This window comes from Pseudomonas hefeiensis, from assembly GCF_030687835.1.
Classification (GTDB): Bacteria; Pseudomonadota; Gammaproteobacteria; order Pseudomonadales; family Pseudomonadaceae; genus Aquipseudomonas; species Aquipseudomonas hefeiensis.
Genome location: NZ_CP117449.1, coordinates 1672477 through 1727583 on the forward strand (window position 1 = coordinate 1672477; position 55107 = coordinate 1727583).

At 60.4% G+C, this 55107-nt stretch carries 58 protein-coding genes and 1 pseudogene (1 of these 59 only partly in view); 21 read left to right on the forward strand and 38 right to left on the reverse strand.

All coding sequences use genetic code 11. The features are described 5' to 3' along the window. Positions 1-23 precede the first annotated feature (23 nt). The 3 genes from PSH57_RS07275 to PSH57_RS07285 all read left to right on the forward strand — a co-directional run bounded on the left by PSH57_RS07275 (position 24) and on the right by PSH57_RS07285 (position 3145). Positions 24-986 carry a zinc-binding dehydrogenase gene (locus PSH57_RS07275; RefSeq protein ID WP_305388719.1) on the forward strand — a complete coding sequence of 321 codons (963 nt, stop codon included), beginning with the start codon at positions 24-26 and terminating at the stop codon, positions 984-986. Between the two features lie 732 nt (positions 987-1718). After that, on the forward strand, positions 1719-2354 hold the full coding sequence (locus tag PSH57_RS07280) for a DUF1326 domain-containing protein (RefSeq protein ID WP_305388721.1): 636 nt from the start codon (positions 1719-1721) through the stop codon (positions 2352-2354). 2 nt (positions 2355-2356) lie between these two features. Continuing rightward, complete coding sequence (locus PSH57_RS07285; RefSeq protein ID WP_305388722.1) at positions 2357-3145, forward strand: DUF2182 domain-containing protein; 789 nt, start codon at positions 2357-2359, stop codon at positions 3143-3145. Positions 3146-3253: 108 nt separating this feature from the next. On the opposite strand, the gene PSH57_RS07290 is transcribed toward PSH57_RS07285, so the two are convergent. The 6 genes and pseudogenes from PSH57_RS07290 to PSH57_RS07315 form a co-directional block, all read right to left on the reverse strand. After that, positions 3254-3907, reverse strand: coding sequence for an HAD family hydrolase (locus tag PSH57_RS07290; protein WP_305388723.1), 654 nt, complete (start codon positions 3905-3907; stop codon positions 3254-3256). A gap of 46 nt (positions 3908-3953) precedes the next feature. Continuing rightward, positions 3954-4942, reverse strand: a pseudogene (locus PSH57_RS07295) (ABC transporter ATP-binding protein). Continuing rightward, entirely contained in the window at positions 4939-5739 is an 801-nt protein-coding gene (locus PSH57_RS07300) for an ABC transporter permease (RefSeq protein WP_092458581.1), read from the reverse strand. The pseudogene PSH57_RS07295 and the gene PSH57_RS07300 overlap by 4 nt, the downstream one beginning before the upstream one ends. Beyond that, on the reverse strand, positions 5726-6562 hold the full coding sequence (locus tag PSH57_RS07305; protein WP_256231641.1) for an ABC transporter permease: 837 nt from the start codon (positions 6560-6562) through the stop codon (positions 5726-5728). Before PSH57_RS07305 ends, PSH57_RS07300 begins: the two co-directional genes overlap by 14 nt. Positions 6563-6567: 5 nt before the next feature. Beyond that, on the reverse strand, positions 6568-7374 hold the full coding sequence (locus PSH57_RS07310; RefSeq protein ID WP_305388727.1) for an alkaline phosphatase family protein: 807 nt from the start codon (positions 7372-7374) through the stop codon (positions 6568-6570). A 211-nt stretch (positions 7375-7585) separates the two neighbouring features. Then, positions 7586-8653: an ABC transporter substrate-binding protein gene (locus PSH57_RS07315; protein WP_305388729.1), complete on the reverse strand. Its 1068-nt coding sequence runs from the start codon at positions 8651-8653 to the stop codon at positions 7586-7588. Positions 8654-9002: 349 nt separating this feature from the next. Here PSH57_RS07315 and PSH57_RS07320 point away from each other — a divergent pair, with 349 nt between their 5' ends. Continuing rightward, a complete protein-coding gene (locus PSH57_RS07320; protein ID WP_305388730.1) occupies positions 9003-9734 on the forward strand; it encodes a UTRA domain-containing protein in 732 nt (243 codons plus the stop codon). A 7-nt stretch (positions 9735-9741) separates the two neighbouring features. Here PSH57_RS07320 and PSH57_RS07325 read toward each other — a convergent pair whose 3' ends face one another. From PSH57_RS07325 to minC, 6 genes are all read right to left on the reverse strand, one after another. Beyond that, complete coding sequence (locus tag PSH57_RS07325) at positions 9742-9924, reverse strand: hypothetical protein (RefSeq protein ID WP_047229644.1); 183 nt, start codon at positions 9922-9924, stop codon at positions 9742-9744. A 272-nt stretch (positions 9925-10196) separates the two neighbouring features. After that, entirely contained in the window at positions 10197-11486 is a 1290-nt protein-coding gene (locus tag PSH57_RS07330) for a M18 family aminopeptidase (RefSeq protein ID WP_305388732.1), read from the reverse strand. 208 nt (positions 11487-11694) lie between these two features. Next, positions 11695-12330, reverse strand: coding sequence for an RluA family pseudouridine synthase (locus PSH57_RS07335; RefSeq protein WP_018612476.1), 636 nt, complete (start codon positions 12328-12330; stop codon positions 11695-11697). Between the two features lie 192 nt (positions 12331-12522). Continuing rightward, positions 12523-12777 (reverse strand): cell division topological specificity factor MinE, encoded by a 255-nt coding sequence (gene minE / locus PSH57_RS07340; RefSeq protein WP_003179111.1) that lies wholly within the window; start codon positions 12775-12777, stop codon positions 12523-12525. Then, positions 12777-13589, reverse strand: a complete 813-nt coding sequence (gene minD / locus PSH57_RS07345; RefSeq protein WP_042728954.1) for a septum site-determining protein MinD — start codon at positions 13587-13589, stop codon at positions 12777-12779. The genes minE and minD overlap by 1 nt, the downstream gene beginning before the upstream one ends. Before the next feature lie 200 nt (positions 13590-13789). Beyond that, complete coding sequence (gene minC, locus PSH57_RS07350) at positions 13790-14527, reverse strand: septum site-determining protein MinC (RefSeq protein ID WP_305388733.1); 738 nt, start codon at positions 14525-14527, stop codon at positions 13790-13792. Positions 14528-14645: 118 nt separating this feature from the next. Here minC and PSH57_RS07355 point away from each other — a divergent pair, with 118 nt between their 5' ends. Beyond that, positions 14646-15578 (forward strand): lipid A biosynthesis lauroyl acyltransferase, encoded by a 933-nt coding sequence (locus PSH57_RS07355; protein WP_305388734.1) that lies wholly within the window; start codon positions 14646-14648, stop codon positions 15576-15578. A 35-nt stretch (positions 15579-15613) separates the two neighbouring features. After that, positions 15614-16774, forward strand: a complete 1161-nt coding sequence (locus PSH57_RS07360) for a patatin-like phospholipase family protein (protein WP_305388735.1) — start codon at positions 15614-15616, stop codon at positions 16772-16774. 192 nt (positions 16775-16966) lie between these two features. On the opposite strand, the gene PSH57_RS07365 is transcribed toward PSH57_RS07360, so the two are convergent. From PSH57_RS07365 to puuE, 6 genes are all read right to left on the reverse strand, one after another. Continuing rightward, positions 16967-17752, reverse strand: a complete 786-nt coding sequence (locus tag PSH57_RS07365) for an outer membrane protein OmpK (protein WP_305388737.1) — start codon at positions 17750-17752, stop codon at positions 16967-16969. Between the two features lie 506 nt (positions 17753-18258). Beyond that, positions 18259-19560, reverse strand: coding sequence for a urate hydroxylase PuuD (locus PSH57_RS07370; RefSeq protein WP_305388738.1), 1302 nt, complete (start codon positions 19558-19560; stop codon positions 18259-18261). 182 nt (positions 19561-19742) lie between these two features. Continuing rightward, positions 19743-20255, reverse strand: coding sequence for an ureidoglycolate lyase (locus tag PSH57_RS07375; RefSeq protein ID WP_305388739.1), 513 nt, complete (start codon positions 20253-20255; stop codon positions 19743-19745). Positions 20256-20365: 110 nt separating this feature from the next. Further along, positions 20366-21361, reverse strand: coding sequence for an allantoicase (alc, locus tag PSH57_RS07380; RefSeq protein WP_305388740.1), 996 nt, complete (start codon positions 21359-21361; stop codon positions 20366-20368). A 67-nt stretch (positions 21362-21428) separates the two neighbouring features. Further along, positions 21429-21944, reverse strand: a complete 516-nt coding sequence (gene uraD / locus PSH57_RS07385) for a 2-oxo-4-hydroxy-4-carboxy-5-ureidoimidazoline decarboxylase (protein ID WP_305388741.1) — start codon at positions 21942-21944, stop codon at positions 21429-21431. Then, on the reverse strand, positions 21941-22882 hold the full coding sequence (gene puuE / locus PSH57_RS07390) for an allantoinase PuuE (RefSeq protein WP_305388743.1): 942 nt from the start codon (positions 22880-22882) through the stop codon (positions 21941-21943). Before puuE ends, uraD begins: the two co-directional genes overlap by 4 nt. Before the next feature lie 413 nt (positions 22883-23295). On the opposite strand from puuE, the gene uraH reads away from it, so the two are divergent. Then, positions 23296-23649 (forward strand): hydroxyisourate hydrolase, encoded by a 354-nt coding sequence (gene uraH, locus PSH57_RS07395; RefSeq protein WP_256231618.1) that lies wholly within the window; start codon positions 23296-23298, stop codon positions 23647-23649. A gap of 195 nt (positions 23650-23844) precedes the next feature. Here the strand turns inward: uraH and PSH57_RS07400 are convergent, their stop codons facing one another. The 3 genes from PSH57_RS07400 to PSH57_RS07410 form a co-directional block, all read right to left on the reverse strand. Further along, positions 23845-24471: a LysE family translocator gene (locus PSH57_RS07400; protein ID WP_305388744.1), complete on the reverse strand. Its 627-nt coding sequence runs from the start codon at positions 24469-24471 to the stop codon at positions 23845-23847. 62 nt (positions 24472-24533) lie between these two features. Further along, entirely contained in the window at positions 24534-25883 is a 1350-nt protein-coding gene (locus tag PSH57_RS07405) for an NCS2 family permease (RefSeq protein ID WP_076383799.1), read from the reverse strand. 355 nt (positions 25884-26238) lie between these two features. Beyond that, the gene (locus PSH57_RS07410; protein WP_305388745.1) at positions 26239-26679 is read right to left on the reverse strand and encodes a MarR family winged helix-turn-helix transcriptional regulator; all 441 of its coding nucleotides are present in this window, start codon (positions 26677-26679) and stop codon (positions 26239-26241) included. An 83-nt stretch (positions 26680-26762) separates the two neighbouring features. Here PSH57_RS07410 and PSH57_RS07415 point away from each other — a divergent pair, with 83 nt between their 5' ends. Then, positions 26763-27929, forward strand: a complete 1167-nt coding sequence (locus PSH57_RS07415; protein ID WP_305388746.1) for an aminotransferase-like domain-containing protein — start codon at positions 26763-26765, stop codon at positions 27927-27929. Positions 27930-28072: 143 nt separating this feature from the next. Here PSH57_RS07415 and PSH57_RS07420 read toward each other — a convergent pair whose 3' ends face one another. From PSH57_RS07420 to PSH57_RS07440, 5 genes are all read right to left on the reverse strand, one after another. Next, positions 28073-28444, reverse strand: coding sequence for a glutathione S-transferase N-terminal domain-containing protein (locus PSH57_RS07420; protein ID WP_256231612.1), 372 nt, complete (start codon positions 28442-28444; stop codon positions 28073-28075). A 103-nt stretch (positions 28445-28547) separates the two neighbouring features. Further along, positions 28548-29093 (reverse strand): GTP cyclohydrolase I FolE, encoded by a 546-nt coding sequence (folE, locus tag PSH57_RS07425; RefSeq protein ID WP_003204506.1) that lies wholly within the window; start codon positions 29091-29093, stop codon positions 28548-28550. A 77-nt stretch (positions 29094-29170) separates the two neighbouring features. Further along, complete coding sequence (locus PSH57_RS07430) at positions 29171-29728, reverse strand: Smr/MutS family protein (protein WP_045156639.1); 558 nt, start codon at positions 29726-29728, stop codon at positions 29171-29173. Positions 29729-29802: 74 nt separating this feature from the next. Further along, positions 29803-30123, reverse strand: coding sequence for a hypothetical protein (locus tag PSH57_RS07435; RefSeq protein WP_305388748.1), 321 nt, complete (start codon positions 30121-30123; stop codon positions 29803-29805). A 130-nt stretch (positions 30124-30253) separates the two neighbouring features. Continuing rightward, positions 30254-30844: a cysteine hydrolase family protein gene (locus PSH57_RS07440; protein WP_305388749.1), complete on the reverse strand. Its 591-nt coding sequence runs from the start codon at positions 30842-30844 to the stop codon at positions 30254-30256. 267 nt (positions 30845-31111) lie between these two features. Here PSH57_RS07440 and prmB point away from each other — a divergent pair, with 267 nt between their 5' ends. Beyond that, positions 31112-32020: a 50S ribosomal protein L3 N(5)-glutamine methyltransferase gene (gene prmB, locus PSH57_RS07445; RefSeq protein ID WP_047229625.1), complete on the forward strand. Its 909-nt coding sequence runs from the start codon at positions 31112-31114 to the stop codon at positions 32018-32020. Positions 32021-32215: 195 nt separating this feature from the next. Here the strand turns inward: prmB and PSH57_RS07450 are convergent, their stop codons facing one another. Together PSH57_RS07450 and PSH57_RS07455 are read right to left on the reverse strand one after the other, a co-directional pair. Then, positions 32216-33004, reverse strand: a complete 789-nt coding sequence (locus tag PSH57_RS07450; RefSeq protein WP_305388750.1) for a hypothetical protein — start codon at positions 33002-33004, stop codon at positions 32216-32218. A gap of 99 nt (positions 33005-33103) precedes the next feature. Continuing rightward, positions 33104-34069, reverse strand: coding sequence for an alpha/beta hydrolase (locus tag PSH57_RS07455; RefSeq protein ID WP_305390322.1), 966 nt, complete (start codon positions 34067-34069; stop codon positions 33104-33106). Between the two features lie 143 nt (positions 34070-34212). Here PSH57_RS07455 and aroC point away from each other — a divergent pair, with 143 nt between their 5' ends. The 5 genes from aroC to mtnC are packed head-to-tail and all read left to right on the forward strand — an operon-like array spanning position 34213 to position 38353. Then, the gene (gene aroC, locus PSH57_RS07460; RefSeq protein WP_305388752.1) at positions 34213-35304 is read left to right on the forward strand and encodes a chorismate synthase; all 1092 of its coding nucleotides are present in this window, start codon (positions 34213-34215) and stop codon (positions 35302-35304) included. A gap of 34 nt (positions 35305-35338) precedes the next feature. Further along, complete coding sequence (locus tag PSH57_RS07465) at positions 35339-36484, forward strand: MFS transporter (protein ID WP_305388753.1); 1146 nt, start codon at positions 35339-35341, stop codon at positions 36482-36484. Continuing rightward, positions 36481-37101, forward strand: coding sequence for a methylthioribulose 1-phosphate dehydratase (locus tag PSH57_RS07470; protein WP_305388754.1), 621 nt, complete (start codon positions 36481-36483; stop codon positions 37099-37101). Before PSH57_RS07465 ends, PSH57_RS07470 begins: the two co-directional genes overlap by 4 nt. Before the next feature lie 18 nt (positions 37102-37119). Further along, positions 37120-37665 carry a 1,2-dihydroxy-3-keto-5-methylthiopentene dioxygenase gene (locus PSH57_RS07475; RefSeq protein WP_305388755.1) on the forward strand — a complete coding sequence of 182 codons (546 nt, stop codon included), beginning with the start codon at positions 37120-37122 and terminating at the stop codon, positions 37663-37665. Positions 37666-37669: 4 nt separating this feature from the next. After that, positions 37670-38353, forward strand: a complete 684-nt coding sequence (mtnC, locus tag PSH57_RS07480) for an acireductone synthase (protein ID WP_305388756.1) — start codon at positions 37670-37672, stop codon at positions 38351-38353. Positions 38354-38398: 45 nt separating this feature from the next. Here mtnC and PSH57_RS07485 read toward each other — a convergent pair whose 3' ends face one another. Beyond that, positions 38399-38677, reverse strand: coding sequence for a DUF3509 domain-containing protein (locus tag PSH57_RS07485; RefSeq protein ID WP_042732342.1), 279 nt, complete (start codon positions 38675-38677; stop codon positions 38399-38401). A gap of 354 nt (positions 38678-39031) precedes the next feature. Between PSH57_RS07485 and PSH57_RS07490 the strand changes: the two genes are divergently transcribed. From PSH57_RS07490 to PSH57_RS07505, 4 genes are all read left to right on the forward strand, one after another. After that, a complete protein-coding gene (locus tag PSH57_RS07490; protein ID WP_305388758.1) occupies positions 39032-40858 on the forward strand; it encodes a long-chain-acyl-CoA synthetase in 1827 nt (608 codons plus the stop codon). Positions 40859-40952: 94 nt separating this feature from the next. After that, entirely contained in the window at positions 40953-41471 is a 519-nt protein-coding gene (locus PSH57_RS07495; protein ID WP_305388760.1) for an ankyrin repeat domain-containing protein, read from the forward strand. A 250-nt stretch (positions 41472-41721) separates the two neighbouring features. Then, a complete protein-coding gene (locus tag PSH57_RS07500; RefSeq protein WP_305388761.1) occupies positions 41722-42252 on the forward strand; it encodes a hypothetical protein in 531 nt (176 codons plus the stop codon). Between the two features lie 71 nt (positions 42253-42323). Beyond that, positions 42324-42515, forward strand: coding sequence for a PLDc N-terminal domain-containing protein (locus tag PSH57_RS07505; RefSeq protein ID WP_047229615.1), 192 nt, complete (start codon positions 42324-42326; stop codon positions 42513-42515). Between the two features lie 62 nt (positions 42516-42577). Here PSH57_RS07505 and PSH57_RS07510 read toward each other — a convergent pair whose 3' ends face one another. The 8 genes from PSH57_RS07510 to gcl form a co-directional block, all read right to left on the reverse strand. Further along, positions 42578-43783, reverse strand: coding sequence for an MFS transporter (locus PSH57_RS07510; RefSeq protein ID WP_305388762.1), 1206 nt, complete (start codon positions 43781-43783; stop codon positions 42578-42580). Between the two features lie 144 nt (positions 43784-43927). Next, positions 43928-44752, reverse strand: a complete 825-nt coding sequence (locus PSH57_RS07515) for an ion transporter (RefSeq protein WP_305388763.1) — start codon at positions 44750-44752, stop codon at positions 43928-43930. 21 nt (positions 44753-44773) lie between these two features. Then, on the reverse strand, positions 44774-45676 hold the full coding sequence (locus tag PSH57_RS07520; protein WP_305388765.1) for an urea transporter: 903 nt from the start codon (positions 45674-45676) through the stop codon (positions 44774-44776). Between the two features lie 123 nt (positions 45677-45799). Then, positions 45800-47215 carry a pyruvate kinase gene (gene pyk / locus PSH57_RS07525; protein WP_305388766.1) on the reverse strand — a complete coding sequence of 472 codons (1416 nt, stop codon included), beginning with the start codon at positions 47213-47215 and terminating at the stop codon, positions 45800-45802. Then, the gene (locus PSH57_RS07530) at positions 47205-48485 is read right to left on the reverse strand and encodes a glycerate kinase type-2 family protein (protein ID WP_305388768.1); all 1281 of its coding nucleotides are present in this window, start codon (positions 48483-48485) and stop codon (positions 47205-47207) included. The genes pyk and PSH57_RS07530 overlap by 11 nt, the downstream gene beginning before the upstream one ends. A 147-nt stretch (positions 48486-48632) precedes the next feature. Continuing rightward, positions 48633-49523 carry a 2-hydroxy-3-oxopropionate reductase gene (locus PSH57_RS07535; RefSeq protein ID WP_305388770.1) on the reverse strand — a complete coding sequence of 297 codons (891 nt, stop codon included), beginning with the start codon at positions 49521-49523 and terminating at the stop codon, positions 48633-48635. A 158-nt stretch (positions 49524-49681) separates the two neighbouring features. Continuing rightward, positions 49682-50464, reverse strand: coding sequence for a hydroxypyruvate isomerase (hyi, locus tag PSH57_RS07540; protein ID WP_305388772.1), 783 nt, complete (start codon positions 50462-50464; stop codon positions 49682-49684). 127 nt (positions 50465-50591) lie between these two features. Next, a complete protein-coding gene (gcl, locus tag PSH57_RS07545; RefSeq protein WP_305388773.1) occupies positions 50592-52367 on the reverse strand; it encodes a glyoxylate carboligase in 1776 nt (591 codons plus the stop codon). 266 nt (positions 52368-52633) lie between these two features. Here gcl and PSH57_RS07550 point away from each other — a divergent pair, with 266 nt between their 5' ends. Together PSH57_RS07550 and PSH57_RS07555 are read left to right on the forward strand one after the other, a co-directional pair. Next, positions 52634-53071 (forward strand): GlcG/HbpS family heme-binding protein, encoded by a 438-nt coding sequence (locus PSH57_RS07550; RefSeq protein WP_305416460.1) that lies wholly within the window; start codon positions 52634-52636, stop codon positions 53069-53071. 212 nt (positions 53072-53283) lie between these two features. Then, positions 53284-53742: an REP-associated tyrosine transposase gene (locus tag PSH57_RS07555; RefSeq protein WP_305388775.1), complete on the forward strand. Its 459-nt coding sequence runs from the start codon at positions 53284-53286 to the stop codon at positions 53740-53742. Positions 53743-53873: 131 nt separating this feature from the next. Here the strand turns inward: PSH57_RS07555 and PSH57_RS07560 are convergent, their stop codons facing one another. Continuing rightward, the gene (locus PSH57_RS07560) at positions 53874-54479 is read right to left on the reverse strand and encodes a TetR/AcrR family transcriptional regulator (RefSeq protein WP_305388776.1); all 606 of its coding nucleotides are present in this window, start codon (positions 54477-54479) and stop codon (positions 53874-53876) included. A 131-nt stretch (positions 54480-54610) separates the two neighbouring features. Here PSH57_RS07560 and PSH57_RS07565 point away from each other — a divergent pair, with 131 nt between their 5' ends. Further along, positions 54611-55107, forward strand: the 5' portion of a protein-coding gene (locus PSH57_RS07565; protein ID WP_305388777.1) for a DUF808 domain-containing protein. 418 nt of this gene lie beyond the right edge of the window; only the first 497 of its 915 coding nucleotides appear in the window; its start codon is at positions 54611-54613; its stop codon lies beyond the right edge, outside the window.

Consider the following 55107-nt stretch of genomic DNA (forward strand, 5'->3'; position numbering starts at 1 on the left):
TCGAGACTCACTATGGAGGCACCGTGAAAGCATTGCAAGGCGTTGAAGGCCAAGTGGTATGGGCAGATGAGCCAAGTCCGACGTGTGATGTAGGGCAAGTTCGCATCCGCGTGGCGGCCGCCGGTCTGAATCGAGCCGATTTGTTACAAAAGGCCGGGCATTATCCGCCGCCGCCCGGTGCCAGCCAGGTACTGGGCCTGGAGTGTTCCGGGGTGATCAGCGAAGTCGGAGCGGGCTCCTCGTGGCAGGTGGGTGATCGCGTTTGCGCCTTGCTGGCCGGCGGCGGGATGGCCGAAGAGGTGGTGGTCGATGGCCGGCATGTGCTGCCGGTGCCTGAAGGTTTATCCCTGGCTGAGGCGGCCGCGCTGCCTGAGGTTTACAGCACCGCGTGGCTCAACCTGTTTCAGCTGGCTGCACTCAAACCAGGGGAGAAAGTGCTGCTGCACGCCGGGGCCAGTGGTGTCGGTTCGGCCGCGATCCAGTTGTGCAAGGCCTTCGGCAATCCGTGTTGGGTCAGCGTCGGTTCGGCTGATCGTCTGAGTTATTGCGAGGCGCTGGGGGCCCAGGGCGGCGTGATACGCACCGATGGCCTCGAGAGCCTGAACGACTTCGCCCCTTTCGATGTGATCCTCGATCCGGTGGGCGCGAACTACGCCAAACTCAACGTGAAACTTTTGTCAGTTGACGGGCGCTGGGTGTTGATCGGCCTGATGGGCGGGCGCTCGACCGAACTCGATCTGGCGCAGATGTTGGGCAAGCGTATCCAATTGCTCGGTTCGACCTTGCGCAGTCGTGACGATCAGTTCAAGGCCGACCTGATCAGTGAGCTGGGGCAACAGGTGTGGCCGCTGTTCACCGACAAACGCCTGAGCCCGCAACTGGCCAGGACCTTTGCGATCAAGGATGCCGAAGCGGCGTTCGCGGAGCTGGCGACCAACAAGGTGTCTGGGAAGTTGGTGTTGGTGATTGATGAGAACCTGAGCTGACTCCCAGAGCTGGGAGCGGACCTGTGGGAACTGAGCTTGCTCGCGATAGCGGTGGGTCAGTTTGCATTGATGCTGAAAGTGCGGCCGCCATCGCGGGCAAGCCTTGCTCCCACATGGGGCCCGAGTGCTCATGTATTCGGCGTTCACCACAAATCCGCTGTGGGAGCAAAGCTTGCTCGCGATAGCGGTGGGTCAGCTTGCATTGATGCTGAAAGTGCGGCCGCCATCGCGGGCAAACCTTGCTCCCACATGGCGCGCGAGCGCTCATGTATTCGGTGTTCACCACAAATCTCCGTGGGAGCAAAGCTTGCTCGCGATAGCGGTGGGTCAGTTTGCATTGATGCTGAAAGTACGGCCGCCATCGCGGGCAAGCCTTGCTCCCACATGGGGCCCGAGTGCTCATGTATTCGGCGTTCACCACAAATCCGCTGTGGGAGCAAAGCTTGCTCGCGATAGCGGTGGGTCAGTCTGCATTGATGCTGAAAGTGCGGCCGCCATGGCGGGCAAGCCTTGCTCCCACATGGCGCGCGAGCGCTCATGTATTCGGTGTTTCAAATTCCAAAGGGCCCGCCATCGCCGGTGGCTTGCACCGCTGACCGGCGAACCCAGACAAGCCGACCTTTGGTCGGTAGCCCGTATCCGATGCGCGCGCCCTGCTAGCGTTAATTAATGGAGGGATGGGGGTAAGGTAACCGCAGCTTTCATTTCACCCACCAGGTGAAGAGGTTGATCATGGCCACCACCGAATGGCGCATGCAGGGCGTCGAATTCATTGCCTGCAACTGCAATTGGGGCTGCCCCTGTCAATTCAACGCACCACCGACCCATGGCCACTGCCACGCGGTGACGTCGATGCGAGTGGAACGCGGGTATTTCAATCAAGTGGCGCTGGGAGGCTTGTGTTGGGCCGCCACCTTCGCTTGGCCGGGTGCCATCCATGAGGGTAACGGCAGTTGTCAGGTGTTCATCGATGACCGCGCAGACGAGGCGCAACGCCAGGCCCTGCTGACCATCCTCTCTGGCCTGGAGAGCGACCCCGGGGCCAACGTGTTTCAGGTTTTCAGCAGCACCATGAGTGAAATGTTCGAACCGCAGTTCGTGCCCATCACCCTGTCCATCGATGTCGATCAGCGGTTAGCGCACCTGGACATCCCAGGCGTGCTGCAGGCCAGCGGCGAGCCGATCCGCAACCCGATCGACGGCTCACCTCATCGAGTCCGCCTGTCCCTGCCCGACGGCTTCGAGTTTCTTGAGGCCGAAGTAGCCAGCGGCAGCTACCAGACGCATTCAGCCCTCAAGCTCCAATCCCAGGGCAGTCATAGCCACCTTGCCCACGTGCACTTCACCGGCCATGGCATAGAGCCGTAAAAATGGCAGAACCTCAGGCGGTGACGCAGAGCAAGCGACTGACAGGCGAGCAGTTGTTGTTTCTGCTCTGCCTGCTCGCGCTGACCGCCCTGGCCTGGCTGATTCTGCTGCAAATGGCCCGCGACATGAGTGCGCCGGGCGGCATGGCCGATGCGGCAATGGCCGGTATGTTCATGCCCTGGAGCCTGGACGATGCTCTGCTGATGTTCGCCATGTGGGTGGTGATGATGATCGGCATGATGCTGCCCAGCGCCCTGCCCATGCTGCTGATCTACCAGCAGATGCTGCGCAAGCGCATGCCGGCACCGCAGAGACATCTGGCCCTGCTGCTGTTCTGCAGCGCCTATGGCTTGGTCTGGGCCGGCTTCGCTCTGGGCGCTACGGCGCTGCAATGGGCGCTCGAGCGGCTCGCGCTGCTCAGTCCGGGGATGCACAGCAGCAGTACCGCGCTGGCCGCCGGCCTGCTGCTGGTCGCAGGCGTCTATCAGTGGTTGCCAAGCAAGGCAGTCTGCCTTGAGCATTGTCGCGGGCCGCTGCATTTTCTTCTCGGCTACTGGCGCCCCGGCGTGCTCGGCGGCTGGCGCATGGGGCTGGCCCATGGCGCTTACTGCCTGGGCTGCTGCTGGGCCCTGATGGGCCTGCTGTTCGTGGTTGGCGTGATGAACCTGCTCTGGGTGGCAGTGATCGGTGCCTTCATCCTGCTGGAGAAAAACCTGCCGCAGGGACTCTGGCTCAGTCGTATCTGCGGTGTGTTGTTGCTCGGCTGGGGCCTGTGGCTGCTGCTGGGCTAGGCGAAACCTGTGTGGGAGCGAGCCTGCTCGCGATTGCGGTGTGTCAGCTAAATCAATGCCTGCTGATCCATCGCAATCGCGAGCAGGCTCGCTCCCACAGGGTGGGGCTTATTTCCAGGTATGGATCGGCCACCCGGCCGCTTCGGCATGGGCCTTCAACACCGGATCCGGGTTCACCACATGGGGGTAATCCACCCGCTGTAGCAGCGGCAGGTCATTACGCGAGTCGGAATAGAAACTCGCGCCCTCAAGGTTTTCTTCCTCGGCATCCAGCCAATCCAGCAGCCGCGCGATCTTGCCTTCGCGATAGGTCAGAGTGCCGACGGTCTTGCCGCTGTACACCCCATGGGTCACTTCGAGTTCAATCGCCAGGATCTCATCGATGCCCAGGCGTTCGGCAATCGGCTTGACCAGGTGCGTGCCGGAGGCGGAGATCACCAGGACCCGGTCACCGGCCTTGCGGTGTTCGGCGATGGTCTTGGTGGCGTCGCTGAAGATGATCGGTTCGATGAAGTCTTCCACCCACGGCGTCACCAGGTGTTCGATTTCTTCCGGGGTACGGCCGATCATCGGTTCCAGGCTGAAATCCATGTACGCTTCCATGCTCAGCTTGCCGTGGCTGTAGGCGTCCATCAGCTCGTTGTTGCGACGCATGAACGACTCCGGATCGACCCAGCCCAGGCGTCCCATCTGTTCGCTCCAGAGGGTGGCGCAATCGCCGTGAATGAGGGTTTCGTCCAGATCAAAAATTGCCAGGGCCATCAGCGCGCTTCCCTTTTCAAAATCAGCTTCAAAATCAATAAAGCCATCAGGCTACCTCACACAGCGCCGTCGGATCGATGAAAGTGACAGTCGTGTGCCATCGGGGTGCAAATCGGCGGCGGAACGATTGAGCACATCGACCACCAGCTCTACGCCGCGAGCCTCGACCCGGTAACGGATCACGTTGCCCAGCAGGCTGTGGCTGCGGATCAGCGCATCGGGCTCGCCGCTGAGGCTCAGTTCAATGGCTTCCGGGCGAATGGCGAGGCGACCGGTCACTGGCCGTTGCAGCAGTTTGCTGGCGCTGTCGGCGTCCAGCAGGTTGTAGTTGCCGATGAAGCCGGCAGCAAAGACATCGACCGGCGCCGTGTAAAGGGTTTCGGCATCGCCGCTTTGTACGATCTTTCCCTGGTTCATCAGGAAAATCCGGTCAGACATGGTCAGGGCTTCTTCCTGATCGTGTGTGACGAAGATCGTGGTCAGGCCCAGCTCGCGCTGGATCTGTCGGATCTGCTCGCGCAAGTGCTTGCGAATCCGTGCATCCAGGGCTGACAGCGGCTCGTCCAGCAGCAACAGCCGCGGGCGGGTCACCAGGGAGCGCGCCAGGGCCACGCGCTGGCATTGGCCACCGGAAAGTTGATGGGGGTAGCGAGCGGCAAAGTCGTGCAATTCCACCAGTCGCAGAATTTCCAGCACTCGCTGGCGGCTGTCCTCGGCCGCAACCTTTTGCATGCGCAGGCCGAAGGCGACGTTCTGTTCCACGGTCATGTTGGGAAACAGGGCATAGCTCTGGAACACCATGCCAATCCCGCGTTTTTGCGGGCTCAACGGCACAATGTCCTGGCCGTCCAGCAGGATCTGCCCGGCATCCACCGCCGTCAGGCCGGCAATGCAGCGCAGCAGTGTGGACTTGCCGCAGCCGGAAGGGCCGAGGAGGGTGACGAACTCGCCCTTATGGATTTCGCAATTGATGTCGCTGAATACCGGCGTGCCGGCATAGCTTTTTTGCAGGTGTTGGACGCTGACGTAGCTCATTGGCTTTTGTCCTTGTTCAAGATGTTGGCCGCCCAGGTCAGGACCAATACGAAGAAAAAGTAGGAAATCACCAGCGCACTGGTGAAGTGACCGCTGCTGTTGCGCATGTTGTTCAGGTACACCTGCAGGGTTTCATAGCGGGTACCGACGAGGATGTTGGCAAACACGAACTCACCGAACAGGAACGAAAAGGACAGCAGCAGCGCCACCATCAAGCCCTTGCGCAGGTTCGGCAGCACCACCAGCAAAGCCGCCTGGAAAGTACTGGCGCCGAGCAGTTGGGCGGCGTCCATGAGGTCGCGCAGGTTGATGGCTTGCAGGTTGTTGGTGATCGCCCGGTACATGAATGGCAGGGCAACGGTGAAGTAACAGCCGATCAGGATCCACGGCGTGCCTACCATTGCCAGCGGCCCGGAGCCGTAGAGTTGTAACAGTCCCACTGAAGACACCACCGGCGGCACCGCGAAGGGCAACAGGATGAGGATGTTCATCAGTGCGTCGAGTTTTGGAAAGTGGTAATGCACCACAAACAGCAGGGGCAGAATCAATACCACCGAAAGCACCAACGCGCCGACGCAGACGATCAGTGATTGGCCGAAGGCGTTGAGAAAGCGCGGATCGCTCCACAGCTGCACATACCATTTGAAGGTGAAGCCGCTGGGCAGCACGGTGGCCGACCAACTGCTGGCGATGGAGTAGATCAGCGTGCCGGCGAGGGGCAACAGCAGGATGGCGAACAGCAGGTACACCACCACCCGATGATAGAGCCCGGCAGAGCTCGATTCAGCGCGAGACATGGTAGCTCCTCTTGAGCAGCAACTGATGGACGACGGTCACCAGGGTCATCAGCGCCACCAGCACCACGGCCAGGGCGCTGGCCATGTTCGGGTCGAGGGAAATGTCCCCGGAGACCATGGCGGCGATGCGAATCGGCAGGACGTTGAAATTACCGGTGGTCAGTGCGTACACCGTGGCGTAGGCACCGAGCGCATTGGCCAGCAGGATCACGAACGTGCCCAGCAGCGCCGGCGTCAGCACCGGCAGGCCGATGTGCCGCCAGAACTGCCAGCCGTTGGCGCCCAGCAATGCGGCGGATTCGCGCCAGTCTTCGCGTAGCGCGTCGAAGGCCGGGTAGAGCAGCAACACACCCAGGGGTATCTGGAAGTAGGTGTAGAGGATGATCAGCCCGGTTTTCGAGTACAGGTTGAAATCTTCAATGATCCCCGCCTGTTTGAGCATGATCGTGATGCTGCCGTTGAACCCCAGCAAAATGATGAAGGCGAAGGCCAGCGGCACGCCGGCGAAGTTACTGGTCATGTTGGCGAAGGCGTTGACGAAGTTGCGCAGGCGCGAATCGACCCGACGCAGGGAGTAGCTGCCGAGCACGGCAATGATGATGCCGAGCACGCTGGACCAGAAGCTGATTTCCAGGCTGTGCTGGATCGCCTGGCGGTAAAATTTCGAGCTGAAAATTTTGCTGAAGTTGGCCAGGCCCCAGCCGAACTCTTCCGATTCCAGGCTGTTGACCAGCACCCAGAGCAGCGGGGCTATCTGGAACACAATGAAGAAAATCGCGAAGGGCACCAGGCACAACGCTGCCAGCCATTTGCCGCGCGTCATGGCATTCACTTGAGCAACTCCTGGCAATAGGGTTTGTCGTGGTTAACGCCGAGCAACTGGCAAATGGTGCCGCACAGTTCGGTCTGCCGGGGTGCGGCATCGGGGTTGAGGCTGAAGCCGCTGCCCAGGACAAACAGTGGCACTTCCCGTTCTTCAGCCAGCAGGCCGTTGTGGGAACGGTCGTTGTTCATGCCGTGGTCGGATGTCACCAGCACCTGATAACCGGCGTCGAGCCAGGCTTGCAGGTAAACCGCCAGGTTGATGTCGGCCGAGCGGGCGCTGTTGCGGTATTGCGGGGTGTCGAGGCCGTGCTTATGGCCGGCATCGTCGATGTTCATGGGGTGTACCAGCAAAAAATTTGGCATGTAGCGCTGACGCAGGTGTTCGGCGTCGGCAAACAGATGAGAGTCGGGGTAGTGGTCATTCCAGTAGAAATGGCCGTATTGAATCGGCAACTCGGGGTTTTCGGTATGACGATCGCGACCGGCCACGAACGGCGAAGCGTTGTAGAGCTCGCTGACCCAGTGATAGGCCGCGGCTGCCGTACTCAAGCCACCTGCGGTGGCGTAGTGGAAGATGCTGCGCTGGTTCGACAGGCGCGTGACATTGTTGTGCACGATCCCGCTGTCGATGGGCACGACGCCGGTGAGAATGCATTCATAGAGCGGACGGGACAGGGCGGGCAGTTCACATTCCAGTGTGTAGAGCGCCGCGCGTCCTGCGCCGACATAGGCCTGCAAATGCCCCATGGCATGTCGGGCGACCTCGTAGTTGAGGCCGTCGAGCACCACCAGGATGACGTTGTGCTTCATGGGTACCGGGACTCCGGACAGATACCAGGAAACTCGGATCCAGCAAGCTCCACTGTGAGAGCAGGCCTGTGGGAGCAAAACTTGCTCGCGATGAAGGCGACACGGTCCAACTGCAAGACCGTGTCATCGTTTATCGCGAGCAAGTTTTGCTCCCACAGGGCCTGTTCCCACAATTGGATTGCCTGTGGATAGCCGAGCGGGAGCTATTGCCTCACTCCATATTGATGATCACTTCTTCCTGCCACTTCTGCGGCAGTGTCTTGGAGGTTTTTTCCCACGCATCCGCATCCTTGATCGGGGTCACGCCTTTGTACTGCTCGTTGGGCAGCAACTTGGCCTTGACCTCTTCAGGCAAGGTCAGGTGCTCGGCGCGAATCGGACGGGCGTTGCCCTTGGCCAGGTTGATCTGGCCGGCGTCGCTGAAGATGTACTCGCGAGCCAGTTTGGCGGCGTTCGGGTGCTTGGCGTATTTGTTGATGATGGTGGTGTAGCCGGAAATGACCGAGCCGTCGGACGGAATCAGCACGACGTAATCATCCGGGTTGGCCATCTTGGCCTTGTAGCTCAGGCCGTTGAAGTCCCAGACCACGCCGACTTCGACTTCACCTTTTTCCATGGTGGCGATAGTCGGGTTGGCCATGGACAGGCGCCCTTGTTTGGCGATCTCGGCGAACATCAGCAGCGCCGGCTGAACGTTTTTCTCGTTGCCGCCATTGGCCAGGGCCGCTGCCAGCACGCCGTTGGCGGCTTGGGCGGCGGTGCTCACGTCACCAATGGAAACTTTGTATTTGCCGGTTTTCAGGTCGGCCCACTTGGTCGGCACTTCGGAGCCGTGCAACAGCTTTTTGTTGACGATGAAAGCGATGGTGCCGGTGTAGGCCAGGGCCCAGTTGCCGTCCTTGTCCTTGGCCCAGTCCGGAACCTGTTCCCAGGTGCTCGGCTTGTAGGGTTGAACCACGCCTTGCTTGACCGCGATCGGGCCGAAAGCTGCGCCAACATCACCGATATCGGCGCTGGCGTTGTCTTTCTCGGCGGCGAACTTGGCGATTTCCTGGGCCGAGCTCATGTCGGTGTCGATGTGTTTCAAGCCATGGATTCTGGCCAGGTCATCCCAGGTGGCTTTCCAGTTCGCCCAGTCATCGGGCATGCCGACGCTGTTCACGGTGCCTTCCGCTTTCGCAGCGGCTTCCAGTGTTTTCAAATCGGTGTCAGCGGCCATGGCAGCAGTGCACATGGCAATGGTCGAGCCTAACAGTGATGCCAGGAAAAACTGTTTCATCCGAAGCTCCTATGGGCGTTTTCAACGCTGCGATTGCGGTTGTGTTGGTCTAGGTCAGCAATACCTGAGCCAATGTAGGCGAGCCCTGTGACATTTTGATGTCGGTGCAGGAGAGGCCGGCAATTGCCCAGCTTGGGCAAAGTGGCTGCCAATTAAGCGTAGACCATGGTTAACCGGCTGATCTGCAAGGACTTGGCCGCTAATTTGCACGCATGGCAATGAACCGTTCGGCGGTTCTGTCATCTACCAGTCATGTGCAGTGCCTAGGCTTGCAAGCATGAGAAACGGATGGATGCTCCATCGATTTCGCCCCGAAAGAGTGCTGGTCTAGTCCAGATAGGTAACGTTGATGCGCATCGAGACAACCAAAGCGGTGACAACCATCGGGCAGGTTCTGCAGGAGCAGCTCGACCACGGCTTGTTGGCGCCCGGCAGCAAGTTGCCGGCCGAGCGCAAGCTCAGCGAATTGTTCGGCACTACACGCATCACTGTGCGTGAAGCGCTGTTGCAGCTCGAAGCCCAGGGACAGATCTATCGCGAGGAGCGCCGTGGCTGGTTTGTCTCGCCGCCACGCCTGGCCTATAACCTGATGCAGCGCAGCCATTTTCACGCCATGGTGACCGCCCAGGGGCGCGTGCCTTCCACTCAGGTGATCTCGGCCCGCCTGCAACCGGCTTCGGCGGCGGTATGTGCCTGGCTGCAATTACCGGCGCTGTCCAGTGTGATCCAGATCTGCCGCGTGCGACGTATCGATGAGCGGCTGGTGCTGTATGTCGAGCATTATCTGAACCCGCAGTACTTCCCGGACATCCTCGAATTCGACCTCAATCAGTCCATCACCGAGTTGTACACGCGTCATTACGACTTGCACTACGGCCGGGTGAAGTTCGAGATTGTGCCGACCTCTTTACAGCCTGAAGCGGCGGCGGCGTTGAAAGTGTCGGTTGGCAGCCCTGGCTTGCGGATTGCCCGGGTCAACTATGACCAGCATCAGCGGCTGATCGATTGTGACCTGGAGTTCTGGCGTCATGATGCGATTCACGTTGGGGTGGACGTGCCAGAACAACCGCCGGCTGCCTGAGGTGAGGTCAGATCGACTCGTTGAGTTTGGCCAGAATCCTGAACACCACTGTGGCAAGTATCAGCAACATGCCGATCCACATGGCAAACACCCCGACGTTCTTGTCTCGGAAGTTGAAGCCGATGGCCAGCAGGATCATGCCGGCGATGATGGGCACCAGCATGGCATTGAACGCAGACATCGGAATCATGGTGACGGCCTTGTCGGAGGGGATAAGGTCAGTCTAGTTGGGGTTTTGCCGGGAGGTGATGATGTATGTCATGGCTCCCCTCAATCCGGAGGCGAGCACTGTTGTGGCGAGGGGATTTATCCCCGCTCGGCTGCGCAGCAGACGCACTTGGGCCGCTACTGACGTGTGAAGTATTGCGGTGACTGGGCAAAGGGCTGCTCTGCAGCCCTACGGGGATAAATCCCCTCGCCACAGGGGTAAGCATTTCCCGGTTAAAACAGATGCTGCTGTGGTTACGGCAACTCACGACAGGCATAAAACGCGCTCAACACTTTCACCAGGTGCGCCAGGTCATGACTGCCGCACAGTTCGCGGATCGAGTGCATGGCGAAGGTCGGCAAACCGATGTCCACCGTGCGTACGCCCAACTGACTGGCGGTGATCGGGCCGATGGTGGAGCCGCAGCCCATGTCGCTGCGCACCACGAAGCTCTGCACCGGTACTTCCTCGGCCATGCACAGGTGACGGAAGAACCCGGCGGTTTCGCTGTTGGTGGCGTAGCGCTGGTTGGTGTTGACCTTGATCACGGGCCCGGCGTTGAGCTTCGGGCCGTGGTTGGCGTCGTGCTTGTCGGCGTAGTTGGGATGAACGCCGTGGGCATTGTCCGCGGAAACCAGCAGGGATTTCTGGATGGTCCGTACGAACTCTTCACCTTCAGGCAGCAAACGACGCAGGGTCTGCTCCAGCATCGGACCGTCGGCGCCACAGGCCGAGCAAGAGCCGACTTCCTCGTGGTCGTTGCACACCAGCACGCAGGTCTCTTCGCTGTCGGCATTCAACAAGGCTTGCAGGCCGGCGTAGCACGACAGCAGGTTGTCCAGGCGCGCGCCGGCGATGAAATCGCCATGCAGGCCGATGAGCGCGGCGCTTTGGGTGTCGTAGAAACTCAGCTCGTAATCGAGCACCACGTCGGCGTTCAGGCCGTGCTCGCGGGCCAGTTGATCGGTGAGTACGGCGCGGAAGTCGACGCGCTCGTCACCGGCGAACTGGGCGAGGATCGGTGGTAACTCATTCTGCGGGTTGATCGCCCAGCCCTGGTTGGCTTCGCGATTGAGATGGATGGCCAGGTTTGGAATCGTGGCGATCGGCGCCTTGAAATCGATCAACTGGCTTTCGACCTTGCCATCGCGGCGGAAGGTCACACGCCCGGCCAGGGACAAGTCGCGGTCGAACCACGGTGCCAGCAACGCACCGCCATAGACTTCCACGCCCAGTTGCCAGAACCCGTGGCGCTGCAGTTCCGGCTGGGGCTTGACCCGCAGGCAGGGGCTGTCGGTATGGGCGCCGACCAGGCGGATGCCGTCGTGCAGCGGTGAGTTGCGGCCCAGCTTGAAAGCGATGATTGAAGAGTCGTTGCGCGTGACGTAGTAACGGCCGTTGGCCTCGGTGGCCCAGGTCTCGCGTTCGTCAAGACGCTGATAACCCTCTGCCTCCAGACGTTGGGCAAGGCTGGCGGTGGCATGGAACGGGGTGGGGGAGGCCTTGAGAAAGTCGATCAGGCCATGGTTCAACTCTGCGCGCATAAATAACTCCAGACAGCAATGCGCGGCAGTTTACCGTATTGGGGGGCGATGGGGAGGGTGGCCAGTGATTGATATCCGCGTTGAATGTGCCGTCCCCATCGCGAGCAGGCTCGCTCCCACATTGGATTACAGGCGTACACAAGTTTTATGTTCACCCTGAGCCCCCGTGTGGGAGCGAGCCTGCTCGCGATGGGGGCGACGCGATGTCTCAGAACGGCGCCGGGCACTCGAAGCGCAGCCGTTCGCCGCTTTGCGGGTGGGTGAAGCTGAGCATGCTGGCGTGCAGGCACAGCCGTGGCCACGCGGCGAGGGCCTGGGGATGGGCGTAGAGACCGTCGCCCAGCAGCGGATGACCAATGGACAGCATGTGCACGCGCAACTGGTGCGAGCGCCCGGTGATCGGCGTCAGTTCGACCCGGCACCAGTCGCCACAACGCTCCAGCACGCGCCAGAAGGTCAGGGCGTGTTTGCCCTGCTCGTGGTCCACCACATGGCGCGGTTTGGTCGGCGGGTCGTAGCGCAGGGGTAGGTCGATGCTGCCGCTGTCCAGTTCCGGTTGGCCCCAGCACAATGCTGTGTAGGCCTTTTCGGTTTCCCGGTCATGAAACTGCCGAGACAGTTCGCGGTGGGTATCCGGATCCCGGGCCAGCAGAATGATACCGGAAGTTTCCCAGTCCAGCCGGTGCACGATTCGCGCCTCTGGATAGCCGTTTTCCTGCAGGCGGGTGATCAGGCAGTCTTTGTTGTCGTCGGCCCGACCGGGCACGGACAGCAGCAGGGTCGGCTTGTCGACCACCAGGACGGCGGCGTCCTGATGGATGATACGAATGTTGGACAGGGGCATTAAAACAGTCTCGTAACAAACGCCAACGGCGGCTCGGGCCCTTTTTCCTAACCCTGAGGGAGCAAAGCTTGCTCGCGATTAAACAACACGGTCTGTCTGTTAGATCCGGTTGAGGCTATCGCGAGCAAGCTTTGCTCCCACAGGGGGAAGGACTTTGGGACCCGGAGCCGCCGTGGGCACCCGCAGGATCGATCAGCGATCCGGCAGGGTGATATTGAGTTCCAGAATCGAGCAACTGCCCTGGCTTTCCAGCGCCACATGCACATCATCAGACCCGATGTTGACGTACTTGCGGATCACTTCCACCAGTTCTTTCTGCAAGGCCGGCAGATAATCAGGGGTGCTGCGCTGGCCGCGCTCGTGCGCCACGATGATCTGTAGACGCTCTTTCGCGACCGAGGCGGTACTTGGCTTTTTGTTGGCACGAAAGAAGTCAAAAAGATTCATTACCTACCTCCAAACAGGCGCTCGAAGAAACCTTTCTTCGTTACATCGAGGAATCGATGCTCTACGGTTTTGCCCAGCAGGCGATCGACCGCGTCGCTGTACGCCTGACCGGCGTCGCTCTGGTCGTCGAGAATCACCGGCACACCCGAGTTGGAGGCCTTGAGTACCGCTTGGGATTCAGGAATCACACCCAGTAGGGTGACAGCGAGGATTTCCTTGACGTCTTCGACGCCCAGCATTTCGCCATCGCTGACGCGTTGCGGGTTGTAGCGGGTCAGCAGCAGGTGCTCCTTGATCGGCTCTTCGCCGTTCTCGGCGCGCCGGGATTTGCTCGCCAACAGGCCCAGCATGCGATCGGAGTCGCGCACCGATGAGACTTCCGGGTTGGTCACGACGATCGCTTCGTCAGCGAAGTACATGGCCAGGTGGGCACCTTTCTCGATACCGGCCGGGGAGTCGCACACCACGAACTCAAAGTCTTCCTTGAGCTGCATCAGCACTTTTTCCACGCCTTCCTGGGTCAGCGCGTCTTTGTCGCGGGTCTGGCTGGCGGCCAGCACGTACAGATTCTCAAGGCGCTTGTCCTTGATCAGGGCTTGTTGCAGGTTCGCTTCACCGTTGACCACGTTGACGAAGTCATAGACCACGCGACGCTCGCAACCCATGATCAGGTCCAGGTTACGCAGGCCGACGTCGAAATCGACGATGACTGTTTTGTGGCCGCGCAGAGCGAGGCCGGTACCGATAGCGGCGCTGGTGGTGGTCTTACCCACACCACCCTTGCCGGATGTAACCACGAGAATCTTGGCCAAGGTGTTTCACCCCTAAGGAAAAAGGACTTTGTCAGCCCCTGAAAAACATCTCTTGAAACTGCTGCAATTGGACAGGCTTGGCTGGAATTGGATGCTGGACGGGGTCTACCTCCGGTAAACACTGCCTTGTCCTTTTTCCTACGTCGTTTAAGCCGTTTTCGCTACGTTTTAGAGATGCTTGGAAAATGCGGCAGTATCCGTTAAAGCCGAATGATGTTCAACACGTCGCCCGACAGGCTGACCTGGACGCCGGCCCCCCACAACGGGTCGCGACGCAGATCTTCGGAAACCTTGTACTGCCCGGCGATGGAGATCAATTCAGCGCTCAACTGCTGACAGAAAATCCTGGCTTTCGTATCGCCCTTGACACCGGCCAGGGCACGGCCACGCATTGGGCCGTATACATGGATGTTGCCATCGGCCAGAAGTTCCGCACCCGGGCTGACCGAGGACACCACGACCAGATCGCCACCCTGGGCATAAATCTGCTGCCCGCCACGTACCGGGGAGGTGATGACTCGGGTCGGCTTGATGGTCGGCTCTGCTGGTTTTTCCGGTTTTTTCCGGGGCTCGGCCGGGCTCAACTCCAGCACGCGTTCCCGGGCGCCGGAGGGCGGCAGCACCGGAATGTCCACGGCGATGGCGGCGGCGATGTCTTCGATGCGGCTGGCCCGGATCGCCAGGGTGCGCAGGCCGTGCTGACGGCAAACCCGCATCAGGCCGGGCAAATCCACCGCGCCTTCGCCGGCCGGCAGTTTGTCCAGCGCCAGCACCAGCGGGGCATTGCTGAAAAAATTCGGGGCCTGGGCGACTTTTGCTGCCAACTGCCGGTCAAGGCTCTCCAGGTCATTGCGGGCCAGCTCCAGCACCGTAATGGCGAGCATGCTGCCCTTCAGCTGGAACACGGGATCTTGGTCTAGCGGTTCGGTTTGGCTCATGGTCGGCGTACAACGGCTTGTCACTAAAAGTGCCGAGACTTATAACGAGATCGTCCCCGGGCCGCAAGCCGGGTCGAACGATGTAGAATGCGCGGCCCATGTCTTTATGGAAGCTGTAATGGATCGCCCGCGTTTTCGAGCTGCATTTTTTCATCCGCGTTTCTGGCTGCTGTGGTGTGGCCTGGGGCTGTTGTGGCTGATCGTTCAGTTGCCCTATCCGCTGCTGCTGCGCGCCGGTCGTGCATTGGGTGCGCTGATGTATCGTGTGGCCGGCGACAGACGGCGCATTGCCCGGCGCAATCTGGAACTGTGTTTTCCTGAAAAGTCCGCTGCCGAGCGCAAGCATCTGCTCAAGGAAAACTTTGCCTCCACCGGCATCGCCTTCTTCGAAATGGCCATGAGCTGGTGGTGGTCGCGCTCGCGCCTGGCGAAGCTGGCCCATGTCGAAGGGCTGGAGCATCTCAAGCAGGCCCAGCGCGAGGGCAAAGGTGTGATTCTGATGGCGCTGCACTTCACCACGCTGGAAATCGGCGCGGCATTGCTCGGTCAGCAGCACACCATCGACGGCATGTATCGCGAACACAAGAACCCGCTGTTCGACTACATCCAGCGTCGCGGGCGCGAGCGGCACAATCTTGATTCCCTGGCGGTGGAGCGTGACGACGTGCGCGGCATGCTCAAGCTGCTGCGGGCCGGCCGGGCGATCTGGTATGCGCCGGACCAGGACTACGGCGCCAAGCAAAGCGTCTTTGTGCCACTGTTCGGAATCCAGGCCGCGACGGTCACGGCCACCAGCAAGTTCGCTCGCCTGGGCAAGGCACGGGTGGTGCCATTCATCCAGGAGCGTCTAGCTGATGGCAGTGGTTACCGTCTGGTGATTCAGACGCCACTGGAGGATTTTCCAGGGGAGACCGAAGAGGCCGATTGCATCCGTATCAATCGCTGGGTGGAGCAGTCGGTCAGTAAATGCCCCGAGCAGTACCTTTGGGCTCACCGGCGCTTCAAGAGTCGTCCGCCGGGCGAGCCGAAGCTGTATGACAAACGCGGTTAAGCCTCTAGTCCACTTATTGAACACGGAGCGTTGCGATGACCCCACTTGAACCGGTGACAGGTTTGATTCTTTCCGGCGGCGGGGCTCGGGCAGCGTATCAAGTGGGCGTATTGGCAGCGATTGCCGAACTGTTGCCGGACGGCGCGGACAACCCGTTCCCGGTGATTGTCGGCACCTCGGCCGGGGCAATCAACGCGGTCAGCCTGGCCAGTGGGGCGATGGACTTCAAAACCGCCATCGAGCGTCTGACTGCCTTCTGGCAAGCGGTGCGCAGCCATCAGGTGATGCGCAGCGACTGGTGGGGCGTGATCGCCCAGGCGACACGTTTCATCAGCCACAGCCTGCTGGGCCTGGGCGCCAGGTTGCCGGTGGCCCTGATCGACAGTTCGCCATTGCGCGAACTTCTCCAGTCACAGTTTCATGCCTCGGGTATCGAACAGGCGATCGCGCAGCAGCAACTGCGGGCCGTGGCGGTGACTGCGTTCGGTTATGAGTCCGGTCAGGCCGTGACTTTCTATCAGGGCCGCGGCACCATCGACGCCTGGTTGCGGCACCGGCGAATCGGTGTGCCGGCCCTGTTGTCGGTGGAACACCTGCTCGCCAGTTCAGCGATCCCCCTGCTGTTCGCGCCAGTCAGGATCGGCCCGGAATATTTCGGCGACGGCGCGGTGCGTCAATCGGCTCCCATCAGCCCGGCCCTGCACCTGGGCGCCAATCGCGTGCTGGTCATCGGGGTCAGCGGTAATCCGCGCGGCCTTGGTTCGCCAGAGCCGTTGCAGCGCAGTTACACCGGCCAGCAACCGACCCTGGCGCAGATCGGTGGCCACATGCTCAACAGCACGTTCATTGACAGCCTGGAAAGCGACATCGAGTTATTGGAACGTCTGAACGGCTTCAGTCATCTGCTGCCTGATGACGTGCCGGCTCATACGTTGGGTGCGGCGCCGGTGGAGGTGTTGGTGATTTCGCCGAGCCAGCCGATCGACGAAATCGCCGCCCGCCATCGCCTGGAATTGCCTCGCGCGCTACGCATGTTCCTGCGCGGGCCGGGCGCGACCAAGACCAGCGGCGCCGGGGTGCTGAGTTATCTGCTGTTCGAAGCGGGCTATTGCAGTGAACTGATCGAGCTGGGGCGCCAGGATGCGTTGGCCCAGCGCGAGGAGCTGAGCCGGTTTTTGCGGGTGTCTCAGGGTTGATGCGAGCACATTCATCGCTATCGTGCCAAATCTGAGCCCGACCCCAAACCCCTGTGGGAGCGGGCTTGCTCGCGAAGGCGGCCATGCATTCAACATCGGTGCAAGCTGATCCATCGCTTTCGCGAGCAAGCCCGCTCCCACAAGGGATCTGTGGTGGGCTCTGAATTTGAGACCAACAGAGACTCTGTCCGATCAGAAATGATACTTCAGCAAGAAGCTGGTATTGCTCTGATTGGTCTTGAAGCCTTCGCTGTCTTCGATCCCGTATTTGTTCTTCCAGTAGTCGTATTCCACACCCACATACAACTGTTTGGCGCCCAGCTTCAGTGCCTTGCCCAAGTCATATTTGATTTGCGGGTTGATGTGCAGGTTGGCGTGGTAGGTGCCTTTGGAGTTGCTGTCGTTGTCCACCACCCAGTCGATGAAACCGTCGATCAGGATGTCGGATGAACCCACCGGGAGGGTGTAGGCCCAGACCGGGGTGATCTGCCAGACATTGTCACCGGCGCGTGGGCCTTCGGTCTGACGGTTGTAGAAATTCAGCTGGAAGTAATCAAAACCGGGAATCGCCAGGTCGAAACCCGGGCCGATCAGGTACGACTCGTTGTCACCCTCGCCGAACTCATAGGTCATGGCCAGCAACACATCTTTGATCGGACCCAGTTCCAGCTTCTGGTCGAAAATTTTGCCGAACGACAGGCGTGGGCTGAACTCACCGTAGTAGGTGTTCGGGCCGGAATTGCTGTCGTCCTGGCCGTTGTAGAAAATCCGGTCGAGGAAGAAGAAGTTGTCGCCGTATTTCCAGGCATCGGCGTGCTCGAAGGTCACGGTTTGCTGGATGCGCGGGTTGACCTGAAAATCCTTGCCATAGAGGTAGGTCAGGCTGTTGTTCTGCCATTGGAACAGGTCGTCGGCCATCGCTTGGCCAACGGTCAGCAAGGATCCCGCAAGTATCAGGCTGGTGCACGTATGTTTCATTCGGTTTGCTCCCAAAGGTAAGTGGTACTGCATTTTTTTAAGGTCAGCGCTCTGGTGTGGCGCCTTTTTTTTCACGGAAAAAACATCCGTTCGGTCAGCTTTTTGTTTGTGACAAGCGCTGACAGCAAGAGCTGAGCCAAGACCGGGATAAATCGGAAAATGGCTTGTTCAGTGGTTTGAAACGGTCGAAAAAGTGTTTTCAGAGAGAGCCGACATCTGCCAACAGCGCAATGTTGGCGTATCGGTCAGGATCAGCTTGTTTTAAGAGTTGCCAGTTTCAAACGGCCGCGCAGGATACGGCCCTGCATTCATGGGCTCAAGTGCCCTGCAACGGCGCATTCGTGGCAAATTTGGGGCGTGATGGCGGGGCTGGTTCATCTGATGCTTTCCTCTTGTTTTTATTGTTGAGGCGCAGGCAGTCGCTGACGGGCGACCGGTCGTGTGCCGGTCTGCCTGTCAGCGGTATTACGTATGGCGGGTGGTGCCAGGTTTGACGTCGGCGGTACTCAGTTGGTCTGCGCCCCCTGGGTGATCCACGCGCCGATCAGGTCGCGCTCCTGTTGGGTCATCTGGGTGATGTTGCCCAGAGGCATGATCTGCGTGGCCACGGCTTGGGCCTGGATGCGCGCGGCTTGTTGCTGGATCTGCTGCGGGGTATCGAACATCACCCCTCCCGGCGCTGCGCTGAACAACGGGCTGGTGGGTTTGGCCGAATGGCAGACCGAGCAGCGCTCCTGAATCACGCTGTGGACCTTCTCGAACGAGGGGCCTTGGGCATTGGCGGCCTGGGCCGGCGTCGATGATGGTGCTGCCGCTGCTGTCGCCGGTTTTGCTCCGCCGCCCACTGCCGTTTCCGGCAACGGTTGGTACTCGATCACACCAGGGGCCTTGGCCACTTCCGGCGCTGTGGCCATGGGCTTGGGACCTGTGACATAAGCCAGGCAGATCATCGCCAGGGCGCCGACCGGCAGCGTCCAGGCATACTTGTTGCTGTCGTGGCGGGTATTGAAATAGTGACGCACCAACACCGCTGCCACGGCGATCCCGGCCAGGATCAACCAGTTGTACTGGCTGCCATAGGTGCTCGGGAAATGGTTGCTGATCATGATGAACAGCACCGGCAGGGTGAAGTAGTTGTTGTGGCGCGAGCGCAACAGGCCCTTGGCCGGCAGCGCCGGATCAGGCGTGCGGTTCTCGGCAATGGCCGCCACCAGCGCGCGTTGAGCCGGCATGATGATGCGGAACACGTTGCCGACCATGATCGTCCCGATGACCGCGCCGACATGCAGGTAGGCACCGCGACCGCTGAATACCTTGCTGAACCCGTAGGCTGCAGCGATCAACAGCACGAACAGGATCAGGCCGAGCAGGGCAGGGCGTTTGCCCAGGGCCGAGTCGCAGAGAAACGAATACACGAACCAGCCAACGAACAACGAGCCGATGCCCAGGGCGACGCCTTCGGGCCCGCTCAGGCTGCTGCCCGGTGCCAGCAGGTACAGGGTCGGGTTCCAATAGAACACCAGGCATAGCAGGGCGACGCCCGACATCCAGGTGAAGTAGGCTTCCCATTTGAACCAGTGCAGATTGTCCGGCATGGACGGCGGCGCGAGTTTGTATTTTTCCAGGTGGTAGATGCCGCCACCGTGGATGGCCCACAAATCACCGGCCAGACCGCTTTTGGGGTTGACGCGATTGAGGTTGTTTTCCAGCCAGACAAAGTAGAACGACGCGCCGATCCAGGCCACGCCAGTGATCATATGAACCCAGCGTACGCTCAGGTTCAGCCATTCCAGCATATGTGCTTCCACAGTCTTTACCTCTTGCCCGTCACGCTTGTTTTCGCGTGATCGGACGCTTCTCTTGGGGACAGTGTGAAAACGTAGCGAGCGAAGGCAAGACAAGGCGAAAACTGGCGAGAAAGCGGAGTTGACTTTAGTCAATGAGCATTTCGAGTCAGTTTTCAACGCAGTATTGCCGAGCGCAGTAGTTTTCACTCCGTCCGCTGGTGGGGGGCGAGGATCAACAACTCATCCTCTTTGAAGAAATGCTCATCGCAGTTATTGCCTGTGCCACTGCGATCAACCACCAGGAAGTCATCCCGCTTTTCGATCGTCAGCACCGGGTGGTGCCAGACGCCGCGATGGTAATTAATGCCCTGCCTGCCGTTGGTGACGAAGGCGCGGACCAAGCCTGATACAGGTACATCGCCAAGTGGCGCGACCACGATCAGAAAGGGGTTGCCGAGCAGCCCGATGAAAGCCTGGCTGCCCAGCGGATGGCGCTCCAGCATGCGTACGGTCAACGGCATGTCCAGCGCATCGGCGCGGAAGATGCTGATGATCGCCTTGTCGTCCGGCTCGGCGGTTTCAACCGTCGCCAGGCGATGGAAGCGCATGGTCGAACCGTTGTTGATCATGAAGTGATCGCTGCCGTCGGTTTCGATCACGTCACCGAATGGGGCGAAGGCTTCTTTGGTCAACGGTTCGATCTTGAGTGTGCGCATGCTGGTCTTCTTATCCAAAATTTTGTGTTGTTCGTTCTGTGGGAGCACAGCTTGCTGGCGATGGCGCCAGTGCCGACGCCATCGCCGGCAAGCCGTGCTCCCACAGGAAGTTACTTCGCGACCTTGCCAAGCACCCGCAGGCGACTTACACCACCATCCGGGAACACGTTCAGGCGGATGTGGGTAATCGGTCCCAACGCCTTGATCTGCTCGGCGAAGGTGTGTTCGGCGTGCATTTCCAGCTTCTGGCTGGGCAGTAATTCGCGCCAGAACAGCGACTGGGTTTCGATCTGGCTGTCGGTACCGCCCTTGACGAACGCGCCCTGGATCGAGCAGCTGTCCGGGTAGTTGCCCTTGAAGTGCAGGGTGTCGACGATGACTTTCTCGACTTCACCGGCATGGCCCAGGGCGACGATCACCCAGTCATTGCCGGGGGTACGACGACGGGCGGTTTCCCAGCCATCGCCCATGTTCACCCCGCGACCGGGGTTGAGGATGTTGCTCATGCGACCGAAGTGTTCGTCGGAACAAGCCAGGGCGCGACCGCCATTGAGGGCCGCGGCCAGGTCGATCTGTTCATTGTCGCCCACGACTGACCAGTCGCGGTACGGAATGCCATAGACCCGCAGCCGGGCCACGCCACCATCAGGGTAGATGTTGAAACGCAGGTGGCTGAACGCCTGGTCATTGCTGATTTCATGGTAGTGGTGACTGTCGCCTTTCAGTTCGACGGCCGACAGCACTTCAGTCCATTGGGTATGTTCGTCTGGCTCGCCCGAGGTCAGGAAGCAGGCTTCCAGGGACGCCGACGGCGGGTAGTTGCCGGTGAAGAATGAAGTGTCGATGTCCAGGCCTTTGATCGAACCCGGCACGCCCAGGCGGATCACCGCGCTGTCGTAGCCTTCGAAGCGCTTGCGGCGCGACTCCCAGCCGTCCATCCACTTGCCGTTGTCATCGAACACGCCCTCCTTCCATACGGCTGGAGTCGGCTGGAATAGACGGTTGGCGTCGGCGAACCAGTCATCGGTGACCGAAATGATCTTGGTGCCCAGGCGGGCGTCGGCCAGGTTGACGAATTTCTCGAAGGGTACGGCGTAAGCTTTCATTCTTCTTGTCTGCCTTTAATAAGTTGGCTGGGGATGCTTGCAGGGGCCTGGGTCTCAGGGCTGCTTGCTAGAGAGTCAGTAATCGGAACAACGCGATCTTGTTGATCTCTGCCAGCGCGCATTTGAACTCGGTGTCTGCCGAGTGGTGGATGCGCGTTTCGAACGCCGCGAGGATCTGATGCCGGTTGCTGCCTTTTACCGCCATGATGAAGGGAAACTTGAACTTGGCCTTGTAGGCGTCGTTCAGCTCGGTGAAGCGTTGAAACTCATCGCTCGAGCATTGGTGAATACCGGCGCCGGCCTGTTCGTTCGTGCTGGCTTCGGTCAGTTGGCCCTGGACAGCGGCTTTGCCGGCCAGGTCCGGGTGAGCGTTGATCAGGGCCAATTGGCTGGCGTGATCGGCACTCAACAGGATGTCGCTCATGCGCTGGTGCAGGGTTTCGATCTGGTCGATCGACGGGTCCTGGCCCAGGTCGAAAGCCTTTTCGGCGACCCATGGCGAATGTTCATAGATATCGGCGAAGGCTTTGACGAACGCTTCGCGGCTCAAGGTCGAAGGCTTGAGCGTCTGGAATGCGGTCATTTCGAAACCCTCGATTTCAAAGCGCCCGGATGCGGGTGAGTCTGCTGCCAGTGGCGGGCGATGTCGACGCGCCGGCTGAACCAGACCTGCTCATGACCCTTGGCGTATTCAAGAAAACGCTTGAGGGCCGCAAGGCGGGCAGGGCGGCCGATCAGGCGGCAGTGCAGGCCGATGGAAAGCATCTTCGGCGCCTCGCTGCCTTCGGCATACAGCACGTCGAAGGCATCCTTGAGGTATTGGAAAAAATCGTCGCCCTTGTTGAAACCCTGGACCTGGGTGAAGCGCATGTCGTTGGTGTCCAGGGTGTACGGAATCACCAGGTGCGGCTTGCCGGTGGGGGTGTTCGGTTCCCAGTAGGGCAGGTCGTCGTCGTAGGTGTCGCTGTCATAGAGAAAACCGCCTTCTTCCATGACCAGCCGGCGGGTGTTGGGCCCCGTGCGGCCGGTGTACCAGCCCAATGGGCGTTCGCCGGTGATTTCGGTCAGGATGCGGATCGCTTCGAGCATGTGCTCGCGTTCCTGGGCTTCATCCATGTATTGATAGTCGATCCAGCGATAGCCGTGGCTGCAGATTTCGTGACCGGCGGCGGCCATGGCACGGATCACCTCCGGGTGGCGCTGGGCAGCCATGGCCACGGCGAAGATCGTCAGCGGAATATCGAATTCCTTGAACAGCTTGAGGATCCGCCAGACACCGGCGCGGCTGCCATACTCGTAGAGCGATTCCATGCTCATGTTGCGCTCGCCCGGCAGCGGTTGGGCCGAAACCATTTCCGAGAGAAACGCTTCGGACTCCTTGTCGCCATGCAGGACGTTGCGCTCGCCGCCTTCCTCGTAGTTGAGCACGAAGGACAGGGCAATGCGGGCGTTGCCCGGCCACTGAGGGTGGGGAGGGTTACTGCCGTAACCGATCAGGTCGCGTGGGTAGTCAGCGCTCACTGCAGTTTTCCTTCTTGTTCGAGCCATGTAGGTGGCGCCCGGGTGATGAGTCACAGGATGGCGTCACAGCGATGGATTAATTGTATACAACTTTATGTGTGCTTTGTAAGCCTGAATTTTTGCATTTTTCACGGCCGCCCCTTGCTCGTCTACACTGCAAGAAACCTGCCCATTTGGTCAGCTAAGGCATGGCAATCCTATGTGTCTGCTGGTTTTATTGCTGATCGGGTTCGAACCCGTGTCGAATGCGGTAGGGGATAAATTTCTGTTTTTTATTGTGTACAATTTTCTTTTAAAGTGTCTTAATTCGCTCATCGCTGCAGCGTTACGTGCTCCGAAACGGTGCGGCTTGTCTTTCAACTGATTCAGGAGGCGTCGGGCCGGACTGCTTTGCAGCGAGGCGCGCACAATCAATGGGACGTTTGACTACTCACGTTTTGGATGCCGCACACGGTTGCCCGGGCAGCTCGATCAAGGTCGAGTTGTACCGCGTCGAAGGTGCGCAACTGCAATTGGTCGCCAGCGCGCTGACCAACAGCGACGGCCGTTGCGATGCACCGTTGTTGCAAGGGGATGACTACCGTAGCGGCGTCTACCAGATTCAATTCCATGCAGGCGATTACTACCGCGCCCGTGGCGTCCAACTGTCCGAGCCGGCGTTCCTGGATGTGGTGGTGCTGCGCTTTGGTATTTCGGCCGAGCAGGAGCATTACCACGTGCCCTTGCTGATTTCTCCCTACGCTTACTCAACCTATAGAGGCAGTTGATCCCCCAAGCAACTGTCTTGTCCTGGAAGCGACTGCGCATGTAGCTTCTTTGGTTTTTCGCCCGCTCACACTGCGGGCTTTTTTTCGTCCGTGGTGTTGGGCAGGGCCTTATCGCGAGCAGGCTCGCTCCTACACTGGATTTTTGCCGTTCACAAAAACTTGTGGGAGCGGGCTTGCTCGCGAAGCTTTTGCCTTTTAGCGGCTCAACAGGGAAGCCGCTCCGGCGCCACTGAACAACCCGGCACTGGCCCGATTGAACCAGCTCTGGCCCTTGCCCGTGCGCAGATACCGTGCCGCGCCATGGGCACCGAGGCCATAGGCCAGCTTGCACAGCAGGTCGAGCACGGTCCAAGTGGCGATCATGATCAGCAGTTGCGGCAGGAACGGTTGTTCGGCGCTCAAAAACTGCGGCAGGAACGCGGCGAAGAACAGAATGTCCTTGGGGTTGCTTGCGCCCAGCACGAATGCCCGGCCGAACAGGGCGCGAAAGCGCGGGATGGCAGCGGCCTGGGGCACTTCGGCCCCCTGGGATGGCTGGCGCGATTGCTGCCAGCTCTGCCAGGCCAGGTAAAACAGATACAACGCGCCGACAATCTTCAAGGCACTGAACAGTTGCTCCGACGCCAGCAGCAGTGCACCGAGCCCCAGCGCCGATGCGCTCAACAGGCAAATCGAGGCGATCACGCCACCCAGGAACGCCGGATACGAACGGCGCAGGCCATAGTTCAGGCTGTTGCCGATCATCAGCAACGACAGTGGGCCGGGGATGAGGATCACCACCAGGGCGGCGCCGCTGAACAACAGCCAGGTTTCCAGATTCATTGCTTTGCTCCTGATGCAAGAACGCCTCACCCGACGGGGTGAGGCTGATGAATATTCCGTGTCTACAAGAAGATGAACTTGGCGATGAAGATCGCGCAGAGCACCCACAGACTGACAGAAATTTCCTTGTGTTTCCCCGTGCCGGCCTTAAGCACCACATAGGTGATGAAGCCCAGCGCAATCCCGTCGGCGACCGAAAAGGTCAGGGGCATCATGATGGCCGTGACGATGGCCGGAATGCTATCGGTCGCTTCGTCCCATTCGATGTGGGCCATGCCCCCCATCATCAGCATGGCGACATAGATCAAGGCACCGGCGGTGGCGTAGGCGGGGATCATCCCGGCCAGTGGTGCGAAGAACATCGCGGCAATAAATAGCACACCGACCGTCACGGCGGTAAGTCCTGTACGGCCACCCGCCGCGACACCGGCGGCGCTTTCCACGTAGCTGGTCACCGGCGGTACGCCGACCATGGCGCCGAACACGCTGGAGGCGCTGTCGGCTTTCAGGGCCTTGGACAGGTTCTCGATCTTGCCATCAGGTTTGACCAGCCCGGCACGCTGGGCAACGCCCATCAGGGTGCCGGCGGTGTCGAACATGTGCACGAACAGGAAGGCCAGCACTACGCTGATCATGCTGACGTTGAATACGCCGACCACATCCATCGCCATCCAGGTGGGCGCCAGGCTCGGAGGCGTCGACATGACCCCGTTGTATTGCACCAGTCCCAGGCCCCAGCCGGCCAGGGTCACGGCGATAATGCTGATCAGGATCGCGCCGAACACACGGTGATAGCTGAGCACGGCGATCATCAGGAAACATACGGCGGCCAGCAGCGGGCCGGGTTCGTGCAGGGAGCCGAGCTTGATCAGGGTAGCGGGGCTGTCCACGACGATACCGGCGGTCTTCAGGCCGATCAGTCCGAGGAACAACCCGACTCCCGCGCCCATGGCATAGCGCAGGCTCACCGGAATACTGTTGAGCAGCCATTCACGCACCCGCGACAGGGTCAGGAACATGAACAGCACACCGGAAACAAACACCGCGCCCAATGCGGTTTCCCAGTTGTAGCCCATGGTGCCGACCACGGTGTAGGTGAAGAATGCGTTCAGGCCCATGCCCGGTGCCAGGCCCACCGGCCAGTTGGCGTACAGGCCCATCAGCAGACAACCCAGGGCGGCGGCGATGCAGGTCGCGACGAATGCGGCGCCGTGATCGATGCCGGCGTCGGCCATGATGTTGGGGTTGACGAAGATGATGTAGGCCATGGTGATGAAGGTCGTCAGACCGGCAATCAGCTCGGTCTTCACCGTGGTGCCATGCAAGCTGAGTTTGAAGATGCGCTCCAGCCAGCCAGTGCGTAGTGGCGGCGAGAGGTCCAGCGTCCGGGCTTCGGGTTTGCGGCTTTCCACAGCGAGTACTCCTCAAGAGTTTTATTGTTATTTCCAGCACGCACGCCCCCTGAGGGTGGCTGCGTTGCTTTGAGGCAGGTAAGGCTGGCGAGGTTTTTGACCTGATGGTCAAGAACTCGCACGAAGCGAATTATGCTTTTGTATACAAATAAAGCAAATAATGTTTTCGATGTTGTCGACGAAAAGTCTGGGGGATAGGGATATATCGACTGTGAGAATGCCATCGCGAGCAAGCTTTGCTCCCACAGAAGGGGGCTTGTGGTTTACAAATTGGTGTTCCCCGAGGTGCTATGTGGGAGCAAGGCTTGCCGGCGATAGCAATAGATCAGGCGATACACGCCTTACAGAGCAAAACTCAGTCAACAGCCACCCGCCCCAGCCCCAGGTTCACCGCCAGCCACCCGTTCACCGCCGTCTCCCCCGCCTCGGCAAACACTCGCTCGAGCAATTTCACCTGCTCACGACGCAACGCCTGTTCGAAGCGCTCGCCGTCGGCCGTCAGTTCCAGCAGTCGCTTACGTTTGTCAGTCTGGGATGCGACGCTGTTCACCAAATGCATTTCCATCAACTGCCGCAACGGCATGTTCAACGCCTGCTTGCTCACGCCGAGCAGCGTCAGCAATTCCTTCACGCTCAGGGATGGATAGCGGGCGATAAAAAAAACGATGCGCTGATGCACCCGGCTCAACCCACGACGCTCAAGCATTTCATCGGCCTTGGCGGTAAACGCCTGGTAACCGAAGAAGAACGCTTCCATGGCCATTTGTTGGGAGGCCGGGTTTTTAAGGTCAAGCATATTGACGTATCCAGAGAGGTCGGAGTAATTTCGGTCAATCAGTTTGACTCATTTTTCCAGTGACCCGCTACAGGTGACCCTCCATGGCTTTTTCCGAGCGTGTCTCGCGCCTCAAAAGTTCTTTGATTCGAGAAATCCTCGCCGCCGCGCAGCGTCCTGAAGTGATGTCGTTCGCCGGTGGCCTGCCGGCCGAAGCCATGCTGCCGAAAGTCGAATGGGTGGCCATGCCGTTGTCCATGGGCCAATACGGCATGAGCGAAGGTGAACCGGCGTTGCGCGAAGCCCTGGCGGCGCAGGCGCGGTCACTGGGCCTGGCGTGTGAGGCCAGTCAGGTACTGGTGGTCAGCGGCTCCCAGCAAACCCTCGACCTGGCGGCCAAGCTGCACATCGATGTCGGCACCCAAGTCATGCTGGAAGCGCCGACCTACCTGGCCGCGTTGCAGATTTTCCAGCTGTTTGGCGCCGACTGCATCACGGTGCCCTTGGAGGCCGATGGTCCGGATCTGAAACAGTTGCGAGTCCGGCTGGAACAGTATCGGCCCGCGTTCATCTACCTGATTCCCACCTTCCAGAACCCCTCGGCGGTGCGCTACAGCGAGGCCAAGCGAGATGCGGTGGCGGCGCTGCTGGATGAATTTGGCGTGACCCTGATTGAGGATGAGCCCTACCGCGAGCTGACCTTCGACGGCGGCAGCGCCACGCCGATTGTCAGTCGCTTGAAGAAAACCAGCTGGATCTACACCGGCACTGTGTCGAAAACCCTGTTGCCGGGGCTGCGGGTGGGCTACCTGATCGCCAGCCCGGATCTGTTCCCACACCTGCTGCGGCTCAAGCAGTCGGCGGACCTGCACACCAACCGCATCGGTCAGTGGCAGGCACTGCAATGGATCGGCACCGAGCAGTACCAAAGCCATTTGAGCGAGTTGAGGGATTTTTACCGGGATCGTCGTGATCGGTTCCAGACGGCGCTGCTAACACATTTTTCCGACATCGCGCACTGGAACGTGCCCCAGGGCGGGCTGTTTTTCTGGCTGACCCTCAAGCAACCGCTGGACACCCGCACCTTGCTCGACGCGGCCCTGGCTGCCGATGTGGCGTTCATGCCGGGAGAACCATTCTTTCCCGAGCCGGACAAGCATCCGGGGCATCTGCGGTTGAATTTCAGCCACATTGACCCGGCGCGGTTGGATGAGGGGCTTAGGCGGTTGGCGGGGGTGGTGCGGGAGGCGTTGGCGGAAAAAGCAGCCTGACTTATGTGGTGACTGGACTGGCCCCATCGCGAGCAGGCTCGCTCCCACAGGGTTCAGAGTCGATCACAAAACCCAGTTACCCACAGTTCCATTGTGGGAGCGAGCCTGCTCGCGATAGGGCCCGCAAATACACCATAAAACTATCAGACTGCAGCAAACCGCTTATCCAGATAATCAATGATCACCTTGGACTCATACATCCAGGTGGTCTCGCCATTCTCTTCGATGCGCAGGCACGGCACTTTGATCTTGCCGCCTTGCTCCAGCAGTGCCTGGCGATCCTGCTCGTTGTTTTTGGCATCCCGCAAGGCCACTGGTACGTTGAGGCGGTGCAGGGTGCGGCGGGTCTTCACGCAGAACGGGCAGGCGTGGAACTGATAGAGCGTCAGGCTGCGGGCGGCCTGATTGACTTGCGCCTGGGCTTCGGCCGGACGTTGCTTCTTGCCGGGGCGGGTGATGAAGTCGATGAAAATAATCAGCTGGCCCAAGCCAACTCGTAGCGCTTTGACGATCACGGTATTAAGCCTCGCGACAGGGAAGAAGAGGGCGCGCAGCTTACCTGATTTTTCACAGGCGAAAAAAAACCGGCGATCAATGCCGGTTTTCTTCATGCAGGGGTTACTTGATCAGACTGAGGAATTCGCTGCGGGTCGCGGCGTTTTCGCGGAACTCACCGAGCATCACTGAGGTGATCATCGACGAATTCTGTTTTTCCACACCGCGCATCATCATGCACATGTGCTTGGCTTCGATCACCACCGCCACGCCCAGGGCGCCGGTCACCTGCTGGACCGCGTCGGCGATCTGGCGGCTGAGGTTTTCCTGGATCTGCAGGCGACGTGCGTACATGTCGACGATGCGTGCGACTTTCGAAAGCCCCAGCACCTTGCCACTCGGAATGTAGGCCACATGGGCCTTGCCGATGAAGGGCAGCAAATGGTGCTCGCACAGCGAGTACAACTCGATGTCCTTGACCAGCACCATTTCGCTGTTGTCGGAGCTGAACAAGGCACCGTTGGTGACTTCTTCGAGGGTCTGTTCATAACCGCGGCAGAGGTACTGCATGGCCTTGGCAGCGCGCTTGGGCGTGTCGAGCAGGCCCTCGCGGGAAACGTCCTCGCCCAGTTGGCCGAGAATCGCGGTGTAATTCTGTTCCAGAGACATGAAACTACCTGTGGGATTTTACGCAAAGGGCAAGGGTACGGTGGCGGACACGGCGCTGCAAGCTCGGCAATCGGGCGCTACTCGTCGCGGCCTTCCATCATGGTGCGCTTGAGCATCACATACACCGCTCCGGCGCCCCCGTGTTTCGCCTGGCAGGAGGTGAAGCCCAACACTTGCGGGTGCTGGCGCAGCCAGGTATTGACGTGGCTCTTGATCATCGGCCGCTTGCCATCCAGTCGCACGGCCTTGCCGTGGGTGACGCGCACGCAACGGATCTCGAATCGGGTAGCTTCGGCCAGGAAGGCCCAGAGGGTTTCCCGGGCCTTCTCCACGGTCATGCCGTGCAGGTCGAGACTGCCTTCGAAGGGAATCTGGCCAACCTTCAGCTTGCGCATCTGGCTTTCCTGGACGCCGTCGCGAGCCCACATCAGCTCGTCTTCAGGGCCTACGTCGATCACGAACTGGTCGGACAAGCCATCCACGGTGGTGGCATCGGTGCGCACCGTGGCGGCCTGGCGCAGCTTGGCGATTTGCGCGCGATCTGCCTTGGGTTTGCCGGTCTCGGCACGGTCGTGTTTGATCGGTTTTACGCCCTGGATCGCACTTTTGAACAGGGAAAAGTCGTCGTCTTGCATGTCAGCCTCCGCGAAGGCCGGCCAGTTTACCCAACTCCTGCGGGAACAGGCGCGACAAAACGTCGGGCGGCGGGTCAGTCGTGCTTTTTCATCAAGTGAGGAGCCATGGCCAGCTCCAGGGATTGGCGAGCCCGACGGCGGCAAAGACGCCACAGCCAGACGCCGAAAAGCAGTACCAGCAAGCCGATCACCAGAATGATCGTTGAGCCGAGCGGGGTTGCGTTCAACTCGCCCAGGGCGGGCGGGCGGCCAAGCAGGCTGGCAGCGCCGGCCATGGCCAGCAGTACACCGAGCGTTGCCAGGAGCGCCGCGAGTGCGGCACCGAAACGCAAGCGCCAGTTGCTCGGGCCTTTGGGCCGCAAGCGACGTGCGTCAAAACCATCGGATAACTTCATTCCGACCTTCCTCAATGGGTATCGGCCCTTCGACCGGAAGATGTTCGGGTTGTTCCTGACACTACGGCAATTGCGGCAAATGAGAGGCTTTTGCGGATAAGCGGCACAACGGGCCGCTTATCGAGGGGAGTCAGATGAAATCGCGGGTCAGGGCCAGGGTGGCGAAGTTGTCCGCCATGATCGCCATTTCGGTCTGGTGCACGTGTTCGGCGCTCAGGACACCGCCCTTGTGTGGCAGATCGCGAGTGGCGCAGGCGTCTTCGACCAGGGTGCAACGAAAGCCCAGGTTCTTGGCGGCGCGCACGGTGGTGCTGACGCTGGAATGGCTCATGAAACCGCAAACGATCAGGTCCAGGGGGCCGAGGTCCTCCAGGCGTTTTTTCAACTCGGTGCCATGAAACGCGCTGGGCAGCAGTTTTTCCACCACGGTTTCGTCGCCCTGGGGTTCCAGGCCGGTAATGAACTCCCCGCGTTCGCCCTGTGGATCGAACAGCCCGCCATGGGTGCCCAGGTGACGCACATGCACGATCGGCCGGCCGGCGGCACGGGCCGCGCCGAGCAATTGCCTGATGTTCGCGACCGCTGCATCCATGCCACTCAACGCCAGGGGGCCGGCGAGGTATTCTTTCTGGGCATCGATGATGATCAGCGTCGCTTGACTCAGATTGGCCGCCGCGTAACCGCGACCGCTGAGTTGAAACATCGTTTTTGGAACGGACATTCTGGGGCTCCTTCGAGTGGGGCTTTTGCGACATTCTCCTCTGGCTGAGCGGTTCTGTGAATCGCTTCCATCGCAAGGGCCGTCGTTGCTGGCCTACAGCCTTGTCAAGATGTCCGTCTTGTTCAATAGTCAGCGCAAAAAACGGATAAATCCTACATCTGTCCCGGCCTTTTTCGTGCGTGTTTGAGGCGTGTTTTGGTGGGGTGTTTTGGTGGGTTAGTGTTTGGCTGGTAGACTCGCCAGTCGTTTTTTCTGGAGTTTGCCGCCGTGATCACTTCCCGTCTCCGTACCCTGCGCGACCATATACGTTGGGCCGTCAGCCGTTTCCATGGAGAGGATCTGTTTTTCGGCCATGGCACCGACAATGCGTGGGATGAGGCCCGTCAGCTGGTGTTGGGCGCGTTGCATCTGCCGTGGGAAATTGCCGATAGCTACCTGGACTGCCGTCTCGAAGACGAAGAGCTGGTCCATGTGCAGCGCCTGCTGCGCCGCCGCATCGCCGAACGTATCCCGGCGGCCTACCTGCTGGGGGAAGCCTGGTTCTGCGGGATGTCTTTCATCGTCGACGAGCGCGTGCTCATTCCACGCTCGCCCATTGGTGAACTGATCGAAAACCGTTTTGCGCCCTGGCTGGGTCAGGAGCCGGCACGGATTCTCGACCTCTGCACCGGTTCCGGCTGCATCGGCATCGCGTGCGCTTTTGAGTTCCCGGAGGCGGAGGTGGTGCTGGCTGACCTGTCGTTCGAAGCGCTGGAAGTGGCCAACCAGAACATCGAGCGTCACGGCGTCGACGAGCGCGTGTTCACTGTCCAGGGGGATGGTTTCGAGGGGTTGCCGGGCCAGCGTTTCGACCTGATCGTGTCGAACCCGCCCTACGTCGATGCCGAAGATTTCGCCGACATGCCGCAGGAGTACCAGCACGAGCCGGAACTGGGCCTGGCCTGTGGCGATGACGGCTTGAACCTGGTGCGCCGGATGCTGGCCGAGGCCGCCGACCATCTGACCGAGAAAGGTTTGTTGATTGTCGAGGTGGGCAACAGCCAGGTTCACGTCGAGGCGTTGTACCCGGAAGTCGATTTTGCCTGGCTGGACTTCGAACGGGGCGGGCATGGTGTGTTCATGCTCAGTGCCGAACAGTGCCGTCAGCATCAGGCGTTGTTTGCTTCGCGGGTTTGAGGACAATTGATCTGACGGAACCGTCCTTGTGGCGAGGGGATTTATCCCCGCTGGGCTGCGTAGCAGCCCCCCAAAGAGCTGAATGCGATTTGCCTGACACATTGCAATGGCGGGATTCAGGGCTGCTACGCAGCCCAGCGGGGATAAATCCCCTTGCCACAGGTTAAAGTTTGGTCAAACACCCTGCGGCAGTCATCAACTACGCGTCGCAATCCAGATCAACAACCCGGCCTGGAACATGGCAAATGCCACCAGGCAGGTAATGGTGAAACGCAGGCCGTTGTCTTCGCGTTTGAACTTGGCGACCTTTTCTTCCTGCTGCTTGAGTTTGACTTCCTGCTCCGCCAGGTTCTGCTCGGCTTGCTGGAGCATCTGCGCGGCTTCGAGAATTTCCACGAACTGCAGTTTTTCGGTGTTCCAGTCTCCCAGCAGATTACCCACCTGCGCTGGCTTGACGCTGCCTTTGAGGTGCTGGGCGTCGGCGTAGACCACTTCGAAACCATGGGCTTTCAAGAAGTGGTCGCGGCGCAGGCGGGTGTCTTCGTTCAGCGCGTCCTTGTTATTCAGATCGCTGCCATCGACCCGGTAGCTCGACCAGCGCTTCTTGGCCCAGGTAATGCCCTGGGCGGCGAGGAAGCGGCCGATGCCACGGTTCAGCGGCTCGACCTGCAAGCTGTCCGGGGAAAAATACAGGCGTTTTTCGACGTGATCGGCCCAGACGTCCAGATGATTCTGTTCCTTGCGCACCCGCTGGCCCGGCAACTGGATGCTCATGCGCAGCAAACTGCGCTCCTTGCTGTGGCGCTCGGCATAGCTGAATTCGACAAACCGCAGCGGCCGCGCACCGGTGGCACGGTCGGTCTTGAGCGGTGCCAGCCGGAGCATTTTATGGTGCTCGGTCTGAACATCCGCCCAAGGCAGCTCCGCCACTGGAGCGGCGGGCGTTTCGGCGGGGGTGTCGGGTGAAGTCTGAGTGTCAGTCATAACGGCAAAATCCTGTCCAGGCCGGCTCGTCGGCAGCCACAGCGCTGTCCGACACCGGTCTATCGGCCGTTTTTGCCAGGACTGGAGGGGGAAAACCGCTTATCGAGCGGGTAACGAGCTAATAAAACTCAGAATGTGCGTGCCCAGTTCGGCCGCCAGGGGCAGGTTTGGATCTTTGTAGGACGCCAATTGCCGTTTCATGTCGTTGGGGACGATGCGCATGACATGGTTCATGCCCTTGATCAGCGCCAGCTCGGCGTCGGGTTTGGCGGCTTGCAACTGCCTGGCGTCATCGACGCTGACTTGAATGTCATGGCTGCCCTGGATAATCAACGCCGGCATCTTCAACGCCGCGAACGCCTGGGCCGGCGCCTGGCGAAACAGCGAGATCAGGTAGGGCTGCACGCTGGGGCGAAAGATGACCAGCAGTTGCGGCGGCACGTTCTCGTCAAGTCGACCAGCCTTGAGGCTGTCCAGCAGCTCATTGGCACGCACCATCAGGGGGGGAGGCAGGCGGCTACTCAGTTGTTGACGCAGCACCTGGTCGATCGGCCGGGCACTGCCGGACAGCGAGATGACCGCGGCTGCATTGGCCTGGAGGGCGGCGAGGCTGGCGATCAGTGCGCCTTCGCTATGACCCAACAGGATCAATGGACCCATTCGCGGATCGGCGGCCAGTTTGCGGCTCCAGGCCACGGCGTCGGCCACGTAGGCTTCGACGCTCAGGTTGCGTTCGTCCGGGGTCGCGGCAAGGCTGGCGGCCACCCCGCGTTTGTCATAGCGCACGCTGGCGATGTTGTGTTTGGCCAGCACCCAGGCCAGGCGCTTGAGGCTATCGTTGCGCCCGCCGTCGGGGTTGTTTCCGTCGCGGTCGGTAGGACCCGACCCGGAAATGATCAGGACAACCGGCACCGGTGCGTCGGATTTGGGTAACAGCAGCGAGCCGAAAAGCTCGCCGTTGCCGGTGTCGAGGCTGATCGGTCGTTGCAGGACGGTGGCCTGGGCCACGCTGGAAAGCAGGCCGGTAAACAGGGCAAGGCTCAAGGCAAGCAGCTTTAACATCATCACGCCATTAGTTACGAAGGTGCCGGTTGGACTGACAGGCACCGATAAGGTTCGAGGATGAACTCGTCGGGGAGCCTGCGTATACTGGCGCCCACTACGAATCCAAGGTTGAGTCTCTCAGCGTTTTTCACGGAGCACCCTGCATGTCCGGCAATACCTACGGCAAGCTGTTCACCGTTACCACCGCGGGCGAAAGCCATGGCCCGGCGTTGGTCGCCATTGTCGACGGCTGTCCGCCGGGCCTGGAGATTTCCCTGGACGATCTGCAGCGTGACCTGGACCGGCGCAAGCCGGGCACCAGCCGCCACACCACCCAGCGCCAGGAAGCCGATGAAGTCGAAATCCTCTCCGGCGTGTTCGAAGGACGCACCACCGGCTGCGCCATTGGCCTGCTGATTCGCAACACCGACCAGAAGTCCAAGGACTACTCGGCCATCAAGGATCTGTTCCGCCCGGCCCACGCCGACTACACCTACCACCATAAATACGGCGAGCGCGACTACCGTGGCGGCGGCCGCAGTTCGGCCCGGGAAACCGCGATGCGCGTGGCGGCCGGTGCGATTGCCAAGAAGTACCTGGCCAGCCAGGGCATTGTGATCCGTGGCTACATGAGCCAGTTGGGTCCCATCGAAATCCCGTTCAAGACCTGGGAGTCGGTGGAACAGAATGCCTTCTTCTGCCCCGACCCGGACAAGGTGCCGGTCCTTGAGGCCTACATGGACCAATTGCGTCGCGACCAGGATTCGGTCGGCGCGAAGATCACCGTGGTGGCCGAAGGTGTGATGCCGGGCCTGGGCGAGCCGATTTTCGACCGTCTCGACGCCGAACTGGCCCACGCGCTGATGAGCATCAACGCGGTGAAGGGCGTGGAAATCGGCGCCGGTTTCGCTTGTGTCGCCCAGCGCGGCACCGAGCACCGCGACGAGCTGACCCCGCAAGGTTTCCTGAGTAACAATGCTGGCGGCATCCTCGGTGGCATCTCCTCGGGCCAGCCGATCGTGGCGCACCTGGCATTGAAGCCCACCTCCAGCATCACCACGCCGGGGCGTTCCATCGACATCCATGGCAACCCGGTGGACGTCATCACCAAGGGCCGTCATGACCCGTGCGTCGGCATCCGCGCCACGCCAATCGCCGAGGCGATGATGGCGATCGTGCTGATGGACCACCTGCTGCGTCATCGCGGCCAGAACGCCGATGTGCGGGTTAACACCCCGGTGCTGGGCCAGCTTTGATGGCTGACCTGCCGACCGCCGTGGCCTGACGACCATGGCGGCTCTGCCGTACTGGCGGCTCTCCAGTTTCTATCTGTTCTATTTCGCGCTGCTCGGTTCGACGGCGCCGTTTTTGGCGTTGTATTTCGATCATCTGGGGTTCAACGCGGCGCGCATTGGCGAGCTGGTGGCGATTCCCATGCTGATGCGCTGCGTGGCACCGAACATCTGGGGCTGGTTGGGGGATTACACCGGCCGGCGCCTGGCGATCGTGCGTTTTGGCGCGATCTGCACGTTGCTCACGTTTTCGCTGATCTTCATCGACCAGAGCTACGCCTGGCTGGCGCTGGTCATGGCGCTGCACGCGTTCTTCTGGCACGCGGTGTTGCCGCAGTTCGAAGTCATTACTCTGGCCCACTTGAGCGGGCAAACGTCGCGCTACAGCCAGATCCGCCTGTGGGGTTCCATCGGCTTTATCATCACCGTGGTCGTGCTCGGCCGGCTGTTTGAATGGCTGAGCCTGGACATCTACCCAGTGGCACTGGTGCTGATCATGGGCGGTATCGTGCTCGCCAGCTTCTGGGTCCCCAATGCCCAACCGACCCAGGGGCCGCGAGTGGCGGGGGAAGGTTTTCTGCGGCAACTGCGCAACCCTGGCGTACTGGCGTTTTATGGGTGCGTAGGGCTGATGCAGGTCAGTCACGGGCCGTATTACACCTTTCTGACGCTGCACCTGGAAGGCCTGGGCTACAGTCGCGGTCTGATCGGTATGCTCTGGGCCATTGGCGTGGTGGCGGAAGTCTTGATTTTCCTGCTGATGAGCCGGATCCTGGCACGGTTTTCCGTGCGCCGGGTGCTGCTGGTGAGTTTCCTGCTGGCGGCGTTGCGTTGGCTGCTACTGGGCTCACTGGCCGAATTTCTCTGGGTCCTGTTGTTTGCCCAGGTGTTGCACGCGGCGACCTTCGGCAGTTTTCACGCAGCTGCCATCCATTTCGTGCAACGTAGCTTCGGCCCACGCCAGCAAGGCCAGGGCCAGGCGTTGTACGCCGCCCTGGCCGGCATGGGCGGGGCGTTGGGCGCGTTGTATTCCGGCTACAGCTGGAACGCCCTGGGTGCCAGCTGGACTTTCAGCATCGCCAGCCTCGCAGCCTTCGCTGCAGCCGTTATCATTGCCACACGTATGCAAGAGGACAGGCCATGAGCCTTACCCGTGAACAGCTCGCCCGGGAAATCATCGACGCCGGGCGTTTTTTGTATGGCCGCGGCTGGTCCCCGGCCACCAGTAGCAACTATTCGACCCGGCTTGCCCCTGACCAGGCCTTGCTCACCGTGTCCGGCAAGCACAAGGGGCAACTGGGCCTGGATGATGTGCTCGCCACCGACCTGGATGGCAACAGCCTGGAGCGCGGCAAGACACCCTCCGCCGAAACCCTGCTGCACACCCAGCTGTATCGCTGGCGCCCGGAGATCGGCGCCGTGTTGCACACCCATTCGGTGAATGCCACGGTGTTGTCGCGCCTGACAAAGCAAGCCTTCATCGACTTCGAAGACTACGAATTGCAAAAAGCCTTCAGCGGTGTGTCGACCCACCAATCCTGTGTCCGCGTGCCGATTTTCGACAACGACCAGGACATCGCACGCCTGGCCGGCCAGGTGCAGCCGTGGCTCGAGGCTCACCCCGATTGCGTCGGCTACCTGATTCGCGGTCATGGGTTGTATACCTGGGGACCGAGCATGAACGATGCCCTGCGCCAGATCGAAGCGTTCGAGTTTCTGTTTGAGTGTGAGCTCAAGACCCGCGCACTCCTGAACCGTTAATTTGCTGGAGCCCTAACCATGAGCAGCCTGTCCGTCTATCACGTCTCAAGCCCCGACATTCCGAACAAGGTGCTGACCCACTTCGAAGACATCGCCGCGACCCTGGCTGATAAAGGTGTTCGCTTCGACCGCTGGGAAGCGGCGACGAAAATCCAGCCCGGCGCCGGCCAAGACGAAGTGATTGCCGCCTACAAGACCCAGATCGACCAATTGATGACCGAGCATGGCTACGTCACGGTCGACGTCATCAGCCTCAACAGCGATCACCCGCAAAAAGCCGAACTGCGGGCCAAATTCCTCGATGAACATCGCCATGGTGAGGACGAAGTACGATTTTTCGTCGCCGGTCGTGGCCTGTTTACCCTGCACATCGACGACTACGTCTACGCGGTACTGTGTGAAAAGAACGACCTGATCTCGGTGCCCGCGGGTACGCCGCACTGGTTCGACATGGGCGAGCATCCGCATTTCGTTGCCATTCGCCTGTTCAATAACCCGGAAGGTTGGGTGGCGAAGTTCACTGGCGAGGACATCGCCAGCCGTTTTCCGCGCCTGGAGGACTGACACTGTGCCGATCAAAGCCATTCTCACTGACATCGAAGGCACCACCAGCGCGGTGAGTTTCGTGTTCGATGTGTTGTTTCCATATGCCGCCAGGCATCTTCCGGATTTCGTTCGCCAGCATGCCGGCCGCGCCGACGTGGCCGAGCAATTGGCAGCGGTGCGTCAGGACAATGGTGAGCCGGGGGCTGACATCGAGCGCGTCATCGCGATCCTGCTGGAGTGGATCGCCGAAGACCGCAAGGCCACGCCGCTCAAGGCGTTGCAGGGCATGGTCTGGGAGCAGGGGTATCAGGCCGGGCAGTTGAAAGGGCACGTTTACCCGGATGCGGTGCAGGCGCTACAGCGCTGGCATCAGGAAGGTTTACGGCTGTTCGTTTATTCCTCGGGCTCGATCCAGGCACAGAAGCTGATTTTCGGCTGTTCCGAGGCTGGCGATCTGTCACCGTTGTTCAGTGGTTATTTTGACACCACGTCGGGGCCCAAGCGGGAAGTGCAGTCCTACCAGCGCATCAGCGCGGCGGTGGGCGTAGCCCCGGAGGAGATTCTGTTTCTGTCGGATATCGTCCAGGAGCTGGACGCGGCCCGTGATGCCGGCATGGCCACATGCGGATTGGCGCGCGAGGGCGGTGAGCTGCCAGGGCATGTCACGGTGGACAGTTTTGCCCGGATTGATCCTGCGCGTTTTTGATAAACAGACTGCGGGAGCGAGCAAATTCGCTCCCGCAAAAAAAGATCAGGCGCTGTGATAGGTCGGCAGCGCAAAACGATGCTGGCTTTGCAGCATGGCGATCTGTGGCAACTCGCTGGCCTGTTCCGCCAGGTCGCGACGGATCGCGCTGATCGCCCAGGACAGTTGGTCCCCGGCGTGCAACTGAGCGTAGGAAATTGTGCGTTTAAACAGTTTGCCTTCGCTGTTGCGCAGGGTCAGCAGGATACCGCCATCCGGACGGGCCTGGGTGGTCACTTCGTAGTTGGAAAACAGGGACGCAAACTTTTCTTGAATCATGTTCATATTTGACTGCTCCATGGTATTGGCAAACCGTGGAGGGGTAGTTGCAGTGTCTGTGCCAGCGTTGGATTTTATTAAAAATCGTTATAAAACAATCGGTTAATAATTTTCCCTATTTTTGCTTTCGTGCAACTTGCATGAATGGCCATCGTGCATCCTGCATTTTGCGTGGTCGGCTGATCTTTTGTTGAACCAATTGGGTTTCTGGCGCTCATGCTCCGCCTGTCGTGAGCGGTGGATACAAAACATTGCAAAAACCGCATGTACAGCCCCGGAATCGCTGGCGTAATTTCGAGCGCAATTGAGCTCCAGCCCGACAACAAGAACCGAGACCCACGAGGTCGAACGGGAGTCACCATGAGTCGTACATCCAGCGACGCCATTACCTGGGGCAAGATGCTGCGCAAGCTACCCACGATTGCCAGGGCCATTCCCCGTATCGTCAAAGGCATGAAGCTCGCCAACGTCCAGGACCCGACCCAGCCTTGCGGCCTGGGCTGGTATTTCGAGCAGGCCACGCAGCGCAATCCCCAAGGGCCGGCGTTGCTGTATGGGGACACGGTGTTGAGTTATGCACAGGCCAATGAACAGGCCAATCGTATCGCTCATTACCTGTTGGCGCAGGGCATCGGCAAGGGTGACTGCGTGGCGATTTTCATCGAGAACCGGCCACAGTTGCTGGTGACGGTGCTGGCGGTGGCGAAGGTCGGTGCGGTCAGCGCCATGGTCAACACCTCGCAGACCGGGGATGCGCTGGTACACAGCCTGGCGTTGGTCGCTCCTGTCGCTGTGGTGGTCGGGGATGAACGGGTCGCGGCCTTCAACGACGTGCGAGCCCGTACTTCACTGTCAGGCAGCCGAACCTGGTGGTTGGCCGATCAGGACAGCGCCGCCGCCCCTTGCGGTTTCGTCGACTTGATAAGCAGCAGCGCCAGTCACCCAGGCGAAAACCCGGCCAGCAGTCAGCAGGTTTTTTTCAACGATCCGTGTTTTTATCTCTACACCTCGGGCACCACTGGGCTGCCCAAGGCCGGAGTTTTTCGCCACGGGCGCTGGATGCGCACTTCCACCAGTTTCGGCTTGATCGCCCTGGACATGCAGCCTGCGGATGTTTTGTATTGCACGCTGCCGCTGTACCACGCCACGGGTCTTTGTGTGTGCTGGGGGGCGGCGATCTGCGGCGCCTCGGGGTTTGCGATCCGGCGCAAGTTCAGCGCCAGCCAGTTCTGGAGTGACGTTCGCCGTTACCGGGCCACCACCCTGGGCTATGTCGGTGAGTTGTGTCGTTATCTGGTCGATCAACCCACCAGCGCTGAAGACCGGCGGCATGAGGTCAGGAAGATGATCGGCAACGGCTTGCGCCCCGGGGCCTGGTCGGCCTTCAAGACGCGTTTTGGTGTCGACCATATCTGCGAGCTATACGCGGCCAGCGACGGCAATATCGGCTTCACCAATGTGCTGAATTTCGATAACACCGTCGGGTTTTCCCTGATGGGCTGGGAACTGGTGCAGTACGACCATGACAGTGGAGCGCCATTGCGCAACCTGCAAGGCCGGATGCAGAAAGTGCCCAAGGGTGAACCGGGCCTGCTGATGGCGCGCATCGACGACAAGGCGCCGCTGGACGGCTACACCGATCCGGCCAAGACCGAAAAAACCATCTTCAAAGATGTCTTCGTTCCGGGCGACCGTTACTTCAATACCGGTGACCTGCTGCGCAACATCGGTTTCGGCCATGGGCAGTTCGTTGATCGCCTCGGTGATACCTATCGCTGGAAAGGCGAGAACGTCTCCACCACGGAAGTTGAAAACGTATTGTTGCAGCACCCGCAGGTGGCCGAGGCGGTGGCTTATGGCGTCGAGATCAATGGCACCAATGGCCGTGCCGGGATGGCGGCGATTACCCCGTCCGAATCCCTGGCTACCCTGGATTTTGTTGAGCTGTTGCAATTTTTGCAGTGCAAATTGCCGGCCTATGCGGTGCCGTTGTTCTTGCGCATCAAGGTAAAAATGGACACCACCGGCACCTTCAAATACCAGAAAAACCGTCTCAAGAGCGAAGCCTTCGACCCTTGCGCCACTGACGATGAGCCGGTCTACGCCTGGTTACCTGGCACCGCGACCTATGTGCGGGTTGACCGGCAACTGGCGGCGCAGATTCAGCAAGGACAGTACCGTTATTGATTCTGGCTATGCACGGTGCAGAGAAAAAAGGGATGACAGGCCTGGAGTCCCTCGGGAAACTAGCCGCTTTGCAAAGACTTAAGTGGAGTTTCCCATGTCCGATACAAGCCGCCAGATGACCCCGGAAGAGGCAGCGGAGTTCGCCGAACAGGTGTTCAATGTCGCACGCCAGGGCGACGCCGCCATGATGGCCGCCTTGCTGAGCAAAGGCCTGCCGCCCAACCTGCGTAATCACAAGGGCGATACCTTGCTGATGCTGGCCGCTTACCACGGGCATGTGGAGACGGTGAAGGTATTACTGGAAAACAAGGCCGATCCGGAAATCCGCAACGACAACGGCCAGAGCCCGATTGCCGGTGCGGCGTTCAAGGGCGACCTGGCGGTGGTCACCGCGCTGGTGGATGGCGGGGCGCAGGTGGAAGGCTCTTCCTTCGATGGTCGCACCGCGTTGATGATGGCGGCGATGTTCAATCGTGTGGAAATCGTCGACTACCTGATCAGCAAAGGCGCCGACCCCAAGGCCAAGGATGCCAACGGCATCTCGGCCCTGGATGCAGCCAAAACCATGGGCGCGGTGGATACCACGGCGCAGTTGGAGAAGTTGTTGGGTTGATCTCTATCTGTTGGGAGTACTTGAAGTCTGACGCTGCTTCTGTGGCGAGGGGATTTATCCCCGCTGGGGCGCGAAGCGGCCCTACAACCTGACAACCCGGTGTGTCAGGTTATTTTTTGGGGCTGCTTTGCAGCCCAGCGGGGATAAATCCCCTCGCCACAAAAGCTCCCTGGCCACAGCTTTCTGACTCAATCAATGTGATGCGCTATCCTGCGCGCCCTCAAAACCCAATCGCCACAGGATGTTCTCCATGAAAGCCGCACTCGTCGAACTCATCAGCAAAATCAGCTCCGGCTGCCTGGGCGATGCGGACATTGCGAAAATTGCTGACGAAGCGGCCCAGGCCTACGCCGACCCAGCGGCTTTTCTGGCGGCCAACCCGGACATCAACTACGACGACAGCTTCCCGATGCCATTGGGCGAATGGGTTGTGGTGGGGAGCCTGCCGGATACTGTGTTGTTCCAGGCTGATACTTATGTAGAACTGTTCGAACAGATCGTTGCCTCGTTCGGCCCCGGTGTGGCCTTCAATCTCAAGCCCAAGCAACTGGCGAAAACCGAAGCCCTGACGGCGCTCAATCGCATCCAGATCCAGATGAGCAGCCTGAACAAGGAAAACGGCGGCTATGTGCTGATGAATTTCAGCCAGTTGCTCGACGATGAACTGCAAATGGTTCTGGTGTACGGCAACGACGTGCCGCGCGTGCTGGAGCTGTGCGCCGAAGTCGGCATCGTCACCGCGCCGGCCCTGGAAGCGCTCAAGGTTGCGGTCCACGTCTGAAGCAATAAAACGGAACCCTCGCCGGGCCCCCGCTATCCTAAGTGTGCATATCACCATCTGGGAGCGACACCATGGGTTCCACCTTCAACGGCCTGATTGGCCTGATCATCCTGGCGCTCGATATCTGGGCGATCATCAATGTGCTCAAGAGTGGCGCGGGAACGGGGGCGAAAGTCCTGTGGGTGCTGTTGATTCTTCTGTTGCCAGTGCTGGGCCTGATCATCTGGGCGATTGCCGGGCCGCGAGGTAACGTGCGGATCTGACCGCTCTTTGAAGGTGCCCGGCAGGCCTCGGCCGCCGGGCGTTCAACCCTGCCGCGACGGTATCAGGCCGTCGCCAGTGAGTGTTTTTTCGAAGCGCTCAGGAAACTCAGCAAGGCCATCAGCGGGAAAGCACTGCCGATGATCACCACCCACAACCAGCCGCCATGTTCGTACACCGCGCTGGCAATCGATGAACCAAACGCGCCGCCGACGAAGATGCTGGTCATGTACAGCGCATTGAGACGACTGCGGCTTTTGGCATCGAGGGCGTAGATGGTGCGCTGCCCCAGGACCATGTTCATCTGCACGCAGAAATCCAGCACCACACCGGTAACCGCCAGGCCAATGACGCTGTAGAGCGGATGGATGAACGCTGGCAGAAAACTCAGGCTGGCCAATAGCATTGCCAGCAGCGAAGCGATGCGGGTATGTCCGGCATCCGCCAGGCGACCGGCAATGGGCGCGGCGATGGCGCCAATGGCACCGACCAGGGCGAACAGGGCGATTTCAGTTTGCGACAGGCCGTGATTGCGCGACAGCTCCAGCGGCACGGCGGTCCAGAACAGGCTGAAGGTGGCGAACATGCAGGCCTGGTAAAAGGCTCTTTGGCGCAACAGCGGCTGCTGGCGCAACAAGGTACCGAGCGAGCCCAGCAGTTGGCCATAAGAGGCGCTGTGGTCAGGTTGGCGCTTGGGCACGGTCAATGCCAGGACGATGCTGATCGCCGCCATCAAGGCCGCGGCGATCATGAACATTGCCCGCCAGCCGAAGTGATCGGCCACCACGCTTGAGATCGGTCGCGCCAGTAGGATCCCCAGCAGCAGGCCGCCCATGATCCCGCCCACGACCCGCCCTCTGGACTCTTCCGGGGCCAAGTGCGCGGCCAGCGGGATCAGGACTTGCACCGACACCGAACTGAATCCCACCAGCAGTGAAACCAGCAGGAACACGTTCGGCCGGTCGGTGAACGCTGCCGCCAACAGACTGGCGATCGCCACAACGGTGGTGAGGATCATCAGGCGGCGGTTTTCCAGCAGGTCCCCCAGCGGCACCAGGAAAAACAGGCCCAGGGCATAACCGATCTGGGTCAGCGAGACGATCAGGCTGGCCATGGTGCTGCTCAGGCCGACGTCGGGCGCGATCAGTTCGATAATGGGCTGGGCGTAGTAGATGTTGGCAACGATGGCGCCGCAGCAAAAGGCAAACAGCAGGACCATGCCGCGAGTCAGGCTGGTGCTGGCGGGCGAGGTGGGTGAGTGGGCACTCATGGCGATCTCGTCAGTGAATGGAAAGAGTGGCGTGAGGCTAAAGAGTTAACGGGCTCTGAAACAGGCTTTGTGGCTGATATCTGACATGCTTGCCATTGATGATGAGGCAGCCTCAAGGGGCTGTGAACATTGAAAATGCCTTGTCTATTCCAGTTTCTTGAATAGCGCATTGCCGCAACGGGAGCAGAAAGCGGCGCCATGATCGTGGTTGTTTTTACTGCAGACCGGACAATCATGCTTGAGTTGGTCGGCGCCGCGCATGGCCGTGGCCAGTTCAGCGGTGAAAATACCCGTCGGTACCGCGATGATCGAGTAACCGGTGATCATCACCAGGGACGAAACCACCTGGCCCAATGGCGTCTTGGGCACGATGTCGCCGAAGCCCACGGTGGTCAGCGTGACGATGGCCCAATAGATGCCCTTGGGAATGCTGGTGAAGCCATTCGCGGGGCCTTCGATGACGTACATCAAGGTGCCGAATACGGTCACCAGGGTCGATACGCTGACCAGGAACACGATGATTTTCTGCTTGCTCCCCCGCAGCGCTGCCATCAGGTAGTTGGCTTGCTTGAGGTAAGGGCTGAGTTTGAGCACGCGGAAAATCCGCAGCATGCGAATGATGCGAACGATCAACAGATACTGGGCGTCGCTGTAGTACAGCGCCAGGATCCCGGGCACGATCGCCAGCAAGTCCACCAGGCCGTAGAAGCTGAACGCATAGCGCAGGGGCTTGGGCGAGCAATACAGGCGCAGACCGTATTCGACGATGAAGATGAAGGTGAACCCCCATTCAATAGCAGCCAACAGGGGCGCGTAGTTCTGGTGCACGCTGTCGATGCTGTCGAGCATTACGATCACCAGGCTGGCGAGGATGATCAACAGCAGTGTGCTGTCGAAGCGTCGGCCGGCCACGGTGTCGGTCTGGAAAATGATCACGTAGAGGCGTTCACGCCAGTTGTTGCTATCCATAACCTTCGCCTGAACCAATAGTCAGCGAAGCCTAGGGTGATTGCCCCGCAAAGTGCAAGGCGCAGTGTCGCGACTGGCCGGCTGCCACACCCGGTGGGTGGCATGAACCAGCCAGCAGGCCAGGATGAAGGGCGCGGTCAGCGGCGCCAGACCAAGGGCGAGAAAGCCCGGTGTGAGCATGACCGCCAGCACGATACCCGCCAGCGGCAACCATCGCTGGCGGTGTTGTTGGCTGAGGGCCAGTGCCACCAGGGCCGGGTTATAGCCGCCGAGCCCCAACAGGGCTTGGGTCGTGTCGTGATGCAGCAGGGAGAACGCCAGGCCTGCGGCTGAACCCAGCATCGTCCACCCGGCGGCGCGTGGGTTGGCAATCAGCAGACCCACAGCGATCAGCGCGCCGGCTAATGGCTGGTCGAGAAACATGACCTGGCCCAGCCCGCGCCAATAAGCGGCCAGCAAATTGGCCATCGTCATTTCAACCGAAACGGGCGACGGCTGTGCCGGGGCAACACTCAGCAGCAACCAAGCCAATGCCACGAACGGCGCGGTGTAGGCGGGCAGGCACTGCGGGCCACGGCTGCGCTTGAGCCACTGCTGAGTCAACATCGCGCTGAGACCGCCGCTGGCAATAATCAATGGCGGCAACACGGCTGACCAAGGTAACGCGAGACTCAATAGCAGGCCCAGCAGGATGCCGTTGTAACTGAACAGTCCGGCCTGTCGATCAACCTTGGCGTAACCGCGCCGCTGGGCGGTGAGCAACCCGGCCACGCCGCCAAGCAACGCACCGCCAAACAAGGCGGGTGCGGTGAAGAGAATCGCCAGCAGGCACAACAGGCCACACAGCGGATGACGCTGGAGGAAAATCTGGCTGAAGCCGTTGAGCAGGGCGGTGGCCCAGTCGGGGCAGTGGGTGTTGGGCATGGTTGGTATGTCTGATGGACCCAGTCGATCTCCTCGCGAGCAAGCCCGCTCCCACAGGTGATTTGCGGCGTTCACAAAACTTCTGTGGGAGCGGGCTTGCTCGCGAAGGGGCCAGTACAGGCGCTAGATTAGGGTTTCGATGCGCAACGAATTGGTCGACCCCGGCTGCCCGAACGGTACGCCGGCTGTGATCAGCAGGGTATCGCCGCGCTGGGCCATGCCTTGAGCCTGGGCGATTTCCAGAGCGGTGGAACAGACTTCATCCACCTGCTTCAACCGGTCATTGACCACCGAATGCACGCCCCAGGCCACGGTCAAACGGCGGGCCGCCTGCAGATTGGGTGTGAGGTTGAGGATCGGCACCGTCGGTCGCTCCCGCGCCGCCCGCAGGCTGGAACTGCCCGATTCGCTGTAGTTCACCAGTACGGCCACTGGCAGTACGTTGCTGATACGACGGATTGCACAACTGATGGCGTCCGATACCGTGGCTTCGGCTTTCGGCCGGCTGACATCCAACTGCGCCTGGTAGTCCGGGCCGTTCTCCACCTGGCGGATGATCTTGCTCATCATTTGCACGGCTTCGAGGGGGTAATCGCCGGAGGCAGTTTCCGCCGACAGCATCACCGCATCGGCCCCTTCAGCCACGGCGTTGGCCACGTCGGTGACTTCGGCTCGGGTGGGCGCCGGGGAGAAGCGCATCGACTCGAGCATCTGGGTAGCCACCACCACCGGTTTGCCGAGGGCGCGGCAGGTGCTGATGATGTTCTTCTGGATCTGCGGCACGCTTTCGGCCGGCACTTCGACACCCAAGTCACCCCGGGCAACCATGATCGCGTCGCTCAGTTCGGCGATCTCCCGAAGCTGGGTCACCGCCGACGGTTTCTCGATCTTGGCCATCAGGAATGCCTTGTCGCCAATCAACGCACGCGCCTCGCGGATGTCCTCGGGGCGCTGCACGAACGACAGCGCCACCCAGTCCACGCCCAGCTCCAGGCCGAAGCTCAAGTCGCGGCGGTCCTTGGCGGTCAGCGGGCTCATGTCGAGCACGGCCTGGGGTACATTCACGCCTTTGCGGTCCGACAGTTCGCCGCCGTTGAGCACTTGGGTGTCGATGGCATCGGCATGCTTGGCGGTCACACGCAAGCGTAGCTTGCCGTCGTCCAGCAGCAGGTCCATGCCGGGCTCCAGGGCCGCGATGATCTGTGGGTGGGGCAGGTTGACCCGCTGTTCATCGCCGGGCGTAGCGTCCAGATCCAGGCGCAGAGCCTGGCCGCGTAGCAGCAGCACTTTGCCGTCGGCGAATGTGCCCACTCGTAGTTTCGGGCCCTGCAAGTCCATCAGAATGCCCAGTGGGTAGTTGAGCTGCTGCTCGACTTCACGAATCCACTGGTAGCGCTGGGCGTGGTCGGCATGTTCGCCGTGGCTGAAGTTCAGGCGGAAAATATTCACACCGGCGTGCACCAGTTCACGGATGTCATCGACCCCACGGGTAGCGGGGCCGAGGGTCGCGAGGATCTTGACCTTTTTATCAGGCGTCATGGTTGGGGTTCTCAAGAATCAGGATGGCGCGAAAGTCGTTGACGTTGGTGCGCGTCGGCTCGGTGACGATCAACGCCTCCAGCGCGGCGAAATAGCCGTAGCCGTTGTTGTTGTCCAGCTCGTCGCTGGCGCTCAGGCCCAGTTCGGCGGCACGGCGATAACTGTCCGGGGTCATGATGGCGCCGGCGTTGTCTTCGGAACCGTCGATGCCGTCCGTGTCACCGGCCAGTGCGTAGATGCCTGGATGACCCTTGAGGTTGTCAGTCAGGCTGAGCAGGAATTCTGCGTTGCGTCCGCCCCGGCCATTGCCGCGCACGGTGACCGTGGTTTCGCCGCCGGAGAGGATCACGCATGGCGCCGCCAGAGGCTGGCCGTGCAGAGCAATTTGCCGGGCGATGCCGGCGTGGACTTTCGCCACTTCCCGGGATTCGCCTTCCAGGTCGCCGAGGATCAGCGGACTGAAACCGGCCTGGCGGGCTTTCACCGCCGCCGCTTCCAGTGATTGTTGGGGGCGGGCGATCAATTGGAAGTGACTGCGGGCCAGGCTCGGGTCGCCGGGTTTGACGGTTTCCGACTCCGGGCTTCGCAACCAGTTGCGCACCGCGGCCGGTATTTCAATGTTGTAGCGCTTGAGGATCGCCAGGGCTTCGGCTGATGTACTGGGGTCGGCCACGGTGGGGCCGGAGGCGATGACCGTGGCGAGGTCGCCGGGCACATCGGAAATCGCATAGGTGTAGACCGTCGCCGGCCAGCAGGCCTTGCCCAGGCGCCCGCCCTTGATTGCCGAGAGATGTTTGCGCACGCAATTCATCTCGCCGATGGTGGCGCCGGACTTGAGCAAAGCCTTGTTGATCGATTGCTTGTCGGCCAGGGTGATGCCAGCTGCCGGCAGCGCCAGCAGCGCCGAGCCCCCGCCGGACAGCAGGAAAATCACCCGGTCGTCTTCGTTAAGGTTGCTGACCAGCTCCAGCACCCGTTGGGCCACCGCCAGGCCCGCCGCATCCGGCACCGGGTGAGCGGCTTCCACTACTTCGATCTTCTGGCAGGGCGCACCATGGCCATAACGGGTCACTACCAAACCAGTGACGTCGCCCTGCCAGCAGCGCTCGACCACCTGCGCCATCGCCGCGGCCGCCTTACCGGCGCCGATGACGATCACCCGGCCGCTGCGGTCGCTGGGCAGATACTGTTCAAGGACATGCTGCGGATGGGCCGCGTCGATGGCTGTGGCAAACAGCTCGCGGAGCAAATGTTGCGGATCGACCGACATGGCGGACTCCCGGGATTCTTGTTATTTGAAGGGCAACGCAGACCCCCTTGTGGGAGCGGGCTTGCTCGCGAAGGCGGTGTGTCAGTCAATACTTTATTGACAGAAAGATTGCCTTCGCGAGCAAGCCCGCTCCCACAGGGGGATGTGTCAGTTATCGCGAATCGAGAAACTCGCCATGTGCTCCAGGCCCTTGATCAGCGCCGAGTGATCCCAGTTGCTGCCGCCGATGGCCGCGCAGGTGCTGAACACTTGCTGGGTGTTGGCGGTGTTGGGCAGGTTGATGTTCAGCTCCTTGGCGCCTTGCAGGGCCAGGTTCAGGTCCTTCTGGTGCAGGCTGATGCGGAAGCCCGGATCGAAGGTGCCCTTGATCATGCGCTCGCCGTGTACTTCCAGGATCTTCGAGGAGGCAAAACCACCCATCAGCGCTTCGCGAACCTTGGCTGGATCGGCGCCGTTTTTCGCGGCGAACAGCAGGGCTTCGGCCACGGCCTGGATGTTCAGCGCGACGATGATCTGGTTCGCCACTTTCGCGGTCTGGCCGTCGCCGTTGCCACCCACCAGGGTGATGTTCTTGCCCATGGCCTGGAACAGCGGCAGGGCGCGTTCGAAAGCGGCGCTGTCGCCACCGACCATGATGCTCAGCGTGGCGGCCTTGGCGCCGACTTCACCACCGGACACGGGGGCATCGAGGTATTGCGCGCCTTTTTCATTGATCCTGGCCGCGAACGCCTTGGTGGCGGTGGGGGAGATCGAACTCATGTCGATGACCACCTTGCCCGCGCCCACGCCGGCCGCCACGCCATCGGCGCGAAACAGCACGTCATCGACCTGCGGGGTGTCCGGGACCATAACGATGATGAACTCGGCTTCCTGGACGACTTCCTTCGGGTTGGCCAGCGCCACCGCGCCGCCGGCCAGCAGATCGGCGGGGGCCGGGTCGTGGTGCTGACTCAGGAACAGACTGTGCCCGGCCTTTTGCAGGTTCATTGCCATGGGATGGCCCATGATGCCGGTGCCGATGAATCCGATTTTAGCCATGAGAAAATCCTCTTGTTGTTATCGTTGCTTCAAGCAAATGAGGGACTGCTTTCCTGTGGGAGCGGGCTTGCTCGCGAAGGCGGTGTATCAGACCGCATATTCGTGAGCTGACACACCGCCTTCGCGAGCAAGCCCGCTCCCACAAGGGATTTGTTGGGTCAGACCGCGTTATGGCTTTTCAGCCAGCCAAGGCCCGCTTCCGTGCTGGTCAGCGGTTTGTATTCGCAGCCGACCCAGCCCTGGTAACCGATGCGGTCCAGGTGTTCGAACAGGAAGCGGTAGTTGATCTCGCCGGTCCCCGGCTCGTTGCGTCCCGGGTTGTCCGCCAGTTGCACATGGTTGATCTGACCCAGGTGCGCCGACAGGGTCCGGGCCAGGTCGCCTTCCATGATTTGCATGTGGTAGATGTCGTATTGCAGGAACAGGTTGGCGCTGCCCACCTGCTCGCGGATCGACAGGGCCTGGGTGGTGTTGTTCAAGTAGAAACCGGGAATGTCACGGGTGTTGATGGCTTCCATCACCAGCTTGATGCCTTTGGCTTGCAGCTTCTCGGCGGCATATTTCAGGTTGGCGACGAAGGTTTTCTCCACCAGGGCCTTGTCGCAGTTCTGCGGACAAATCCCGGCCAGGCAGTTGACCTGGGTGTTGCCCAGCACCTGGGCATAAGCGATCGCCAGGTCAACGCCGGAGCGGAACTCTTCAACCCGGTCCGGCAGGCAGGCAATGCCGCGCTCGCCCTTGGCCCAGTCGCCGGCCGGCAGGTTGAACAGCACTTGGGTCAGGCCATTGGCCTGGAGCAGCGCCTTGAGCTCGGCGGAGCTGTAGTCATAAGGGAACAGGTATTCGACGCCCGTGAAACCGGCCTTGGCGGCCGCTTCGAAACGGGCGAGGAAATCCTGCTCGGTGAACAGCATGGACAGGTTGGCTGCGAAACGCGGCATGGTGGGTCTCCGGTAAATATTTGTAGATCCCTGTGGGAGCGGGCTTGCTCGCGAAAGCGCTGTGTCAGCCAACATCTTTGTTGGATTTGAAGCCGTCTTCGCGAGCAAGCCCACTCCCACAAGGCAGTCAGTCGAGCAATGAAATCGCTGTCGGCGCATCGTTGCCCACCAGCGCCAGGTCTTCGAATTCGTTGACGGCGTTGATCTCGGTGCCCATGGAAATGTTGGTCACCCGTTCCAGGATGATCTCGACGATCACCGGTACCTTGAATTCCTCGATCAGCTCCTGGGCTTTGCGCAGCGCTGGCTGGATGCCGGACGGTTCGAACACCCGTAGCGCCTTGCAACCCAGGCCCTCGGCCACGGCGACGTGGTCCACGCCATAACCGTTGAGTTCCGGTGCGTTGAGGTTGTCGAAGGACAGTTGCACGCAGTAGTCCATGTCGAATCCACGCTGGGCCTGGCGGATCAAGCCCAGGTAGGAGTTGTTCACCACCACGTGGATGTACGGCAGCTTGAACTGTGCGCCTACCGCCAGCTCTTCGATCATGAACTGGAAGTCATAGTCGCCCGATAACGCCACGACCTTGCGATTCGGGTCGGCCTTGACCACCCCCAGCGCTGCCGGGATGGTCCAGCCCAACGGGCCGGCCTGGCCGCAGTTGATCCAGTGGCGCGGTTTGTAGACGTGCAGGAACTGCGCCCCGGCGATCTGCGACAGCCCGATGGTGCTGACGTAGCAAGTGTCCTTGCCAAACACCTGGTTCATTTCCTCGTACACACGCTGGGGCTTGACCGGCACGTTGTCGAAGTGAGTCTTGCGCTGCAGGCTGGCCTTGCGCTGCTGGCAGTCCTGCAGCCAGGCGCTGCGGTTTTTCAGTTTGCCGGCGGCTTGCCATTCGCGGGCGACTTCGATGAACGCCGTCAGTGCCGAGGCAGCATCGGAAACGATGCCCAGGTCCGGGGTGAACACACGGCCGATCTGGGTCGGCTCGATGTCCACATGAATGAAGGTGCGGCCTTTGGTGTAGACATCCACCGACCCGGTGTGGCGGTTGGCCCAGCGGTTGCCGATGCCCAGCACCACGTCTGATTTGAGCAGCGTCGCATTGCCATAGCGGTGAGAGGTTTGCAGGCCGACCATGCCGACCATCAATGGATGATCGTCTGGAATCGTGCCCCAGCCCATCAATGTGGGAATCACCGGGATACCGGTCAGCTCAGCGAATTCCACCAGCAGCTCGCTGGCATCGGCGTTGATGATCCCACCACCGGCCACCAGCAAGGGGCGCTCCGCCTGATCGAGCATGGCCAGGGCCTTCTCGATCTGCACGCGGTTGGCCGCAGGCTTGGCCAGAGGCAGCGGTTGATAGGCATCGATGTCGAACTCGATCTCGGCCATCTGCACGTCGAACGGCAGGTCGATCAGCACCGGGCCCGGCCGGCCGGAGCGCATCTCAAAGAAGGCCTTCTGGAAAGCGTACGGCACCTGGCCCGGTTCCAGGACGGTGGTTGCCCACTTGGTCACCGGCTTGACGATGCTGGTGATATCCACAGCCTGGAAATCTTCCTTGTGCAGGCGGGCGCGGGGCGCTTGGCCGGTGATGCACAGGATCGGGATCGAGTCGGCCGAAGCGCTGTAGAGCCCCGTCACCATGTCGGTCCCCGCCGGACCCGAGGTGCCGATGCACACGCCAATGTTGCCGGCCTTGGTGCGGGTGTAGCCCTCGGCCATGTGGGAGGCGCCTTCAACGTGGCGAGCGAGGACATGATCGATGCCACCCACCTTTTGCAGGGCAGAGTACAGCGGGTTGATCGCGGCACCCGGGATGCCGAAGGCGGTGTCCACGCCTTCACGGCGCATCACCAGAACGGCGGCTTCGATTGCTCTCATTTTGCTCATGGTTTTGTGCCTCTTACGTTTTGTAATTGTATACAAGTGGCTTTGCGTAGAGTGTATTCACGGCGGGCGGCGCAGGTCAATCCATTTCCTCAAGCACCTGTTTCATTCGTCGGAAGGCCGTAAACGCTGTGGCTTTTCGTCGCACAGGATGTGTTGTTGGAATTATTGTATACAAAAAATAAAATCATTGTGTTCTATTGTATGCGTCTGGTTTTTCCGAAAGCAATGCCGGGAACGCTTCCCACAACAAAAAAAGGACAGCACTCATGAGCGTTTTAACCTTGAAAATTGCCGTCAACCTGACGGGGCAAGCCCTTGCCGCAGGCCGCGAAATCAGCGCTGCGCCACTGACCATTGCGGTCCTGGACAGCGGCGGCCACCTGATTGCCTTGCAACGCGAAGACGGCGCCAGCCTGCTTCGCCCTCAGATCGCTATCGGTAAGGCCTGGGGTGCCATCGCCCTGGGCAAGGGCTCGCGCCTGCTCGCCCAGGACGCCCAACAACGCCCGGCCTTCTTCGCCGCGTTGAACGGCCTGGGGCAGGGCAGCGTCGTGCCGGCACCGGGGGGGGTGTTGATCAGGGATCAGGATGGGCGGGTGTTGGGCGCCATCGGCATCAGTGGCGATACCTCGGACATTGATGAGCAGGTTGCGATCACGGCCGTGGGAGGGGTGGGGTTGAAGGCGGATGCGGGGGTGGTTTGATGCTGCGGTGAAGTGACTATCGCTTTCGCGAGCAAGCCCGCTCCCACAGGTCCGATGATGGACACAAAATGTTTGAACACAGCAAATCCCCTGTGGGAGCGGGCTTGCTCGCGAAAGCAATCGACCAGACACATCCGGCTAAAAGTTTGACCATGATGCTGCATTCACAGCGCTAGCCTTTCAAAACTTTATTGGGAAAGGGGGGGCAACGGATGCCTTTACGTGCAGCTTCACATCGTCTGCGCATCGGTCGCTATGCAGAGCAAAACCGCATCTATTTACTGACAGCCAATACGCGCGGGCGCGGGCCTGTCTTTAAGGACTATGGCTTGGGCAGGATAGTCATCCGTCAATTCAAGGAGGTACAGGAGCAGGGCATTGCTGATTCCCTGGCTTTTGTCGTTATGCCTGATCATTTCCATTGGTTGATCCAACTGTATCGCGGATCCTTGGGGCAGTTGATGTGCCAGGTGAAATCCTTAAGTGCCAAGGGGGTCAACGAGGCGGTTGGCAGGACGGGGAATCTCTGGCAGCAGGGGTTCCATGACTGTGCATTACGGCGGGAGGAAGACTTGGTAAAGCTCGCTCGTTATGTGGTCGCGAATCCGTTGCGGGCGGGTCTGGTGGAGCGACTGGGTGACTATCCGCTGTGGGATGCGATTTGGGTTTGATCCAATACCGAGTTGCCGCCATTCGCGAGCAAGCCCGCTCCCACAAGGGATTGGCGGTGTTTGATAATTTTTGGTCCGCCATCGAACCCTGTGGGAGCGGGCTTGCTCGCGAATGGGCGTTCCGCAATTTTTTAGTCCACCTCACACCCCTTCAACACCAACCGAATAATCGTCTGCGCCGCCGCTTCATAATCCGCTTCGTCCAGTTTCGCCTTGCCGGTCACGGCGCTGATCTGCCAGTCGAAGTCGGCGTAGGTCTGGGTGGCTGCCCAGATGCTGAACATCAGGTGGTTGGGGTCGATGGGGGCGATCTGGCCGCGGTCGATCCAGGTCTGGATGCAGTCGATGTTGTGCCGGGCCTGGGCGTTGAGTTGTTCGACCAGGTCGGCGCTCAGGTGGGGGGCGCCGTGCATGATTTCGCTGGCGAAGACTTTTGAGGCGAAGGGCAGGTCGCGGGAGATGCGGATCTTGGAGCGGATGTAGTGGCTCAGCACTTCGCCGGGCACGCCATCGGCGTTGAACGGGGTTGAGGCCTGGAGGATTGGCTCGATGATACTTTCCAGTACCTCGCGATAGAGGTTTTCCTTGGATTTGAAATAGTAATAGACGTTGGGTTTGGGCAGGCCCGCCTTGGCCGCGATATCGCTGGTTTTGGTCGCCGCGAAGCCCTTGTCGGCAAATTCTTCGCTGGCGGCACGCAGGATCAGTTCTTTGTTGCGCTCGCGGATAGTGCTCATAAACCCAGGGGTTCCTTGCCTGTTCTGGCGGTTGCGCATGGTAGCACCGGCCTCCAGAGGCGCTCAAGAATGCCCCGAGGCTACGTCGGGCGCGCTATGCTGCGCAGCATTATTATTCAAGGAGCTCCTCCATGGCCGGAAGCAGTTTGCTGTTGCTGATCGACGACATCGCCACGGTACTCGACGATGTTGCATTGATGACCAAGATGGCCGCCAAGAAAACCGCCGGCGTGCTCGGCGATGACCTGGCGCTCAATGCCCAGCAGGTGTCAGGCGTGCGTGCCGAGCGGGAAATACCGGTGGTCTGGGCGGTGGCCAAGGGGTCGTTCATCAACAAGCTGATCCTGGTGCCGTCGGCGTTGGCCATCAGCGCTTTCGTGCCCTGGCTGGTGACGCCGCTGTTGATGGTGGGGGGCGCCTACTTGTGTTTCGAAGGGTTCGAGAAACTGGCCCACAAGTTCCTTCACAGCAAGGCGCAAGACCAGGCCGAGCATGCGCAACTGGTCGAGGCCGTGGCCAATCCGGCGGTCGATCTGGTGGCCTTCGAAAAGGACAAGATCAAAGGTGCGATACGCACCGACTTCATCCTCTCGGCGGAAATCATCGCCATCACCCTCGGCACCGTCGC

Bases quoted from the DNA above. Each gene is read 5' to 3' on its own strand.
- hyi (WP_305388772.1), bottom strand. From the start codon at position 50,464: ATGCCGCGTTTCGCAGCCAACCTGTCCATGCTGTTCACCGAGCAGGAT.
- PSH57_RS07465 (WP_305388753.1), top strand. From the start codon at position 35,339: ATGGCGGCTCTGCCGTACTGGCGGCTCTCCAGTTTCTATCTGTTCTAT.
- PSH57_RS07330 (WP_305388732.1), bottom strand. From the start codon at position 11,486: ATGCGCGCAGAGTTGAACCATGGCCTGATCGACTTTCTCAAGGCCTCC.
- PSH57_RS07410 (WP_305388745.1), bottom strand. From the start codon at position 26,679: ATGCTTGACCTTAAAAACCCGGCCTCCCAACAAATGGCCATGGAAGCG.
- PSH57_RS07500 (WP_305388761.1), top strand. From the start codon at position 41,722: ATGAAAGCCGCACTCGTCGAACTCATCAGCAAAATCAGCTCCGGCTGC.
- PSH57_RS07415 (WP_305388746.1), top strand. From the start codon at position 26,763: ATGGCTTTTTCCGAGCGTGTCTCGCGCCTCAAAAGTTCTTTGATTCGA.
- PSH57_RS07510 (WP_305388762.1), bottom strand. From the start codon at position 43,783: ATGAGTGCCCACTCACCCACCTCGCCCGCCAGCACCAGCCTGACTCGC.
- PSH57_RS07455 (WP_305390322.1), bottom strand. From the start codon at position 34,069: ATGATGTTAAAGCTGCTTGCCTTGAGCCTTGCCCTGTTTACCGGCCTG.
- PSH57_RS07560 (WP_305388776.1), bottom strand. From the start codon at position 54,479: ATGAGCACTATCCGCGAGCGCAACAAAGAACTGATCCTGCGTGCCGCC.
- PSH57_RS07290 (WP_305388723.1), bottom strand. From the start codon at position 3,907: ATGGCCCTGGCAATTTTTGATCTGGACGAAACCCTCATTCACGGCGAT.
- PSH57_RS07490 (WP_305388758.1), top strand. From the start codon at position 39,032: ATGAGTCGTACATCCAGCGACGCCATTACCTGGGGCAAGATGCTGCGC.
- PSH57_RS07505 (WP_047229615.1), top strand. From the start codon at position 42,324: ATGGGTTCCACCTTCAACGGCCTGATTGGCCTGATCATCCTGGCGCTC.
- PSH57_RS07335 (WP_018612476.1), bottom strand. From the start codon at position 12,330: ATGCCCCTGTCCAACATTCGTATCATCCATCAGGACGCCGCCGTCCTG.
- PSH57_RS07310 (WP_305388727.1), bottom strand. From the start codon at position 7,374: ATGAAGCACAACGTCATCCTGGTGGTGCTCGACGGCCTCAACTACGAG.
- PSH57_RS07450 (WP_305388750.1), bottom strand. From the start codon at position 33,004: ATGACTGACACTCAGACTTCACCCGACACCCCCGCCGAAACGCCCGCC.
- PSH57_RS07400 (WP_305388744.1), bottom strand. From the start codon at position 24,471: ATGAATCTGGAAACCTGGCTGTTGTTCAGCGGCGCCGCCCTGGTGGTG.
- PSH57_RS07475 (WP_305388755.1), top strand. From the start codon at position 37,120: ATGAGCAGCCTGTCCGTCTATCACGTCTCAAGCCCCGACATTCCGAAC.
- uraH (WP_256231618.1), top strand. From the start codon at position 23,296: ATGGGACGTTTGACTACTCACGTTTTGGATGCCGCACACGGTTGCCCG.
- PSH57_RS07550 (WP_305416460.1), top strand. From the start codon at position 52,634: ATGAGCGTTTTAACCTTGAAAATTGCCGTCAACCTGACGGGGCAAGCC.
- PSH57_RS07440 (WP_305388749.1), bottom strand. From the start codon at position 30,844: ATGTCCGTTCCAAAAACGATGTTTCAACTCAGCGGTCGCGGTTACGCG.
- aroC (WP_305388752.1), top strand. From the start codon at position 34,213: ATGTCCGGCAATACCTACGGCAAGCTGTTCACCGTTACCACCGCGGGC.
- PSH57_RS07435 (WP_305388748.1), bottom strand. From the start codon at position 30,123: ATGAAGTTATCCGATGGTTTTGACGCACGTCGCTTGCGGCCCAAAGGC.
- PSH57_RS07305 (WP_256231641.1), bottom strand. From the start codon at position 6,562: ATGACGCGCGGCAAATGGCTGGCAGCGTTGTGCCTGGTGCCCTTCGCG.
- pyk (WP_305388766.1), bottom strand. From the start codon at position 47,215: ATGACGCCTGATAAAAAGGTCAAGATCCTCGCGACCCTCGGCCCCGCT.
- PSH57_RS07365 (WP_305388737.1), bottom strand. From the start codon at position 17,752: ATGAAACATACGTGCACCAGCCTGATACTTGCGGGATCCTTGCTGACC.
- PSH57_RS07430 (WP_045156639.1), bottom strand. From the start codon at position 29,728: ATGCAAGACGACGACTTTTCCCTGTTCAAAAGTGCGATCCAGGGCGTA.
- folE (WP_003204506.1), bottom strand. From the start codon at position 29,093: ATGTCTCTGGAACAGAATTACACCGCGATTCTCGGCCAACTGGGCGAG.
- PSH57_RS07280 (WP_305388721.1), top strand. From the start codon at position 1,719: ATGGCCACCACCGAATGGCGCATGCAGGGCGTCGAATTCATTGCCTGC.
- PSH57_RS07300 (WP_092458581.1), bottom strand. From the start codon at position 5,739: ATGTCTCGCGCTGAATCGAGCTCTGCCGGGCTCTATCATCGGGTGGTG.
- PSH57_RS07495 (WP_305388760.1), top strand. From the start codon at position 40,953: ATGTCCGATACAAGCCGCCAGATGACCCCGGAAGAGGCAGCGGAGTTC.
- PSH57_RS07355 (WP_305388734.1), top strand. From the start codon at position 14,646: ATGGATCGCCCGCGTTTTCGAGCTGCATTTTTTCATCCGCGTTTCTGG.
- PSH57_RS07520 (WP_305388765.1), bottom strand. From the start codon at position 45,676: ATGCCCAACACCCACTGCCCCGACTGGGCCACCGCCCTGCTCAACGGC.
- minE (WP_003179111.1), bottom strand. From the start codon at position 12,777: ATGAATCTTTTTGACTTCTTTCGTGCCAACAAAAAGCCAAGTACCGCC.
- PSH57_RS07320 (WP_305388730.1), top strand. From the start codon at position 9,003: ATGCGCATCGAGACAACCAAAGCGGTGACAACCATCGGGCAGGTTCTG.
- PSH57_RS07530 (WP_305388768.1), bottom strand. From the start codon at position 48,485: ATGTCGGTCGATCCGCAACATTTGCTCCGCGAGCTGTTTGCCACAGCC.
- PSH57_RS07315 (WP_305388729.1), bottom strand. From the start codon at position 8,653: ATGAAACAGTTTTTCCTGGCATCACTGTTAGGCTCGACCATTGCCATG.
- uraD (WP_305388741.1), bottom strand. From the start codon at position 21,944: ATGACCGCATTCCAGACGCTCAAGCCTTCGACCTTGAGCCGCGAAGCG.
- PSH57_RS07485 (WP_042732342.1), bottom strand. From the start codon at position 38,677: ATGAACATGATTCAAGAAAAGTTTGCGTCCCTGTTTTCCAACTACGAA.
- PSH57_RS07470 (WP_305388754.1), top strand. From the start codon at position 36,481: ATGAGCCTTACCCGTGAACAGCTCGCCCGGGAAATCATCGACGCCGGG.
- PSH57_RS07555 (WP_305388775.1), top strand. From the start codon at position 53,284: ATGCCTTTACGTGCAGCTTCACATCGTCTGCGCATCGGTCGCTATGCA.
- PSH57_RS07535 (WP_305388770.1), bottom strand. From the start codon at position 49,523: ATGGCTAAAATCGGATTCATCGGCACCGGCATCATGGGCCATCCCATG.
- PSH57_RS07360 (WP_305388735.1), top strand. From the start codon at position 15,614: ATGACCCCACTTGAACCGGTGACAGGTTTGATTCTTTCCGGCGGCGGG.
- PSH57_RS07375 (WP_305388739.1), bottom strand. From the start codon at position 20,255: ATGCGCACACTCAAGATCGAACCGTTGACCAAAGAAGCCTTCGCCCCA.
- gcl (WP_305388773.1), bottom strand. From the start codon at position 52,367: ATGAGCAAAATGAGAGCAATCGAAGCCGCCGTTCTGGTGATGCGCCGT.
- PSH57_RS07515 (WP_305388763.1), bottom strand. From the start codon at position 44,752: ATGGATAGCAACAACTGGCGTGAACGCCTCTACGTGATCATTTTCCAG.
- PSH57_RS07325 (WP_047229644.1), bottom strand. From the start codon at position 9,924: ATGATTCCGATGTCTGCGTTCAATGCCATGCTGGTGCCCATCATCGCC.
- alc (WP_305388740.1), bottom strand. From the start codon at position 21,361: ATGAAAGCTTACGCCGTACCCTTCGAGAAATTCGTCAACCTGGCCGAC.
- PSH57_RS07285 (WP_305388722.1), top strand. From the start codon at position 2,357: ATGGCAGAACCTCAGGCGGTGACGCAGAGCAAGCGACTGACAGGCGAG.
- minC (WP_305388733.1), bottom strand. From the start codon at position 14,527: ATGAGCCAAACCGAACCGCTAGACCAAGATCCCGTGTTCCAGCTGAAG.